This is a genomic window from Pseudomonas nitroreducens TX1, assembly GCF_000313755.1.
In the GTDB taxonomy this organism is placed as follows: Bacteria; Pseudomonadota; Gammaproteobacteria; order Pseudomonadales; family Pseudomonadaceae; genus Pseudomonas; species Pseudomonas nitroreducens_A.
This window is the reverse complement of the sequence record NZ_AMZB01000137.1, coordinates 55,745-106,270: the sequence shown is the minus strand read 5'-3', so window position 1 is coordinate 106,270 and position 50,526 is coordinate 55,745. Positions and strand designations below refer to the sequence as shown.

Below are 50,526 nucleotides of genomic sequence, written 5' to 3'. Positions count from 1 at the left end.
AGTGAGCCGAAGCACACCAGCAGTGACTGGCCGAAGGCAACGAGGAAGCGCGGGTCGCTCCACAGGGTCAGGAACCACCTCAGGGTCAGGCCGTCCGGCAGCACGCTGGCGCTCCACGAGGTGGCCAGCGAGTAGAGCAGGGTGGCGGCCAGCGGCACCAGCAGGATCAGGAACAGCGCGTACACCACCACGCGGTGGTAAATGTGGTTAGCGTTTCGCGACATGGTAGCTCCGGCGCAGCAGCCACTGGTGGGCCAGGGTAATGATGCTCATCAGGCCGACCAGCACCATCGCCAGCGCACTGGCCATGTTCGGGTCGAGGAACACGTCGCCCGAGACCAGCCCGGCGATGCGGATCGGCACCACGTTGAAGTTGCCGGTGGTCAGCGAGTACACCGTGGCGTAGGCGCCCAACGCGTTGGCCAGCAGGATGACGAAAGTGCCCAGCAGGGCCGGCGTCAGCACCGGGATGCCGATGTGCCGCCAGAACGCCCAGTGGCTGGCCCCCAGGAGAGCGGCGGATTCGCGCCAGTCCTCGCGCAGGGCGTCGAAGGCCGGGTAGAGCAGCATGACGCCGAGGGGAATCTGGAAGTAGGTGTAGAGGATGATCAGGCCAGTCTTCGAGTAGAGGTTGAAGTCCTCGATGATCCCCGCCTGCTTCAACAGCAGCGTGATCGCGCCGTTGAAGCCCAGGATGATGATGAAGGCGAAGGCCAGCGGCACCCCGGCGAAGTTGCTGGTCATATTGGCGAAGGCCATCACGAAGTCGCGCAGCTTGCTGTCCACCTGGCGCAACGAGTAGCTGCCGAGGATGGCGACGAACAGCCCGATCAGGCTCGACCATACGGAGATTTCCAGGCTGTAGCGGATCGCCTGCCGGTAGAACGGCGAGCCGAAGATCTCGCTGAAATTGGCCAGCCCCCAGCCATCGCCGGTGCGCACGCTGTTGATCATCACCCACAGCAGCGGGGCGAGCTGGAAGGCGAAGAAGAACAGCGCGAAGGGCAGCAGGCAGAGCAGGGCGAAGAGTTTTCCGGTATTCGATCTCATGCCTTGAGCAACTCCCGACAGACCGGTTTGTCGTGGGCGGCGCCGAGGATTTCGCACAGCGTCCCGCAGAGTTCGACCTGACGCGGGCGCGCCTGGTCATCGAGGCTGAACGCCTCGCCGAAGACGAACAGCGGTACCTCGCGCTCTTCGGGAAGGATGCCGCCGTGGGTGCGGTCATCGTTCATGCCGTGGTCGGCGGTGACCATCACCTGATAACCGGCGGCCAGCCACTGGTGCAGGTACTCGGAAAGAATGATGTCGACGTGGCGCGCGCTGTTGCGGTACTGAGGCGTGCCCAGGCCGTGCTTGTGGCCGGCGTCGTCGATGTTCATCGGGTGCACCAGCAGGCAGTTCGGCGCATGGCGGCGGCGCAGGGACTCGGCGTCGGTGAACAGGTGCGAGTCGGGGTAGTGGTCGGTCCAGTAGAAATGGCCGTGCTGGATCGGCAGGGTTTCATCATCGGTATGACGGTCACGCGCCGGGTCGAAGGGCGTGCGGTTGTAAAGCTCGCTGACCCAGTGATAGGCAGCGGCGGCGGTGCTCAGACCGGCATCGCGGGCGTAGTGGAACAGGCTGCGCTGGTTGGACAGGCGCGATACGTCGTTGTGCAGGATGCCGCTGTCGATGGGCGGCACTCCCGTGAGGATGCATTCGTAGAGCGGGCGGGACAGCGAGGGGAGCTCGCATTCCAGCCGGTAGAGCTGGCCGCGGCCGGCGTTGCACAGGGCCTGCAGGTGGCCCATGCAGTCGTGGGCGACGCTGTAGTTGAGGCCGTCGAGGACGACCAGGATGACGTCGTGGCGCATGGAGCGGGGCCTTCGTTGAAACGCGGCCGCCCCGGCGCGAGCCGGGGCGGCGGGCGTCATTGCATATTGATGATGACGTTTTCCTGCCACAGGCGCGGCAGACGCTTGGAGGTCTCCTCCCAGGCCTTGGGGTCCTTGATCGGCTGGGCCTTGGCGTACTGCTCGTTGGGTAGCAGCTTGGCCTTCACGTCGGCCGGCAGGGTCAGGTGCTCGGCGCGGATCGGACGGGCATTGCCCTTGGCCAGGTTGATCTGCCCGGCGTCGCTGAAGATGTACTCGCGGGCGAGCTTGGCGGCGTTCGGGTTCTTCGCGTACTTGTTGATGATGGTGGTGTAGCCGGAGATCACCGAGCCGTCGGAGGGGATCAGCACCTCGAAGCGCGACGGGTCGATCTGGTCGCGGTAGCTCAGGCCGTTGAAGTCCCAGACGATGCCGACCTCCACCTCACCCTTCTCCAGGGTGTTGATCACCGGGTTGGTCAGCGACAGGCGGCCCTGCTTGGCGAGCTGGGCGAAGAACTCCAGGCCCGGCTTGATGTTCTTCTCGTCGCCGCCGTTGGCGATGCTTGCCGCCAGCACGCCGTTGACAGCCTGGGCCGCGGCGCTGACGTCACCGATGGTGACCTTGTACTTGCCCTTGAGCAGGTCGGCCCAGCTGTGCGGTACATCCTTCACCAGTTGCTTGTTGACGATGAAGGCGATGGTGCCGGTGTAGGCCAACGCCCAATGGCCGTCCTTGTCCTTGGCCCATTCCGGGACTTGGTCCCAGGTACTGGGCTTGTAGGGCTGGCTGACGTCCATCTGCAGGGCGATGGGGCCGAAGGCGGCGCCGACGTCGCCGATGTCGGCGCTGGCGTTTTCCTTCTCGGCCTTGAACTTGGCCAGCTCCTGGGCCGAGCTCATGTCGGTGTCCATGTGCTTGAGGCCGTATTTGCTTTCCAGGTCCTTCCAGGTGTCCTTCCAGTTCGCCCAGCTGTCGGGCATGCCCACGCTGTTGACCTGGCCTTCCTTGCGGGCGGCGGCTTCCAGCGATTGCAGATCGGCGTTGGCCGCTATGGCGAGGCCGCTGCCCAAGGCAATGGCCGTTCCCAGCAGTGAAGCAAGCAAGCGTTTCATTCGGTGCTCCTTCGGGTGACGTTCAGTGTTTTCAATCGTGGTCTAGATCAGCAAGACGCAGGCCAATCTAAGCGGGGCGGATGACAGTTTGATGTAAACCCCAGGTGCGCCGGCCCGGCCCTGAGTGCCCAGCGGGGCGTCGGGGAAAAGCGTAGACCATGGCCAACGCCCTGATCCGCCTGGTCTACGCTGGTGTCGTTATCTGGCATGGGCGCTGCTTGCAAAAGCTTTGTCACGGGACGGTCATGGGGCTTTCCTAGGATGACCGCACCCGGTTGGGGGAACGAAATGCCCTGTTCTGGGGCTGGACTAGTCCAAAAGAGGGAATCGAATGCGCGATACGGCGCTACCCACGGTCACGGCGATCTGCCGCGCACTCATCGAACAGATCGACAGCGGCCTGCTCAGCGCCGGCGGCAAGCTGCCGGCCGAGCGCAAGCTGAGCGAGCTGTTCGACACCACCCGGATCACCCTGCGCGAGGCGCTGGGCCAGCTGGAGGCCCAGGGGCTGATCTATCGCGAGGAGCGCCGTGGCTGGTTCGTCTCGCCGCCGCGCCTGCTCTACAACCCGCTAGTGCGCAGCCACTATCACGCCATGGTGCAAGGGCAGGGGCGCGTGCCGGCGACCGAGGTGCTGTCGGCTCGGCAGATACCGGCCAGTGCGGCCATCTGCGAGCTGCTGGAGCTACCGGCGTTGTCGAGCGTCTACCAGATCCGCCGGGTTCGGCGCGTAGACGGCCGGCTGGTGCTCTATGTCGAGCACTACCTCAACCCGGCGTACTTCCCCGGCATTCTCGACAGCGACCTGACCTGCTCCCTGACCGAGCTGTACGCCAGTCGCTACGACATCCGCTACGGACGTGTGCGCTTCGACATGGTGCCCACAGCCCTGCACGGCGAGGCCGCCAGTGTGCTGCGCGTTGCCGAAGGCAGCCCGGCGCTGCGCATCACCCGCATCAACGGCGACCAGCACGGGCGCATCATCGACTGCGACCTGGAGTTCTGGCGGCACGATGCTATCCACGTGAGTGTGGAAGTGCCGGATTGATCCCAGGTCTGCGGCGAACCTGTAGGAGCGAGCTTGCTCGCGAACTGGCAGAACTCCCAGCGGGGCTTCCCTCTCCCTAACCCTCTCCCTGAAGAGGAGAGGGGACTGTTAGGTGCAGGATGAAACCTTGCCGTCAGTCGGTACGAACTGCTGCCTCTCTCTTCAGGGAGAGGCGGGGGAGAGGGGACTTCGGGGCTGAGCAGTTCGCGAGCAAGCTCGCTTCTACATAAACGCTGCCAGCGGCACCCATGAAAAAACGCCCGGCGGATGCCGGGCGTTGGGGTCAGGGCAGGTTGGTGCTGTCGTAGTAGGCGCTGAGTACCTTGGTCAGGTAGTGCAGGTCCTGGCTGCCGGCCAGCTCGCGGATGGAGTGCATGGCGAAGGTCGGCAGGCCGATGTCCACGGTGCGCACGCCGATCTGGCTGGCGGTGATCGGGCCGATGGTGGAGCCGCATCCCATGTCGCTGCGGGTCACGAAGCTCTGCACCGGCACTTCGTTTTCCAGGCACAGGTGGCGGAAGAAACCGGCGGTCTCGCTGTTGGTGGCGTAGCGCTGGTTGCTGTTGATCTTGATCACCGGGCCGCCGTTGAGCTTCGGGCCGTGGTTGCTGTCGTGCTTGTCGGCGTAGTTGGGGTGGACGCCGTGGGCGTTGTCGGCGGAGACCAGCAGCGAGCGCTGCACGGTACGGGTGAAGGCATCGCCCTCGGGCAACAGGCGGCGCAGCACCTGCTCGAGGAACGGGCCGTCGGCGCCGCAGGCGGAGCAGGAGCCGACTTCTTCGTGGTCGGTGCAGACCAGCACGCCGCTCTGCTCGTCGCTGCTGGCCAGCAAGGCCTGCAGGCCGGCATAGCAGGACAGCAGGTTGTCCAGGCGGGCGCCGGCGATGAAGGCCTGGTCGAGACCGATCACGGCGGCGCGCTGGGTGTCGTAGAAGCTCAGCTCGTAATCGAGGATGGCGTCGGCGGTGATGCCGTGCTCCAGCTGCAATTGTTCACCGAGCAGGTCGCGGAAGTCGCGCGTCTCGCCAGCGGCGACCTGGGCGAGGATCGGCGGCAGTTCGGTCTGGGCGTTGATCGACCAGCCCATGTTCGCTTCGCGGTTGAGGTGGATCGCCAGGTTGGGGATGACCGCAATGGGCGCCCTGAAGTCGATCAGCTTGCTCTCGACCTTGCCGGCCAGGCGGAAGGTGACACGGCCGGCCAGGGACAGGTCGCGGTCGAACCAGGGGGCGAACAGCGCGCCGCCATAGACTTCGACGCCGAGCTGCCAGTAGCCGTTGCGCACCAGCTCGGGGTTCGGCTTGACGCGCAGGCAGGGACTGTCGGTGTGCGCACCGACCAGGCGCAGGCCATTCTCCAGTAGCGGCGCGGTGCCGAGCTTGAAGGCGATCAGCGAGGAGTCGTTGCGGGTGACGTAATAGCGGCCACCGGCTTCGGTGCGCCAGGCGTCGCGCTCGTCCAGGCGCTGGTAGCCAGCCTCTTCGAGGCGAAGGGCGAGGGCCTGGGTAGCGTGGAAGGGGGTGGGGGAGGCCGCGAGGAAGTCGATCAGGCCTTGGTTGAGTTCTGCACGCATGGGTAACTCCGGACAGCGAATGGCCGGAAGTTTAACGTAAATGCGCGATTCTGCGGCCAAGGGGCGCGCCAACAGGTGGGGCGAGCGTAGGAGCGGACTTTGTCCGCGATCGTTTCCCGCCGGTTCCGGCCGGCCGGACATACATCGCGGACGGAGTCCGCTCCTACACAAAGTGAATCAGAACGGCGCAGGCGACTCGAAGCGAAGACGCTCGCCGGTCTGCGGGTGGGTCAGGGCCAGCATGCTGGCGTGCAGGCACAGGCGGTCGCGCAGTTCCAGGGCTTCGCCTTCGGCATACAGGCGATCACCCAGCAGCGGGTGGCCGATGCTGAGCATGTGCACGCGCAACTGGTGCGAGCGGCCGGTGATCGGTGTGAGTTCGACGCGGCTCCAGTTGCCGTGGCGCTCCATGACGCGCCAGAAGGTCAGCGCGTGTCGACCCTGCTCGAAATCCACCACATGGCGCGGCTTGGTCGGCGGGTCGTAGCGCAGCGGCGCCTCGATGCGGCCGCTGTCGAGCTCGGGCTCGCCCCAGCACAGTGCGGTGTACGCCTTCTCGGTCTCGCGGTCGTGGAACTGTCGGGACAGCTCGCGGTGGCTGTCGGCATCGCGGGCCAGCACGATCAGGCCGGAGGTCTCCCAGTCCAGGCGGTGGACGATGCGCGCTTCCGGGTAGCCGTTCTCCTGCAGGCGGGTGATCAGGCAGTCCTTGTTGTCGTCCGCGCGACCGGGCACGGAGAGCAGCAGGGTGGGCTTGTTCACCACCAGCAGGGCGGCGTCCTCATGGACGAATTCGATCTGGGAAAGCGGCATGGAGGCTCGTACGCGAAATAAGTGAGACAGAAACGACTGCGGCGGCCGAGGCCGCCGCAGGTTCACCCTGGCCGGATCAACGCTCCGGCAGGGTGATGTTGAGTTCCAGGATCGAACAACTGCCCTGGTTGGCCAGCTCGACCTGGACTTGTTCCTGGTCGATGGGCACGTATTTGCGGATCACTTCCAGCAGGTCTTTCTGCAGCTGCGGGAGGTAGTCCGGTTGCGAACGGTTGCCGCGCTCATGGGCGACGATGATCTGGAGTCTTTCTTTCGCGATGGATGCGCTGGATTGCGACTTCCGGCTGCGGAAGAAATCTAAAAGGCTCATTCACGTCCTCCGAACAGTCGTTGCAGGAATCCTTTCTTCTGCACGTCGAGGAAGCGGTGGGGCATTTCCTTGCCCAGCAGGCGCTCGACGGCGTCACTGTACGCCTGGCCGGCATCGCTCTCTTCGTCGAGGATGACCGGTACGCCCTGGTTGGATGCCTTGAGCACCGCCTGGGATTCCGGGATCACGCCGAGCAGGCGGATGGCCAGGATTTCCTCGACGTCCTCGACGCCGAGCATTTCGCCCTTGGTGACGCGCTCGGGGTTGTAGCGGGTCAGCAGCAGGTGTTCCTTGATCGCGTCCTCGCCTTTCTCGGCGCGGGCGGATTTGCTGGCCAGCAGGCCGAGCATGCGGTCGGAGTCGCGGACCGAGGAAACTTCCGGGTTGGTCACGACAATCGCCTCGTCGGCGTAGTACATGGCCAGGTGGGCACCTTTCTCGATGCCGGCCGGGGAGTCGCAGATCACGTAGTCGAAGGACTGCTTGAGCTCTTCGATGACCTTGCCGACGCCTTCCTGGGTGAGTGCGTCCTTGTCGCGGGTCTGGCTGGCGGCCAGCACGAACAGGTTCTCGAGGCGCTTGTCCTTGATCAGGGCCTGGGTCAGGGTCGCTTCGCCGTTGATGACGTTGACGAAGTCGTAAACCACGCGGCGTTCGCAGCCCATGATCAGGTCGAGGTTGCGCAGGCCTACGTCGAAGTCGACGATGACGGTCTTGTGGCCGCGTAGGGCCAGGCCGGTGCCGATGGCTGCGCTGGTGGTGGTTTTACCGACGCCACCCTTACCGGAAGTGACTACGAGGATCTTGGCCAAGGTGATTCACCCCAAAGAAAAAACGAAGAATTCTGGTCCCTGAAAGTCGCGGCAGTATCCGTTAAAGGCGGGTGATGTTCAACACGTCACCCGACAGGCTGACGTGCACTGCCTGCCCCCATTGCGGACTGCGTCGAAGGTCTTCGGCGACCTTGTAATTGCCGGCGATGGACACGAGTTCCGCGGCCAGCTGCTGGCAGAAAATACGTGCGCTGGTGTCGCCCTTGACTCCGGCCAGGGCGCGACCGCGCATCGGACCGTACACATGGATATTGCCGTCGGCGAGAAGTTCCGCGCCGGGGCTGACAGGCGCGAGCACGATCAGGTCGCCGCCGGCGGCGTAGATCTGCACGCCGCCGCGGACCGGGGTGGTGACCAGCTTGGTCGGACGGACGACCGGTGCCGGCGGCTCGGCAGGTTTTTCCGGAGCGGCTTCCTTCGCCGGCTGCTGGGCTGCGTCGGTTGGCTCGACGGCGATCTCTGTGGGTTTCTCCGGCTTGGCTTCGGCGGTCTGCGAGGAGGGTTTCTCGGCTTGCACACCCGCGCCAGCGGCCTGCTCGACCACCTTTTCGGAGAGCTTCTCGCCCCGCGGGCGACGTACCGGCGCGGCGCCAGTCACTTGCGGGACGGCATCCTTGGGCTCGACCGCGCGCTCGCGGGAGGAGCCCGAAGGCGGTAGCACGGGGATGTCGAACATGGTGGCCAGGCGAATGTCTTCCTCGCGGCTGGCGCGAATGGCCAGGGTGCGCAGGCCGTGGCGGCGGCAGATGTCCAGCACGCCCTGCAGGTCGAGTTGGCCTTCGCCGTCGGGCAGCTTGTCCAGCGCCAGCACCAGCGGGGTATCGCGGAAGAAGTTGGGCGCCTGGGCGACCTTGTCGGCGAGCTGGCGGTCCAGGCGCGGCAGGTCGTTATGGGCCAGTTCCAGAACGGTGACGGCCAGCATGCTGCCCTTGAGCTGGAATACGGGATCTTGGTCGAGAAGGTCAGCTTGGCTCATGGTCGGACTGCGTCATCAAAATGGGTGGACTTATAGCGGACCGCCCCAACAGCCGCAAGCGTGGCGCATAGCCAGGGCGCAAGGCAGGCACGGCGCGCCCGCGCAAGGTAGAATGTCGGGCTTTGATCGTGACCGGAAAGTTCCATGGACCGCCCCACCTTTCGCCGAGAGTTCCTCCATCCCCGTCACTGGCCGCTCTGGCTCGGCCTTGGCGCGCTCTGGCTGGTGGTGCAGTTGCCATATCCGGCGCTGCTGGGGCTGGGGCGCGCGCTGGGCGCGGTGATGTACCGCGTGGTCGGCAGCCGCCGGGCGATTGCCGCGCGCAACCTTGAACTGTGCTTCCCCGAACTCCCGGCCGCCGAGCGCGAGCGCCTGCTCAAGGAAAACTTCGCTTCCACCGGTATCGCCTTCTTCGAGATGGCCATGAGCTGGTGGTGGCCCAAGGCGCGCCTGGCCAGGCTCGCCCACATCGAGGGTATCGAGCACCTGAAGAAGGCCGAGGCCGAAGGCAAGGGCGTGATCCTCATGGCCATGCACTTCACAACCCTGGAGATCGGCGCCGCGTTGCTCGGCCAGGTGCAGACCATCGACGGCATGTACCGCGAGCACGACAACCCGGTGTTCGACTTCGTCCAGCGTACCGGCCGCGAGCGCCACAACGCCGACGCCACCGCCATCGAGCGCGAGGACGTGCGTGCGATGCTCAAGGTGCTGCGTGCCGGCCGTGCCATCTGGTACGCCCCGGACCAGGACTACGGCGCCAAGCAGAGCCTGTTCGTGCCGCTGTTCGGCATCCCGGCCGCCACTGTCACCGCCACCACCAAGTTCGCCCGCCTGGGCCGCGCGCTGGTGCTGCCGTTCACCCAGTCGCGCCTGGCCGATGGTTCCGGCTACCGCCTGACCATCCACCCGCCGCTGGAAGACTTCCCCGGCGAGAGCGAAGAGGCCGACTGCATCCGCATCAACCAGTGGGTGGAAAGCGAGATTCGCCGCCAGCCCGAGCAGTACCTCTGGGCGCACCGCCGCTTCAAGAGCCGCCCCGAGGGCGAACCGAAGCTCTACGACAAGAAGAAGTAGCGCTTCGGCGGACTACGCTGGTACGACGAGACAAGGACTTCTGCCGTGACCGACTCCGCCACTCCCCAGCAAACTCCGGCCGTCACCGGCCTGATCCTCTCCGGCGGCGGGGCGAGAGCGGCCTATCAGGTCGGCGTGCTGGCCGCCATCGCGGAGCTGCTGCCCGAGGGGGCCGAGAATCCTTTCCCGGTCATCGTCGGCACTTCCGCTGGAGCGATCAATGCGGTCGGGCTGGCGTGCGGTGCGTTGTCCTTCACCGGTGCGGTGGAGCGCCTGACCCAGGTCTGGAAGGGCTTTCGCACCGGACAGGTCTACCGTTCCGACTGGCCGGGTGTGTTCAGCCAGGCCTTCAAGTTCCTCGGTCACAGCCTGCTCGGGCTGGGCAAGCGCGAGCCGGTGGCGCTGCTGGACAGCACGCCGCTGCGCTATCTCCTGGAACGTGAACTGGACCTATCCGGCATCGCCGCTGCCGTGCGCCGCCGCAACCTGCGCGCGGTGGCGGTAACCGCCTTCGGTTACGAATCCGGGCAGGCGGTGACTTTCTACCAGGGCCGCGCCACCATCGATCCCTGGTTGCGCCACCGGCGCATTGGTGTGCCGACACGGCTGGAAATCGAGCATCTGTTGGCCAGCTCGGCGATTCCGTTGCTGTTCCGCCCGGTGAAGATACTTCGCGAGTTCTTCGGCGACGGTGCGGTTCGCCAGCAGGCGCCGATCAGCCCGGCGCTGCACCTGGGCGCCACTCGCGTGCTGGTGATTGGCGTCAGCGGTAACCCCACGGTCGGCAGCGCCAACGAGCAGGTGGCCAACTACCGTACGGGCCAACCGCCGAGCCTGGCGCAGGTGGGCATCCATCTGCTCAACAGCACCTTCATCGACAGCCTGGAAGGGGATATCGAGCTGCTGCACCGCATCAACTTCCTCAGCTCGCTGGTCCCGGAAGAGGCGCGCCGCAAAACGTTGGGCCTGGCGCCGGTGGATGTACTGCTGATTTCGCCGAGTCGACCGCTGGACGAGATCGCCGCGCAGTACCGCCACGAGCTGCCGCGCGCGCTGCGCCTGTTCCTGCGCGGGCCGGGTGCGACCAAGGCGAGTGGTGCGGGCGTGCTCAGTTACCTGCTGTTCGAGCCGGGTTACTGCAATGCGCTGATCGAATTGGGCTATCGCGATGCCATGGAAAAGCGCGCGGAGATCGCGCGCTTTCTGGGGATGGAAGATTGGTCGCTTTAATCTGCGCTGCTTTTCGTAGGAGCGAGCTTGCTCGCGAACCGCGTGGCACGGTGCCTGTTCGCGAGCGAGCTTGCTCCTTCATGAAAAGCAGGAGTCGGCGGGGGCGTCAGACGGCAAAGACCCCATCACGGTAATCGCGCAGGGCCTGCTCGATTTCCTCGCGGCTGTTCATCACGAACGGGCCGTACTGCACGATGGGCTCATTGAGCGGCTTGCCGGCCAGCAGCAGGGCGCGCGCGCCCTTGTCGCTGGAGAGCTGGATTTCGTCGCCCTGGCCCAGGCGCACCAGGCGGTTGGTGGCGACGGTCTCGTCACCGCGCTCGCCAGGCACCTGCAGAGACCCTTCGTACACATACAGCATTACCCGATGGCCCGCCGGAATCCGCGGTGCCACCCCCGTGCCCGCCGGCAGTACCAGGTCGAAGTAGTGCGGCTCGGTTCCGGGGCGCTGCACGGCGCCATCGATGGCGGTATGGCCGTCGTCGAAGCGCCCGGCGATCACGGTGACATCCACGCCTTGCGCAGTGGTCACGCGGGGCACGTCTTCGGGTTCGATGTCGCGGTAGCCGGCCGGGGACAGCTTGTCCTTGGCTGGCAGGTTCAACCACAGCTGGAAGCCGCGCATGGCGCCTTCCACCTGTTCGGGCATCTCGCTGTGGATGATGCCGTGGGCGGCTGTCATCCACTGCACGCCGCCGGGCTTGAGCAGGCCGGTATTACCCAGGTGGTCTTCGTGGCGCATGCGCCCTTCGAGCATGTAGGTGACGGTCTCGAAACCACGGTGCGGGTGCGCGGGGAAGCCGGCGATGTAGTCGTCGGGGTTCTGCGTGTCGAATTGGTCGAGCATCAGGAACGGATCGAAGCGTTCGATGCCTGGGCCGCCGATGACGCGGGTCAGGCGCACACCGGCGCCGTCGGAGGCCGGGTGGCCAATGTGCTGGTCGATCACGGTACGTAAACGGGTCATGGGGACCTCCTTGATCTGTGAATGGAGATCATCCTAGTCCCAATTGATGGATAAATGGTTGCGAGTTTTCTGGTCTAAATATCGATAAATTAGATTGTTTACGGAGAGGAAAACCGCCGCCCGAAGGCGGCGGATCGGATTCACTCCTGGATCTGCAGACGCCGGGCTTCGGTATAGAAGTAGCGCAGCTTCTCGTACTCGAAGGGCGAGTTCATCTGCCCGTAGCGGAAGCTGTTGCTGTAGCGTTTGTCGATGATCTCCAGCACCGGCAACTCCCAGTAGCGGCTGCTCAGGTCGGAATAATTCAGGTAGTTCACCTCGCGGGCGGCCACGAAGTCGGTGACCAGCCCGCCGGTGTCGCGCACGTTGGACGGGCCGAGGATTGGCAGCATCACGTATGGCCCGGCGGGCACGCCCCAATAGCCCAGGGTCTGGCCGAAGTCCTCACTGACCTTGGGCAGGCCCATGGCGGTAGCCGGGTCCCACAGGCCGGCGATGCCGAAGATGGTGTTGAACAGCAGCCGCGCGGTGCTGTTCGCCGCGCGTTCGGGCTTGAGCTGGGCGACGCTGTTGAGCAGGGTCGGCACCTCGCCCAGGTTGCTGAAGAAGTTGCTCACGCCGGTACGCACGAAGCTGGGAGTGACGTACTCATAGCCATGCACCACGGGCAGGAACACCCATTCGTCGAAGCGGTAGTTGAAGTGGTAGACCCGGCGGTTCCACGACTCCCAGGGATCGTAGACGTTGAGGGCGTCGAAGGTGGCGCGCTCGAATTCCCGCTGGTCCAGGCCGGGGTTGAACTTCAGCGCATCCAGCGGGTGCTTGAAGCCATCCTCGTCCGGGGCCATGTCGAATTTGGTGGTGGTCGGTGTCTGCACCGGTTGTGGCGTTTGGGCCTGGGCGAAGCCGCAGGCCAGCAGCAGGGCGAGAGTCCAGGAATGGCGGAATGGCATGGAGTCAGTTCCCTGTCTGCGCGGTGGCCAGGCCGTCGGCCGGGGCACCCTGTCCCTTGAAGAAGCCCAGCATGTCCTGGGCGTTCACGCGGTAGTTGAGGTTGCCGCAGTGGCCGCCACGCGGGTAGAGCGTCAGGCGGTCGCCGAAGGTGCGGCGCAGGAAGCCGATATCGCCGGGGCCGAGAATGACGTCGTCGGCGTTGTGCATGACGGCGATCTTCGGGCTGTCATGCAGGTAGTCCTTGAGCGCATAGAGGCTGACCTGCTCGATCAGCTGCGGCAGGCTGCCGCCATCGTACTTCGCGCGCCAGAGCGGCATCAGCTGGTCGGTCATGTAGCACTCGAAGTCGCACTGCATGGCGCGCTTGAAGAAGGGCGTCAGGCTGGTGCCTTCGGTGATCGGGTACTTGGGCGGGGTAATCAGGCCGCGGCGGTTGACCAGGTCGGAGGTGAAGGCGATGTCGGCGGAGGAGAAGCGGAACACCGCGCCGATCAGCATGGCCATCTCTTCGTTGGACAGGTGCTGCTTGGACTGCTGCAGATCGAAGAGGAAGGCGTCGTTGAGGTCGACATAGCCCTTCTGCTTGAAGTAGCGGGTCAGTTTCGACAGCACCACCTGGTAGAAGGTGTTGGTGTCATTGATGCCCTTGACCTGAGTCTGCACCAGTTTGTCGAGGTTGCTGACCGAGGTGTAGAGGTTGACCGGCGGGTTGAGCAGCAGCACGCGCTTGAAGTTGAAGCTGCGACGCGTCTCGTCGAGTTGGCTGACGAACGCTGCATGCAGCGCACCGAGGCTGTAACCGGTGAGGTAATAATCGGTGACGGGCAGGTCCGGGTGTTGCGCGCGCACAGCCTGCATCACCCGGTAGAGCTCGTCCGCATCGTCGGGGGTGTAGCCGGGGGTGGAGATACGCGAGGCGCCGATCATGAAGTCCCAGCTGGTCGGCGAGGAAATCTGCACCACGTGGTAGCCGGCGCTGTAGAACAGGCGCTTGAGGTATTCCGGGGTGCTGCTGGCGTAATGCGCGCCGGTGCCGGCGATGATGAACACCAGTGGCGCAGCATGATCCTGCCAGGCCAGGCGGTAGTGCAGCTTCTTCACTGGCCAGAAGTTGCTCGGCAGCTCGTACTCGCGTTCCGGGCGTAGTTTGAGCGCGTAGTCCGACTGGCGGATGTCATCGTCCGTCGGCAGTTGCGGGCGCAGCTCCGGCGGAGTGGTGGCAATGGTCGCCTCGAACGGGTTGACCAACGGATAGCCGTAGCTGGCCTGATCCACGTCGCGGGCCGATGCCGGCCCGGCGAGTGCCATTGCGAGGCAGCCGATCAGGGCGGCCACGCGGTAAAGAAGTGTCATGGTTCGGAGTCCTTTCAAGAGGAGGCCAACTCTAGGGTGACCGGGCATTAAGACCAGCACATTTCCTACAAGTGCAATGCGCGTCTCAGTCCTTGCGCGCGAGGTCACGCAAGGCATCGCCGGTTAGACGATAGACGGTCCATTCGTCCTGCGGGCGCGCGCCCAGGCTGCGGTAGAAGCCGATGGCGGGTTCGTTCCAGTCCAGTACCGACCATTCCAGGCGCCCGCAATCGCGCTCCACCGCCAGCCGCGCCAGCTCGGTGAGCAGCGCCTTGCCCAGGCCAGCGCCCCGGGCGGTGGGGCGTACGTAGAGGTCTTCGAGGTAGATGCCGGGCTGGCTCAGCCAAGTGGAGTAGTTGTGGAAGAACAGCGCGAAACCCTGAGGTTCGCCGTCCACTTCGCCGATCAGCACTTCGGCATAGGGGCGCGGACCGAACAGGTGCTCGTGCATGCGCTGGGCGTCGGCCTTCACCTCATGGACCAGCTTCTCGTAGTCGGCCAGTTCGCGGATGAGGTCGAGGATCAGCGGGATGTCGTCGGGTGTGGCGGGGCGCAGGGTGACACGGGGCATGGGGGAAGTTCCTCGTGGAGCGAATGGCGCCGAGCATGCCCAAAGCCCCACGCCGCTGGCAACCGGTTGCTTCAGTAGCGTTCCAGGCGCTCCAGCCAGACCAGTTCGCAGGCGCCGGCACCGGTGTCCTCGCGGGTCAGCGAGCTGACCCAGCGCCAGCCGTCATCGCCTTCCACGCGCACCAGCTTGCCGGAAAGACGCACGTGTTCCCCGGCGCTGACCTCGGCCAAAGCGCGCGCCACCTCATCGTTGGCCGGGATCATGTGCATGTTGGCGGCGTGGGTTTCCAGCTCGCGGCGGGGAATCGGCAGCTTGTCCGCGTGCCAGTAGAACCAGCGGTTGCCCTGGGTGATGCGGATATCGGCCAGCACCTCGGGATCGTCCATCGGGCCCCAGCCAAGGGCGAGATCGGTGGGCGACAGCTCGGCCTCGCGGCCCAGGCGGTAGTCCTCGCGGCCCAGCACGCGCGCTTCGATGCTGAATTCCTGCAAGGGATAGATGGAGTACCGCTCGACGCGCATGCCACCATCGGACAAGGACTGGCTGTGCTGCTGCGGGGCCTGGGGACGGTCGTTCGGCCACAGCCACCAGAAGCTGGTGGCCAGGCAGGCCAGCAGGAACAGGGACGATCGTTTCATCAAGGGCTCCGTTGATGGGCAAAGTCTAGGCTGCAAGCGGATCCCCTTGCATCGGCTCTTGCGCTGGTTATGCTGGGCGCCGGTTTTCCGCCTGCCCGGAGTAGTGGCGCCATGTCCCGTCGTTTTTTGCCCGTGATCCTTGTGCTGCTCGCCCTGGCGCTCTGGCTGGCCGCCAGCTATGGCGTGCGTTTTGGGTTGATGGAGGACGGCCGCTGGGTCGGAGTCTGCGCCGACGAGGCCGCGCGCTGGCAGTGCAGCGTGCGCTCGCAGCTCGGCTGGGCGATCCACTTCGGTGTGTTCGGCAAACTGGCGTTGGGGCTGTCGCTGCTGGCTTTCTTCGTGCCGCGTCAGGCGGGGTGGTGGCTGGCGATGCTGGCGCTGCTGGTCACGCTGCCGGCGCTGGTGCTGTACAACGCCGGGCTCGCGGTGTTCGCGGTGGTACTGGCCGGGCTGCGCCTGGTGCGCGCTCCATCGCGCTGAATCAGGCCTTTTGCTCTGACAGGCGCGATCCTCGCCACAGCGCACCCAGCAGCAGAAGACTCACCGTGGCCCATCCCAGCGCCTGAAGGTTGCTCAACCCTTCCTGCGCCAACTGCGCGGGAATCCCTCCGGCGATGATCAGCGCCAGCAGCAGCGCTTCGCGGCGCGGCGCATCAACCGGCCGGCACAGATAGACCAGCGCTGGGAACAGCAGGGCCGCGCTGGGGAAGCTGCGGTAGCGAGCGTCGAAGACCATCCCGAGCATCAGCACCGCGCCGGCGAAACCGGCGGTCGCCAGCCACAGCCCGGCGCGGCGTTGCAGGCAATCGAACGCCTTGCTCCGCCAACCCGTGCGGGCCGACAGCGCCAGGCTGATGTGCAGCAGCACCAGCAGGTTGAGCCCGGCCAGCGCTGCCGCCCAGAGCCATTCACCCCAGAACCGGCTGGTGATCACCGACAGTTCCAGCCACAGGCCGATGCAGCCGGCCCCCAGCGCGCCGGCCAGTGGCAGCAGGAATGCACTGCGAGCAGAGGCGGGGCGGCCACCCACCAGCAGGGCACCGAGCAGGATCACGCCGGAAAGCCCCAGCCATATCGGCCAGCCCGGCAGGTTGCTGACCGGCCCGGCGAGCACGCCTTTCTCCTCGCGGTCGGCACTGAACAGGCCCCAGTAGCCGCCCACCGCGCCTTCGCTCTGGCGCTTCCAGGGCTGGTCGAAGGCTTCGATCAGGTTGTAGTGCCAGCCTTTTTCCTCGGCCATGTGCACGAAGCCGCGGATGAAACGCGCTTCGTTGACCCGGCTGGGCAGGGCGGTCTCGCGCTGGCGGCCCTCGCTGGGCCAGCCGGTCTCGCCGATGAGGATGTCCTTGGGGGCGAACTCGCGGCCGAAGTCCTCGCGGATCTTCGCCACATGGGCGAGGGCGTCGTCGATGCCGCGTGGATTGTCTTCCCAGTAGGGCAGCAGGTGGATGGTGACGAAGTCCACCGCCGGGGCGATTTCCGGGTGTTGATGCCAGAACTCCCAGACGTCGGCGTAGGTCACCGGCTGGCGCACCTGGGTCTTCACCTTGTGGATAAGTCCGGCGAGGTAGCGCCCGGTGACTTCCTTGCGCAGCAGCGTCTCGTTGCCGACGATTACGGCCTGGACCACGTCCGGGTACTGGTTGGCGGCCTTGATCAACGCCTCGATCTCACGCTCGGTATCCACCGGATTGGCGTTGACCCAGGCGCCGAGCATCAGTTTCAGACCGTGCTTGCGGGCCAGCGCCGGGATGCCTTCCAGGCCGGTCATGGAATAGGTGCGCACGCAGTCGAAACGCGTCGCCAGCAGCGCCAGGTCGGCATCCATCTGCTCTGGGCGCAGGACGAAGGGCTGGTCGAACGGCGACTGGTCCTTGGCGAACGGACTGTAGGACGCGCACTGCAGCTTGTGCGTGGGCGTGGCTGCGTCAGGCAGGGTTACCGGTTTGCCCAGGCCGTACCAGAGCCCGGCAAGGGCGATGAAGGCGAGCAGCAGGGCGAGGCAGTAGGGGAGGAGCGGAAAGCGCGGTGACTGGGGCATGGGGGCACGCGAACCGGGGCGAGGCGCGCATCTTAGCAATGCTGCCAGCCGCCGTCAGTGCCCGCGCGGGCACTCACGCGTGGCGGTGAATCCAATTGTGCGTCGGCTGCGCCGTGTTGCCCTCGATGCGTTTCCAGAACTTCTCGTGGAAGTGGAAGCCCACCGCATTGCACAGCGGCTCGACCAACGCCACCAGGCCGCCCACGGTGATGCTGCCGGTCAGCGCGTAGGCGACGCTGAAGGCGATCATGAAGTGCATCAGGGTGAAGGTGACGGTCTTGAGCATGATGGCGTTCCTCCAGTCGAGAATGATTCTCCGTTGCTGAAAGACTACTGCGCCAGCGCCGTATCCGGTAATCGAGCCTGTGTATGGAGGCGATAGGCCGGCACCGTCGTCGCGGATGGAATCGCGTGGTCGTGGATGGACGGTTCGTGTCGTGGATCGGACCGTTTGGCGTCGCTCTCAGAGCAGTTCGCCAGCAGGGGGCGCCGATCATGAGGGGGCGGCCAAGACCGCGAAATGCGCCGGGCTCGCCCCGGCGCGCCGATAAAATCACGGGGAGAAAACCATGCGAATGATGCGACGCCTGTTGGGCCTGGGCGCAGGGCTGGTGCTGTCGGCGGCAGCCGGGCTGGCCGGTGCGGCGGCCAAGCCGGAAATCACCATCGGTTACGTGGACGGCTGGTCGGACAGCGTGGCGACCACGCACGTCGCCGCCGAGATCATGCGCGAGAAGCTCGGCTACCAGGTCAAGCTGATGCCGGTCGCCGCCGGGATCATGTGGCAGGGCGTGGCGCGCGGCAAGCTCGACGCCATGCTCTCGGCCTGGCTGCCGGTCACCCACGGCGCCTATTACGAGAAGATGAAGGACAAGGTGGTCAACCTGGGCGTGAACTACCCGGGCGCGAAGATCGGCCTGATCGTGCCCGAGTACGTGAAAGCCAACAGCATCGAGGACCTCAACGCGCAGAAGGATGACTTCGGCGGCCGCATCGTCGGCATCGACGCTGGCGCCGGGGTGATGCTCAAGACCGACCAGGCGATCAAGGACTACGGCCTGGATTACAAACTGGTGGCCAGCTCCGGCAGCGGCATGATCTCCGAGCTGACCCGTGCGGAGAACGACAAGAAGGCCGTAGCGGTGACCGGCTGGATTCCGCACTGGATGTTCGCCAAGTGGAAGCTGAAGTTCCTGGAAGACCCGAAAAAGGTCTATGGCGAAGAAGAGCACGTCGACAGCGTCGCCAACCCGGCGCTGGAGAAGAAGGCACCGGAAGTCTGGGCATTCCTGAAGAAATTCCAGTGGAAGGACGGCCAGGAAATTGGTGAGGTCATGCTCGCCGTACAGAACGGCGAGAAGCCGGAAGTGGCCGCCAAGAAGTGGGTCGAGGCGCACCCCGATCGCGTGAAGCAATGGCTGTAATCAGTTAGGGCCACTTCACCCGCGACACAGAAGAATCCCCCGCGAACCACTCAGTTCGCGGGGGATTTTTTTATGCCGAAGCGTCTATTCCGGGCTTGTTCGCAAGAGAGGGCAAATCGCTACGACTAAAGTCGTCTGGAGAGCTTGCAGCGCTCAAATAAATTAGGGATCGACGACATCCGCGTCATCCCCGCTGTGAGGACAAGAACAAAATGAACGACAGCATCTACCAGCGGATTGATACCAATCCGCGCTTCAAAGAGCTGGTGGCCAAGCGCGAACGCTTCGCCTGGCTGCTTTCCCTGATCATGTTGGGCCTGTACGTGGTCTTCATCCTGCTCATCGCCTTCCAGCCGCAGCTGCTCGGCGCGAAGATCAGTGCCGATTCGTCCGTCACCTGGGGCATCCCCATGGGCGTCGGGCTGATCGTCTCCGCCTTCGTGCTCACTGGCATCTACGTGCGCCGTGCCAACGGTGAGTTCGACCGTCTGAACCAGGAAATCCTCAAGGAGGCCCAGCAATGAAAGGCCGAATTTCTGCGGCCCTCGCTTTGGCCGCGTTCGCTCCTGCCATCTGGGCAGACGCCCTCACCGGCGAGGTACAGCGCCAGCCGCTGAACGTCTCCGCCATCGTCATGTTCGTCGCCTTCGTCGGCCTGACCCTGTGCATCACCTACTGGGCCTCCAAACGCAGCAAATCCGCCGCTGACTTCTACACCGCCGGCGGCAGCATCACCGGCTTCCAGAACGGCCTGGCGATTGCCGGCGACTACATGTCCGCCGCGTCCTTCCTCGGTATTTCCGCACTGGTGTTCACCTCCGGCTACGACGGCCTGATCTACTCCATCGGCTTCCTCGTCGGCTGGCCGATCATTCTCTTCCTGATCGCCGAACGCCTGCGCAACCTGGGCAAGTACACCTTCGCTGACGTGGCGTCCTACCGCCTGAAGCAGAAGGACATCCGTACCTTGTCCGCCTGCGGTTCGCTGGTGGTCGTGGCGTTCTACCTGATCGCGCAGATGGTCGGTGCCGGCAAGCTCATCGAGCTGCTGTTCGGCCTGAACTACCACGTCGCCGTGGTGCTGGTCGGGATCCTGATGGTCCTCTACGTGCTGTTCGGCGGCATGCTCGCCACCACCTGGGTGCAGATCATCAAGGCCGTACTGCTGCTCTCGGGCGCCACCTTCATGGCGATCATGGTGCTCAAGCACGTCAACTTCGACATCAGCACCCTGTTCTCCGAAGCCATCAAGGTTCACCCGAAGGGCGAGTCCATCATGAGCCCCGGCGGCCTGGTGAAGGACCCGATCTCCGCGTTCTCCCTGGGCTTTGCGCTGATGTTCGGCACTGCAGGCCTGCCGCATATCCTGATGCGCTTCTTCACCGTCAGTGACGCCAAGGAAGCCCGCAAGTCGGTGTTCTTCGCCACCGGTTTCATTGGCTACTTCTACATCCTGACCTTCATCATCGGCTTCGGCGCGATCCTGCTGGTCAGCACCAACCCGGACTTCAAGGACGCCACCGGCGCGCTGCTGGGCGGCAACAACATGGCGGCCGTGCATCTGGCCGACGCGGTGGGCGGCAGCCTGTTCCTGGGCTTCATCTCCGCGGTGGCCTTCGCCACCATCCTGGCGGTGGTTGCCGGCCTGACCCTGGCCGGCGCCTCGGCCGTGTCCCACGACCTGTACGCCAGCGTGCTCAAGGGTGGCAAGGCCAACGAGAAAGATGAACTGCGCGTATCGAAGATCACCACCGTCTGCCTGGGTGTGGTCGCGATCATCCTCGGCATCCTGTTCGAGAAGCAGAACATCGCCTTCATGGTCGGCCTGGCCTTCTCCATCGCCGCCAGCTGCAACTTCCCGGTGCTGCTGCTCTCCATGTACTGGAAGAAGCTGACCACCCGCGGTGCCAAGATCGGCGGCTGGATGGGCCTGATCACCGCGGTGGTGCTGATGATCCTTGGCCCGACCATCTGGGTTCAGATCCTCGGCCACGAGAAGCCCATCTACCCGTTCGAATACCCGGCGCTGTTCTCCATGGCCGTGGCCTTCATCGGTATCTGGTTCTTCTCCATCACCGACAAGTCCACTGCGGCCGACGAAGAGCGCGCGCGCTTCTTCCCGCAGTTCATCCGCTCGCAGACCGGCCTGGGGGCCAGTGGTGCAGTCGCCCACTGATCGCTTGAGCTAACCTGCCGGGGCCGGGGGTGGAAACACCCCCGGCCCCGCTTTTTTGCAAGGGATGGATAACGGATGTCCGATGATTTCAACTTCGCCTCGCCGCCCTTCGACCAGCTCCGCCCGCGGGAGCGGGAGCAACTGCGCGATGCGCTGAGCATGGGCTATTACACGGTCGACGAAGTGCTGCTCGAAGCCGGCGCGCCGGTGCCTTGCCTGTTCATTCTGATGAAGGGCGTGATCGAGGAGCGCGGCGAGGATGGCAAGCTGTTCGCCCAGTACGGCGACGAAGACCTGTTCGACGTGCGCGGGCTGTTCTCCGGCAGCAGCAAGCACCGCTACCAGGCGGTGGAGGAGAGCATCGTCTACGAATTGCCGGCGGCAGTGTTCCACCAGCTGTGCACGGACAACCCGCAGTTCGCCCGCTTCTTCCGTGCGGACCTGGCCAGCAAACGCCAGCTGGAACGTCGCGACGGGCAGAACCTTGCCGAATTCATCCTCACCCGCATTGCGCCCGAACACCTGTTGCCCGCCATCGAGGTGGAGCCGGCGCTGCCGTTGGGTGATGCGGCGCGCCTGCAGCTCAGCCGTGGTGCCGACGCACTGCTGGTGCGCGAGGAAGGTGCGCTGGGCATCGTCACCCGAACCGACCTGATGACCGCGCACTTCCGCGACGGCTTCAGCGAAGCGCAGCCCATCGGCCCGCTGGCGCATCGCCCGTTGAGCCATGTCGAACTGGGCGACTTCCTCTTCGACGCAATGATCCTCATGACTCGCCAGCGCATCGAACGCGTGGCCGTCTGCGAAGAAGGCAGGGTGGTCGGCCTGCTCCACCTGACCCAGGTGCTCAGCCTGTTTTCCACCCATTCCCATGTGCTGGCGCTGCGCATTGCCCGCGCCGAAAGCGAGGCCGAACTGCGCGCCGCCGCCGAGACCCTGCACACGCTCATCGCGACCTTGGCCGGCAATGGCATCCGCCTGCGTTTCATCATGCAACTGGTCAGCGCGCTCAACGAACAATTGCTCGAACGACTTTTCGAACTGCAGGTACCGCCGGTATTGCGTGGCCGATGCTGCCTGCTGGTGATGGGTAGCGAAGGCCGCGCGGAGCAACTATTGAAGACCGACCAGGACAACGCGCTGATCCTGGATGACGGCCTGCCAGTGGAGCAGGGCCTGTTGCTGATGCAGCGTTTCACCGCTGCGCTGCTGGAATTTGGATATCCGCCATGCCCTGGCGGCGTAATGGCCAGCCGGCCGGAATGGTGCAAACCCCTGTCGGAGTGGCAACGCGAGTTGCGCGAGCTGCCGTTGCAAGGGCGTCCCGAGCAGCTGATGCGCCTGTCGATCCTCGCCGATGCCTGGCCGGTGGCGGGTAACCGAAGACTGTTCGACAGCCTGCGCGAAGGCCTGAAGGCTCTGGCCGGCGACAGTAGCCGCTGGATGAGCGACCTGGCCCTGCCGGCCCTGCAGTTCGACACGCCGCTGACCTTCCTCGGCCAGCTCAAGACCCAGGATGCGCACCTGGACGCGAAGCGCGGCGGCATCTTTCCTATTGTCCACGGTGCCCGCGTGCTGGCCGTGCGCGAAGGGCTGGAGGAGCGAGGCACCCTCGGCCGCCTCACCGCCCTGAAGACACTCGGCGTGCTGGATGAGACGCTGGCGGACAACCTGGTCGAGGCATTCGAACTGTTCCTCCAGTTGCGCCTGCGCCAGCAACTGGACGGCCAGCGCGACGGCCGCGAGCAGGGCCTGGACGTTTCCCGCCTGAGCCGCCACGAGCGCGACCTGCTGCGCTTCGGGCTGCACACGGTGAAGAAGTTCAAGCAGAGCCTGAGCCGCCAATTCCACTTGGAGACCCGATGAACGCCTGTGTCGCTGCCCCCGATCCGCACTGGTCCGCCTGGCGCCGACGCCTGTACTGGTGGCGGTACGACCCGGCGCAGGCGGAGGAACTGGTGTCGCTGGACCTGGAGACCACCAGCCTCGACCCGCGCAAGGCCGACATCCTCAGCATCGGCGCGGTGGTCATCCGTCATGGCAAGCTGATTCTCGGTGAACGCCTGGAGCTTCTGGTGGAGCCGCCGCTGTCACTCGACGGCGAGTCGATCCGCATCCATAAATTGCGTCGCGCCGACCTCGAAGGCCAACTGCCGCTGGTGGAGGCGCTGCGTCGGGTGCAGGCCTTCGTCGGCGAGCGGCCGCTGCTGGGGTATTACCTGTCCTTCGACGTCGCCGTGCTGCGTCGCCACCTGCGCGAGCAGCTCGGCGCAAGGCTGGATAATCCGCGTGTAGAGGTCTCGGAGATCTATCACCGCAAGATGAGCCGGCGTTTCCCCGACCTGCACCTGGACCTGCGCTTCGACACCCTGGCGCGCAACCTCGAAATCCCTATCGAGGGCCGCCATACCGCCATCGGCGATGCGCGCACCGCCGCGCTGATGTTCCTGCGCCTGCGCAAGGGCTCGCTGCCCCGCGACCTGAGCTGATAGTCCCGCGCAGATTCTTTGAATCTTCCCCGCGCCGCCTCGGTCGGTATCTACAAGCGCTGGCCATTCGCACCCCGCGAGCCATCGCCCCTCGTCGACTGAAAGAGGAGAGACGATATGGGACTCGGGACTATCCTGTTGATCATCCTGATCTTGATGCTGATCGGCGGCCTGCCGGTCTTCCCCCACTCGCGCAACTGGGGTTACGGCCCCTCGGGCGTGATCGGCGTGGTGCTGGTCGTGCTGCTGGTGTTGCTGTTGCTCGGTCGGATTTGACCGGCCCTCGCCAAGAGCTTCGCGGATGAATCCGCTCCTACGAAAAGCACAGGGCTAACCGCCTGCGTAGGAGCGGACGCTGTCCGCGATCGCTCGAAGCTCGCTCCGGCGATAACCCGCTTTCGTCACAGCGCCGATACGCCACAGGGTGATTCGTCGCACAGCCATCCCGGAGTGCCTGTACTAACATACTGGGCCTTTGCTATCAGGGAGTCTTGGGGATGCTGGGCGTTGTACTGGTTGTGCTGGGCGTGGTGTGGTTGCTCGTCCAGTGCGGGCTGGGCCTGCCGCCGCTGGCCGAGGCCATGACCCTGGACCCGGTGGCCAATCCGGACCGCTATTGGCAGTTTGCCTTCCTCGGCCCGGCCCTTCCCCTGGCGCTGGGCATCTTCATACTGCGCTATCGCATCCGTGGCTTCGCCCAGTTCAAGCGCGAGCGCGTCAACTGCGCGGCCCACCTGCTCGTCTCCGCCGGCATTGCCCTGGTGCTGGGCAAGCTCTGCGTGCTCCTCCAGGTCTGACCGGCATCCCTCCAAGCGCTAGTGCGCCGGCGGTTTGCCAGGGGCATTCAGCGCCCTGATTTCGCCGCTGATAGCCGAAAGCCTTGGTTACACTTCGGGCCACAGTCGTCGACAAACCCTGTCGATCACCCGTCCCGGACAAGACAAGAAAAGGCAGACCTCCCCTATGCAAAATCGCATCATGATCACCGGCGCCGGTTCCGGCCTCGGACGCGAAATCGCCCTGCGCTGGGCCCGCGAGGGCTGGAAGCTGGCGCTGGCCGACGTCAACGAAGCAGGCCTGCAGGAAACCCTCAAGCTGGTGCGCGAGGCCGGCGGTGACGGCTTCACCCAGCGCTGCGACGTGCGCGACTACAGCCAACTGACGCAGCTGGCGCAGTCCTGCGAAGAGAAATTCGGCGGCATCGACATCATCGTCAACAATGCCGGCGTCGCCTCCGGCGGCTTCTTCAGCGAACTGTCGCTGGAGGACTGGGACTGGCAGATCTCGATCAACCTGATGGGTGTGGTCAAGGGTTGCAAGGCCTTCCTGCCGCTGCTGGAGAAGAGCAAGGGCCGCATCATCAACATCGCTTCCATGGCCGCCCTGATGCAGGGCCCGGCGATGAGCAACTACAACGTGGCCAAGGCCGGCGTGGTGGCCCTGTCGGAAAGCCTGCTGGCCGATCTCAGCCTGGTGGACGTGAAGGTTCACGTGGTCTGCCCGTCGTTCTTCCAGACCAACCTGCTGGACTCCTTCCGCGGCCCGAGTCCGGAGATGAAGACCCAGGTCGGCAAGCTGCTGGAAAGCTCGCCCATCAGCGCCGCGGACATTGCCGACTACATCCACCAGGAAGTGGCCCGCGACGTCTTCATGATCCTGCCCCACGAACAGGGCCGCATGGCCTGGCAGATCAAGCAGCAGAATCCCCAGGCGATCTACGACGAGATGGCGAAAATGGCGGAGAAGATGCAAGCCAAGCGCCGCAGCCTGGCCTGAGAACCTGATTAGGATCTGCTGCGCGTTGGCATGACTGCGTGAATGCAGCTCCAGCTCGGACGATCGTAAAGCCGGTTCTGAGCAAGGAATTCGCCCCCTTTCGGTGCAGTGAAAGAGAGGGCTTGCCCAGGTCGGTGCAAAGGGTTAGTTTTAGTCACCGGCCTGCCTGGCTGATGTACGTTGGACCCCGGTGAAAGCCCCGCGAATGTCGCGGGGCTTTTGCTTTTTCGGGCTACCGCCCAGCGCTTGGGATTCGTGCTTTGCGCATCGCCATGCCTGTGTTAGAAGGCTCCGGTGTCATTGAAGGAAGAACCCGCTTGCACTCTGAATCCATCGTCTATGGCTGCATTCGCGACTGGCCCGGCGACTCGATGGAGCGCCGCCTGCGCCGCGCCGCCAACCGCAAGGTGCTCGACAGCCTGCCCATGGGGGAGGCCTGGCCTTTCCTCGGCCGCGAGATGTTCAGCCGCTGCGAGACCGAAGGCGCGGGCCTGTACCAGTCCCAGGTGATCCATTTCGGCGCCAGCTACCAGACCATCGAGTACGAGTGGAAACTCTGGGTCGAACAGTTCGAAGCCCTGCTGCGCCGCCTCTACTGGGCCAGCGCGGTGGTGCACCTGGAAACCGAAGTCAACGGCAGCCACACCTTCCGCTGGGAATCCGAGAACGGCTTCCATAGCCCACGCGAAGGCGAGCTGAAAGTGCGCTGCGCCTGGGAGCGCGAGGGCGGCCTGCGCGGCTGAGTGCTCGCGACTGCCCCTCAAGAGAAGACCGCTGTGATCAATTACCTCTGGTTCGTCCTCGCCGCGTTCTGCGAGATCGCCGGCTGCTACGCCTTCTACCTCTGGCTGCGGCTGGACAAGAGCGCTCTGTGGGGCATTCCCGGCCTGCTCAGCCTGACGGTCTTCGCTCTGCTGCTCACTCGCGTCGAGGCCAACTATGCCGGGCGCGCCTATGCCGCGTACGGCGGCATCTACGTCGCTGCATCGCTGTTCTGGCTGGCCTTCGTCGAGAAGAGTCGCCCGCTGTGGAGCGACTGGGTGGGCGTGGCGCTCTGTGTGATTGGCGCCAGCGTGGTGCTGCTGGGGCCCAAACTCGCGCCCTGAACTGGTAATACCCTCTCCCCAGCCCTCTCCCTGAAGGGAGAGGGAGCGGTCCTCTGCCAGAAGGGCGCTACGGAGACATCCGGCAAACTCCGTTGCATCAGCACATTCCTTACTGCTCCCTCTCCCTGAAGGGAGAGGGAGCGTTCCTCTGCCAGAAGTGCGCTATGGAGACATCCGGCAAACTCCGTTGCATCAGCACATTCCTTACTGCTCCCTCTCCCTGAAGGGAGAGGGAGCGGTCCTCTGCCAGAAGGGCGCTACGGAGACATCCGGCAAACTCCGTTGCATCAGCACATTCCTTACTACTCCCTCTCCCTGAAGGGAGAGGGAGCGGTCCTCTGCCAGAAGGGCGCTACGGAGACATCCGGCAAACTCCGTTGCATCAGCACATTCCTTACTACTCCCTCTCCCTGAAGGGAGAGGGAGCGGTCCTCTGCCAGAAGGGCGCTACGGAGACATCCGGCAAACTCCGTTGCATCAGCACATTCCTTACTACTCCCTCTCCCTGAAGGGAGAGGGAGCAGTCCTCTGCCAGAAGGGCGCTACGGAGACATCCGGCAAACTCCGTTGCATCAGCACTTTCCTTACTGTCCCCTCTCCCTTCAGGGAGAGGGTTAGGGAGAGGGGCGAGTACATCTGACGCGCCGAGGTCGGCCATGAAACCCATTGCGCCAGCTCGCTCCTACAAAGAGCTCAATCCTCCAGCCACTCCCTCGGCACTTCGCTTTTCAGCATCAGTTGGCACTGCTGGCTTTCCGGATCGAAGACGATCACCGCCTCGCCGCGCTTGAGTGCATGGCGCGCGCGTTCGACGCGCACGTCCAGCGGTGTGTCGTCGCCGTTGTCGGTGCCTTCCCGGGTGACGAAATCTTCCAGCAGGTTGTCGAGGGTGTCGGCTTCGATGAGCTCGAAGGGAATCAGCATGGCGGGCTACTCGTGAATCGTACTCGAAATCGCAGCGCGGGATTGTAGTCCCGCGCTGCGCCGAGTGCAGCTTCAGTCGTTGTTCCCCTCCGGTGTCTTGCCTTTGTCAGTCGATCCATCGCCGCTGTCGATCAGCTCGTCCACCGGCGGCACATGGGTGGTGCTTTCCATGTGCACCGGGTGCTCCAGCTGCTTGCTGAAGCGCTCCAGTGCGCCCTCGCTGGGTTCTGCGTCGCTGTCGAACACCGGCGGGCTGAGCATGTAGGCCGTGAGCAACTTCGACAGTGCGGCAAGGCTGTCGATATGGGTGCGCTCGTAGCCGTGCGTGGCGTCGCAACCGAAGGCCAGCAGGGCGGTGCGGATGTCGTGGCCGGCAGTGATCGCCGACTGGGCATCGCTGTGGTAGTAGCGGAACAGGTCGCGCCGCACCGGGACTTCGTGACGTTCGCCCAGCCGCAGCAGATGGCGTGAAAGATGGAAGTCATACGGACCGCCGGAATCCTGCAGCGCGACGCTCACCGCGTGCTCGCTGGAGTTCTGTCCCTCGGCCACCGGCGCGATGTCGATGCCGACGAATTCGCTCACGTCCCAGGGCAACGCGCCGGCCGCGCCGGAGCCGATTTCCTCGGTGATGGTGAACAGCGGGTGGCAATCGATCGGCGGCACCAGGCCGCTTTCCACGATGCCCTTGAGCGAGGTGAGCAACGCCGCGACGCCGGCCTTGTCATCGAGGTGGCGAGCGCTGATGTGGCCGCTCTCGGTGAACTCCGGCAGGGGGTCGAAGGCGACGAAATCGCCAATGGCCACGCCCAGGGATTCGCTGTCGGCGCGGCTGGCGGTGTAGGTATCCAGGCGCAGTTCGACGTGGTCCCAACTGATCGGCAGGGTGTCCACCGCGGTATTGAAGGCGTGCCCCGAGGCCATCAACGGCAAAACGCTGCCGCGGAACACGCCGTTTTCGCAGAATACGGTGACCCGGCTGCCTTCGGCGAAGCGGCTCGACCAGCAGCCCACCGGCGCCAGTGCCAGGCGGCCGTTGGGCTTGATCTCGCGAACGATGGCGCCGATGGTGTCCAGGTGCGCCGAGACCGCGCGGTCCGGGCTTTTGCGCCGGCCCAGCAGGGTCGCGCGGATGGTTCCGCGGCGGGTCATTTCGAAGGGGACGCCGATCTCCTCCAGCCGTTCGGCGACATAACGCACGATGGTATCGGTGAAGCCAGTGGGACTGGGGATGGCGAGCATTTCCAGCAGCACGCGCTGCAGGTAGTTCAGGTCCGGTTGTGGCAGTTGACTCATGCCGGGGCCTCCTCGTTGGGGTGAGGCTGGTCACGGTTGTCTCGGTGCAGCAGTTCGCGGCTGAGCGGGAAAAGCAGGTCGACGAAGCGCTCGGCGGTGGGCTGCGGCTCATGGTTGGCCAGGCCGGGCCGTTCGTTGGCTTCGATGATCACGTAGTCCGGCTGGTCGGCCTCGGTGACCAGCAGATCGAGGCCGGTGACCGGAATCTCCAGGGCCCGTGCCGCGCGGATGGCGGCGTCGGCGAGCGTCGGGTGCAGGCGCTCGGTGACGTCTTCGAGGATGCCGCCGGTATGCAGGTTGGCGGTGCGCCGCACGGCCAGGCGTTGACCGCTGGGCAGCACGTCGTCGTAGCCGAAGCCTGCGGCGGCGAGAGTGCGCTCGGTTTCGCCGTCAAGCGGAATGCGACTTTCGCCCCCGGTGGCGGCCTGGCGACGGCGACTCTGCGCTTCGATCAGCTCGCGGATGCTGTGCCGGCCATCGCCTATCACCTCGGCCGGGCGGCGGATGGCGGCAGCCACCACTTCATAGCCGATTACCACGATGCGCAGGTCCTGGCCGGCGTGGTAGCTCTCGAGGATCACCCGGGTGTCGAACTGCTTCGCTTGGGCGATGGCGTTCTCGACTTCTTCCGGCGTACCCAGGTCCACGGCGACACCCTGGCCCTGTTCACCGTCCACTGGCTTGACCACCAGCGCGCCGTGCTCTTCGAGGAACGCGGCGTTTTCTTCCGCGCTGCCGGCCAGGCGCTGCTGCGGTTGGCGCAGGCCGGCGCGGTCGAGGGCGCGGTGGGTGAGGGTCTTGTCCTGGCACAGGCTCATGCTCACGGCGCTGGTGAGGTCGCACAGCGACTCGCGGCAGCGGATGCGCCGGCCGCCCTGGGTGAGGGTGAAGAGACCGGCGTCGGCGTCCTGCACCTGCACTTCGATGCCGCGCCGATGGGCTTCGTCGACGATGATCCGGGCGTAAGGATTCAGACCCTGTTCCGGGCCGGGGCCGAGGAACAGCGACTGGTTGATGCCGTTCTTGCACTTCACCGCGAAGGTCGGCAGCTCGCGGAAGCGCAGCTTGCGGTACAGCGACTTGGCCTGCTGGTTGCCGTGCAGTACCGACAGGTCGAGGTATGCCAGGCCGCGGCTCATGAAGTGTTCGATGAGGTGGCGCACCAGCGCTTCGCCGACCCCTGGCCGGCTGGACTGCGGATCCACCGCCAGGCACCAGAGGCTGGAGCCGCCTTCAGGGTCGCGGAAGGCCTTGGCGTGGTTGATGCCCATGACGGTGCCGATCACCGTGCCGGTCTCGGCGTCTTCGGCCAGCCAGTAGGCCGGGCCGCCCTGATGGCGCGGCGTGACCTTGGACGGGTCGACCGGCAGCATGCCGCGCGACAGGTACAGGCGATTGATCGCCGCCCAGTCGTCGTCGCTGTGCACGCGGCGGATACGAAAGCCGCGGAAGGGCCGGCGCGCCGGGCGATAGTCGGTAAACCACAGGCGCAGCGCGTCGGAAGGGTCAAGGAAGAGCTGCTGCGGGGCGTGGGCCAGCACCTGCTGCGGCGCGGCGACGTAGAGGGCGATGTCGCGTTCGCCGGGCTGTTCGTTGAGCAGTTCGGCGGCAAGCTTGTCGGGGCTGGAGAAGGTGTGGCCGATCAGCAAGCGACCCCAGCCGCACTGCAATATCAGCGGGCCGAGGCTTTCGGTGTGGTCACCGGCGAGCCGCGCCTGCAAGCGCTCGTAGGTCGGCGTCTGGCCGCGCAGCAGGCGCTGGTTGTGCGGGTGGGGCAGGTTGGAATGGGGTTTCATCTTGCGCTCCCTGATAAGGCATCTGTCCTGGGCTGAAGGAATGGCGGCGTCGTACCCGACGCCGCCGGGCTCTAGAGGCCTTGTTCCGTCAGCCAGAGGTTGAGGGCGGCCAGCTGCCACAACTTGGAGCCGCGCAGTGGGGTGAGGTCGGTGGCGGGGTCGCTGAGCAGGCGGTCGAACATTGCCGGCTCGAACAGCCCGCGGTCCTGGCTCGGGTCCATCAGCAGTTCGCTGACCCAGGCGCGGGTATTGCCTTGCAGGTGTTTGAGGCCCGGTACCGGGAAATAGCCCTTGGGCCGATCGATGACCTCGCTGGGGATCACCTTGCGCGCCGCGGCCTTGAGTACCTGCTTGCCGCCATCGCCGAGCTTGAAGCGCGCCGGAATGCGCGCCGACAGCTCTGCCACGCGGTAGTCGAGGAACGGCACGCGAGCCTCCAGGCCCCAGGCCATGGTCATGTTGTCCACGCGCTTGACCGGGTCATCCACCAGCATGATGGTGCTGTCCAGGCGCAGCGCCTTGTCTACCGGGTCTTCCGCGCCGGATTGGGCAAAGTGCTCGCGAACGAATTCGCTGGCCACGTCCTCCACCCGCATCGCTTCGCGGACGGTGTCCAGGTACTCGCCGTGGCTGCGGTCGAAGAAGGCCGCGCGGTAGGCCAGCAGCGGGTCCTTCGCACCGGCTACTTTCGGGTACCAGTGATAGCCGGCGAACAGCTCGTCGGCGCCCTGGCCGCTCTGCACCACCTTGCAGTGCTTCGAGACTTCCCGCGAGAGCAGGTAAAAGGCGATGCAGTCGTGGCTGACCATGGGTTCGCTCATGGCGCGGAAGGCCGCCGGCAACTGCGAAATGACTTCGTTTTCGTCGATGCGCAACTGGTGGTGGCGGGTACCGTAGCGCCTGGCGATCAGGTCTGAGTATTGGAACTCGTCGCCGCGCTCGCCGCCCGCATCCTCGAAGCCGATGGAGAAGGTCAGCAGGTCCTCGACCCCGGCTTCGTGCAGCAGGCCGACCAGCAGGCTCGAATCGACGCCGCCGGAGAGCAGCACGCCGACCTCGCGCGCGGCGCGCTGGCGGACGCTCACGGCGTCGCGCAGGCTGCTCAGCAGGCGGTCTTCCCAGTCATCCAGGGTCAGTTCGCGTTCGTCCGGCAGCGGTCCGTATTCCAGGTTCCACCAGCGCTGGCGCTCGACGTGGCCTTGGGCATCGATGGCCATCCAGGTCGCCGGCGGCAGCTTTTGCACCTTCGCCAGGAGGGTACGCGGCGCGGGCACCACGGCATGGAAGTTCAGGTAGTGGTTGAGCGCCACCGGGTCCAGCGCCGGGTCGATGTCACCGCCCTTGAGCAGGGCCGGCAGGCTGGAGGCGAAGCGCAGGCGCTGGCCGGTCTGCGACAGGTACAGCGGCTTGATGCCGAGGCGGTCGCGGGCGATGAACAGGCGCCGTTTGTCGCGCTCCCAGATGGCAAACGCGAACATGCCATTGAGGCGTGGCAATAGTTGTTCACCCCAGGCGTGGTATCCCTTCAGGAGTACTTCGGTGTCGCCACCGGAAAAGAAGCGGTATCCCAGCGCTTCCAGCTCGCTGCGCAGTTCGGGGTAGTTGTAGATTGCCCCGTTGAACACCAGCGACAGGCCCAGCGAGGTGTCGATCATCGGCTGACCGGAAGCTTCGGCCAGGTCCATGATCTTCAGGCGCCGGTGCCCCAGGGCGACGGGCCCTTCGCTGTGAAAGCCCCAGGCATCGGGGCCTCGTGGGGCGAGGTGATGAGTGATGCGTTCGACTGCGGCAAGGTCCGCAGCCTGGTTATCGAAACGTAGTTCTCCTGCTATTCCGCACATAGCGCTGTGGGCCCAGTAAAATCAGGGCCTCAGTCCTCCTTAGATTTCCTCCGTACCAAATTCGTACCAGTTTTCAGCTTTTCCATCTCGCTCCAGTCGGATGTCGAGTTGAGCCATTTGGCGTAGGTCGAAAGCAGAACCGGCACGCTGTGGCCGAGCTGCGAGGCGATGAAGGCGGGGTTCATTCCAGCCATCAAACACATCGTCGCGTACGTGTGGCGAGTGTCGTACGTTCTGCGCTGACGCATGCCGAGCTTCCGCAGGGCGGTGCGCCAATAGCGCTTCGGGCCAGTCTCCGACTTGATGTAAAGGTCGGATCGATCCGCCGTCAGGCTTGTAGCAAACACGTAATCCGATCTCGCCGCAGTCAACGGCCTAGCTTGTTCGATGGCATGCAGAGCGCGTTCGTTCAATAGAACTTCACGAACGGTCTTCGTTTTGGTGCGCTCGATGATCTTGCCGCGGAGCTGGATCCGGCAGACCTTTGCCTTCCTGGCGCGTGTGTCCACCTCGTCCCAGCGCAGCGCCATTGCCTCGCCCGGGCGCATCCCTGTGTAGAACAGGAACTCGAACAGGCAGGCGTAGATTTGCTGCATACCTGTCGCCACCTCATAGAGCTTGGCGATGATCAGGTCTGCTTCTTCCTGCGTGAATGGATCCAGTTCCCGCTTTGGAACCTTTGCCACTGGGACGGATATCGTTGGGTCACGTTGAACGACCTCTTCCTTCATGGCCTGCTTGAACAGGCAGGTCACTACGCGGACGACATTCTTTCTGCGGCTTGGTGATGGCCATTTCGTCGTTGCGACGATCCGGCGAATCATGGTCGCTGGGATCTGGTCCATTGGCAGTTGTGCCAGGTGGGGGATCCAGTAGCGCTGAAGGGAGATTCGATAGCCTTTGCGAGTGGCGTCGACAACTTCTAACGAGTCGAGCCATTCCTGGGCGTATTCAAAGAAGGTGGGGCAGGCAGTGGAAGGAAGGTGCGCGCGGGATGAAGGGAAGAACTCAAGATACTTCTCATGGGTCAACACGCCCATCTTGGCGTACTGAACTACCTGAGTACGTAGAGCTGCTGCCGCTGCGATTCCTTTCTGGGTCGGTGGGTAGGCAAGCGTTTCGCAACGCCTGCGCTTTCCCCACTGGAAGCGAATTCGGACTGATTGGCCGATGACTTCGACGCCGGTCGGCAGGTCCAGAGGCTTTCTAGCCACTCGTCATACCTCCTTTTACTGTAGATGATTCGGCCGTCTATCTTCGCCCAAACCCATGTGGGGATGATCTTGCGGTCGCGCTTTCTCTGCAGGGCTCGAGCAGTCGTTCCGAGCAGCTCGGCCATCCTCTTTTCTGTCACCTTGTCGAACTCGTCGAGCAGTTGTTCTGCTGCGCTCATAGCAATACCTCATCTATCCGCAGTGCGGAGGTGTGAGTGGGGTTATTTGACTGGTTCTTGATGAACCAGCGCTAACGCAGGCGTGGCGCTGGCCGCGTATTTGACGGGCATTTGATTACTTGGGCGGTGCGGGAATGGGCATCCAGTGGGTTGGATGGAAGCCTATGGTGTCAATGGACACCATTTCCCCGCAGCGGAAGTAGTGCCATACACCATCAATGAACTCGCAATCAGTCAGTCGCATTTCCAGAAGGTCATAATCGATCCATCCAAACAGATCTATGCCGTCGGAGTCTGTTGGCGCACTGTCTATCGGAAGCCACTCGCTCATCTCCCGCCTCCTTCCAATTGCTCGTTCACGTACTCCAGTGCGCCGACCTTGAACTCAGAAATCGGCATCGCGCGGAATCCGGTGTAGAGGAGCGCAATCGGCATTCCTGCTTCATGCTGCCGCTTAGCCTGGGCATAGCCCTTAGCGCGCTGCTTGGTCATTCCCGCCTCCTTCCAGGGCTGCGTCTGCCATTCCTCTATCAATCTCTTCATCCCAGAAGCAGCCGGGGTAGTTCCCGATCTCTTCGTATGGAGAGCCGTCAGGAAGATCACGCAGCCACCGATACCGCTCGGCGTCCTTGCGCAGCGCCGCGTTCTCCGCCTTGAGCCGGTCCGCGTCGATCACTCGGGTCCAGCCTGGCATGTCAGGGATAGGCTCACGCGGCATATGCTGGTTGATCAGGTGATCTACCTGTCCGCGCAGCCGCTCCACCTCTGCCTTGAGCCGGTCACACTTCTCGTCCAGTCCTTTGATCGTCTCGTCACGACAGGCAATGCCGTCATAAGGCGTTCTTTCGTCGATCTCCAGCCGGTTGCGCAGCCGCTCCACCTCGGAAATCAGCTCAAGAACTGCTTGCGGCGTGCAGGCCAAGAAGAACGCTTCGTCCTCTTCGCCCTTTGGACCGATGAATCCAAACAGGTCGTTCTTGTGGTCAACCCGCAGTACTAGCGATCCATCATCGCCCGTGCAGGTGTACTTGAGGCCGCCACCAGCAGACGGCAGCCTGTCGAAGTTACGACCCGGCGTAGCCCGCTCCGCCAGCTCCTTCAGCTTGGTGAGGTCCATTAGGCAGCCTCCTTCTTGAGCAGACGCCGACGAAGCCGGCCAGACTTGGTTCGCTGGAAGTCGAGGCAGTCCTTGGAGCAGAAGACGAGGCCGCGGCCGTTATCCGGATCAAGGAATCCGATCATCCCGACCTGATTCGCCATCATGCAGACCTCAAAGGCGAACGATGGATGCCCGTCAGCTTCGCAGGCTGTGGATTTCCCGCAGGTACAGCAGACAAGCTTGAAGTGTACAGTCATGGTGAAACCTCTATTCCGGCTTGCTGGAGGGCTCTCTTGCAGCGGTGCAGCATTGCAACCTCTGCGCAGTGGATGGATTCAAGCGACTCGTAGACTTCAGGCTCCATATCCAGTGACTCTTCTGCGCTGATGACGAAGTCTGGAACATCCGGCAGCTCCACCTTCAGAGCCGCGCGGCAGGCTTGCCAGATGTATCTGCCCCAGCCCATAGCGCAGGACTTGCGGAGTTCTTCTTGCTCGGGTGCGCGCCACCAGTTTGCGAACTCGTCGTTATCGTCATTCACGGTCAGTCCCTCACTTCAATGCCGGCTTCGCGCAGCAACTTCACCATCTCTGCGCGCTCCTTCTGTTGAGCCTCGACGTCAACAACGCCTCGGCCATCGCAAACGTGGCACCAGCGCCGCTCAAGGTCATAGCCTCGACATGCTGGGCATGGACGAAATTTGGACATGCGAATGCCTCCCATACGGGTGTGCGGTTAAGGGGAAGGGTTAGGGGTAGAGGAGGGTGCGAATCTGCTCGGCGATTTCGCTCTCTTCGAACGACTCACCCCAGCCGTGCGAAATCTCACCGATTAGCGCAGACAGCCACTCCCTCGGCACCAGCACCTGGTCGTCGGGGATGGCCACTTCAGTCCGGCATCCGCCATACGGAGCGCACATTCCGGGAGTCTGACAGCGCATCATGGTCTTTCTGCAGATCAGATCACTCATGCTCATTCACCTCGCCGAGCAGGGCGCGCAGTTCTGCCATTGCCTGATCGCGCGCGTACTGCCAATTGAACATCTCGCCGATGTCCTGCATTGCGGGCTGCTCTTCCACGATCCGCCGCAACAGCCCCTCGCTCACCGCCTTGCCGTTGAGGCGCGCCAGTTCGCCAAGCGCATTCAACAACTGAGCGATCTGGCCTTTAACGGAATAGGTCTCGCCCAACTCAATCCTGAATCCATTCCGCCTGAAGGTATCGATGATCACGTCGTTGTCGAAATCGGGGAACACCACCACCATTGCGCGCAGGGCTTCCAGTTGCTCCCTGAGCGCCTGGGCCTCAGCCTTCGCGAGGGTCAGGTTGGTGATCGCCCGAAGCATCGGGTCTATCCCCGGATAGCTGACGAAGCCGAGCGCGGACATGATCGTGCTTAGGTCGAGCGATGCAGCCTCGAATGCGGCTTTGTAGTCGGGCATCACTCACCTCCCTGCGCCGGCGGCGCTTCGCACAGCAGGATTTCTCGCTGATTGTTGGAGCAGAGGTCCGGCCTACCTTTCACCTCGCCGAACCAGCGGAGCACCCACTCGCCGCCGCGGCACTGGCACTTCCACATCTTTCCTGGATAAACGCCGGACGGTGTGCTGGTTGAGTACTCGGCCAACTGCCCGAACGCCCGCTGATCCATCACTGCGTGCGTGTCGTCCAGAAGGATTTGGGAGCGGTCGGGCTGGCGCCAGTGCCGCCCCATCGGATCAGTCATTGCTGGAATCATCGGCAGACCCTCCCTGCGCCGGCGCGGCGGCGAGCCAATCTCGAAGCGTGGCAGAACATCTGACGATCTGATGCGAGCGAGAGCCCTCGCTGTACGCCACCAGTTCCATAGCCGCGCGGCGCACTTCCTCCGGCACCTGCCCAGCCTGGGCGACCGTTGCCGCATCGCAGTTTTGGCAGACGCCGTTGTTCGCATCCATGAAGCCAGCGCCATAGCTGTTAACCGGGAATGCATCTCCACACGCGCAGTGGACCAGCTCCGGCGCCGGGGAGGGTTGCGCGCAATCAGGACAATCGACCTCAATGTGATTACCGTTATGGTCGAGTTTGTCGGTGAAGACCATCTCCGAGCCGTGACAGGCCGAGCAGGTCGGGGATGGTTGCGCCAGGGCGGCGCGGTGACTCCATCCCTGCCAGAGCGCTTCAACATGCGAATGCAGGAACTGAGTACGGCCCCAGGCATCAGGCTTCTCGCTCAGGTCCAGGTGCTTGTAGTTGGCGCGGAAGCGCTCCCGCTCCCCATGCGCGCCCTCTGCCTGCTCGGGGTGAACTTGGGCACTTTCTGCCGCAGTTGCCTCCCCCTGCTGCGAGGCGAGGAAGTCCCGAGTAACCTGGCCGAGATTCCCGCTTTTCGCAGGCTCGCCGAAAGTCGCTTCCCACTCGGCAAGCAGAGCTTCGGCTGCGAAGACTCTCTTTCGCAGCACCTCGTTGTTCTCCACGGCAAGATCCTTGGCTACGTCTTCGCGGTTCATGCTGCCTCCCTTTGCGCGCCGTACTTCCTGAAGTACTCGCAGATGTCTTCGCTGAGTTGCTGGCCGCCGATGGTGCTGAGCTGGCCGGTCATGTGTTTGCAGCGGCGGAGCAGGGCGTCTGCCTCGGCTTGCCGGCGAGCGGATTCGAAAATGTCGTCGAACGACTGGCTGGTGATCGACTCGATCTGGCGTTGTGCTTTGGACTTGTCGAGGCCTTTCATGCTGCTGCCCTCTCGTGTTGGTCGATGCGAGTTCGAATGCCATCGTGCATCCCATAGATCGCCTTCTCGCAAGCAGTGCAGCGGCTCGCGAAACCAGATGCCTTGCTGCCGTCCATGAAGAACTCCGTAACGGGCTTTGCCTGTTTGCAGAGCGAGCAGCGCTTCATGCTCACGCCGTCCACGATGGCTATGCGGCCCTTGGCGAGAATCCAGAAGGCTTCTTCCAGCGTCTTCATCGGGCCGATCTTCCGTTGCACTGGGCGCAGGTAGTCGAAGCGGGAGTCTTTGGGGAAGTAAGTGCGCAGGATTCTCTGAAGCACTGAATCCTTGATTCCAAGGCGTTTTGCGAACGCTGCGCGCCCCAGCTTCTCGGGGAGAAGCTCAACCAGAGCCTCGCAGACCTGCATATCCTTCTTGCTGCGTTTCGACTGCTTGTCCCGGGCGGCTTCGTTCTGGTTCTCAGCTGCTTTCTGTGCAGCATCAGAGCCTCCTACGATGCGTCCGTTGAACTCAGATTTGGTCGCCGTTTGAAGACCAGATTCGACTGTGGTTATCTCGTTGCCTTCCTTCAGCCAAGCCTCAGTCGCCGCCTGCAAATCCTCATGCGTAATCCGGTGCTCTACGTAAACCGGCTCGCGCCACGCATCAGCCGCGAACCGTTCTTCAATCTCGGGGAAGTCTGTTTCCATGGCACACCTCAAAAAGAAAGGGAGCCATGGAGGCTCCCTCTAATCACGCCAGATTGATGTCATGCGCCCGCCAGGGGATGCAGGCGGATGAACGGGATGTCATCGTCGAAGCTGTCAGGCGGCGCGGATTGCTGGGACTGTGGCGCCTGTTGCGGGCGCTGTTGCCGCGGCTGCTGTTGGCTGTCACCAGAAGGCTTGCCGCCCAGCAGCTGCATATTGCCGTTCACGTCAACCACGATTTCGGTGGTGTAGCGTTTCACGCCGTCTTTCTCCCACTCTCGGGTGCGTAGGCTGCCTTCGACATAGATTTGCGAGCCCTTGCGAACGTACTCGGCGACGATTTCCGCCAGGCGACCGAAGAACACCACGCGGTGCCACTCGGTACGCTCCTGCTGCTGGCCGGTCTGCTTGTCCTTCCAGCTTTCGCTGGTGGCCAGGGTAACGTTGGTCACCGCGTTGCCGTTGGGCATGTAACGAACGGACGGGTCATCTCCGCAGTTGCCTACGAGAATGACTTTGTTAACTCCTCTGGCCATGAAGTTCTCCTGCAGATTTTGGTCCTGCGCCACGGCGACCGGAGACGCCAGGCCTTAGATTCAATAGAGAAATTGGGTTGAGACGGCCTCTTGCGACCATGTCGGCTGAATTGTCCTTTTGGGTTCCCACCTCCAGATGGTTCGGGTTTACACAACCTGGGTTGTCGCACTTGTGCCTAACAACTAGGCCGGCAGGTATTGGGCCGTGCGCCATTTCAAATGCGATTCGGTGAGCCTTTTGTGGCGGCCTTCCTCCTCCTGCGCTCAGGGTCCCGTACCCATGCCCATCCTTTGAACCTGTCCATTCCCAGCAATCGTCGTCGGCCTTTCTATCGACGTGCGCCCAGAACCTTAGGTGGATTGGGGTCGACTCATGCGATCTGTTTTTGCAGGAAATTGAGCAATAAGAGCGAGAGGCCCATTGGGACTCTGAGTCCTTCGGGTGTCGATAGAAGTCTGACCCGCATGCAGTACAGACCTTGGTTGGTCGGGATGTTATTGCTTTCACGCCGCCATCCTCCCGCGCATGTCAGCCTCAAGCGCTGCCAGCTCATCCAGGAACGCCTTCACCTCGGCCTCCATCTCGCGGATGCGCGCCTCGTCCCTGTGGTAGCGGAAGCAGACGTACTGCAGTTCCTCTGGAAGGCGGTCGTCGAAGGACACGAAGTCGACCCACTCTCGGCCACTGCAGGCCATCTGTGCGAGCATTTGCCATTCGTAGGTGGAGTCGTGCTTGCCTGACTGCATCGTGTAGATGTGGGTTGCGGTGTTGGGGACCTTTATCTCGAGGAGGCCATTCGCACCTACCAAGCTATCCGGCGATGCACCGAAGCCATCGATCTCTGGATGAAGGATCAGGCCAGTCTCAACCGTCATGACGCCGGCATAAAACTCGTAGGCAGAGCGTGCAATGGGCTCCAAGTCGGAGCCGCGCTGCATGGCGGCACTGGTGAAGCTCTCTTCGCGCTTGCCGGTCAGGCGTTCGCACAAGAGCTGCATCATGTAGTTCTGCCGGGTAGCAGAATGGGCGCCGCTGCGCCCCTTTGCCATCACATCCTTGACCTTGCTAGCCGTCACGCGCCCAAGGCGCTGTGCGAACCATTCATCACTACGCTGCTCGATCATCGCCGGCCTCCACAATCTCGCCTTCAATCGGTGCATCCAGAAGCTCTTTCTTCCGCTGGTCTTTGGCGACAGTAAGTTGGTCGCGGGCGCCCTTGGTCTTGTATGCCTTCCAGGCGTCGCTGAACGCAGTCTGCAGGTCCTCCATCGTTGGTGATGCCTTGATCAGGCATATTGCCTCGCTGATGTCCTCGTACTGCTCAGACGGCGTGACGTCGCGCTCAACAATCCGCTCTGCCTCGTCCTGGTCGTAGATTCCTGCGAAGCCGAACGCCAAGCGGGCGCACTGGATCATCGATTTGTGCCGCAGCATGCGGCGCGGGTGCGACTGCCAAGGCTGAGTGTTGCGCTTGCACTCGGCCATGTATTCGGTTGCGCTGATGGCGTGGCTGCGGTCCTTCCGGTAAATCTTGCAGGTGCATTCGGTGCCCTGCGGGTCCATCGCGAACTCCATGCCGTCGAACTGCGGGTTCTCGTTGATGATCCTGGCCCAGCCGTCCACCCCAACAACCGGCACGATGCCGTTGTTCTTGTCGGGGAAGGCGTAGAGCTCCTTGGTGAAGGGGTTCAGCTTGTACTGGTCTGCCACGATCAGCAGCGCGACCATCTGAGCGTCATTGACCTGACCTTTGAAACAGGTCTGCTTGAGAGTGCTAGCCACCTCTTCGGGCGTTGTGCCCATCTCGTAGCGGGTGGCGAACTTGTTCAGAAGAGGGGCTAGTGCCGTGGACATGGTAATACCTCGCCGCGCATGCGCAGCCAGTGAAGGAATGGGTTAGGCGTCGATTGGCGCGAATTCGCGATATGCGGCCGGAGTGGCGAAGGTCTGTCCCGCCTTCTCAAGGCAGGCGTAGTCCCAAAGCTCAGGTGCTGTCGCCAGTCGATAGCCTTGCAGTCCAGCTAGTTCTTCCCTCTCGAATCGCTGGATTCGCTCCTGAACCTCCTTTTCGGTAGGGAATCCCCCGTACCCAAGTCCGATGGTGGCGACGCCGAAGCTCTCGCCGTTGGTGATCACGACCTTCATCTCGGCCTCAATCGGGAACTTCACTACGTCGCTCATATCGTTCTCCAGGTAGAAGGGAAAGGCGCTTAACGCGCGCCAGTCGATGGCGTCACCCAGGCCGGATGCCGCTGTACGAGCCGGTTTGTAGCTCCAGGCCGCCATTGCGTGTGTTAGCTCTATGCAACGCACCGCACGCTGGCGTTGGCTCGGATATCCGGATTACCGGCCCACCGAGCTTGGGTGCGTGATGGGGTAGGCTGGCTGTTCCGCAGACCATCCGGCTTGCAGGTCCATGACCTTCGCCGCGCGGATCATCAGGATCAGGATGGTGAGCCAGCCGGGGATGATGATTTGGTTCATGCCTCACCTCGCTCGATGGACTCCGTGTCCTCGCCGCGGTTGTCCAGCCAAGCGCGCATGTTGTCAGCGGCTGTCATCTCGTCGCACCAGCCTGCGCCAGTGATTACAGCGCCGCTCAGGTCGGATTGTTCAGCCATGCTCGTGGTGATCTGCTTTGCCAGCTCCATGAACTTGGCCTGATCGGTGATCTTGAATACGGCGGTGAAGTACTCGCGGTTCATTTCGGCACCTCCACACAGCAGACCCACCACCCATTGCACTTAAACGGCGATCTCCTGAACTCCAGATACGAAAAGCCCTGATTTCTCAGGGCTTGGATTAGGGCGGGGAAGGTCGGGGCGATGTATACCATCACGACTCCTCCGTGGGCAGCTCAGGGGAAGGCATCCAGTGCGTTGGAACATCGTCCAGAACAACCCTTCCGATTCCGTCATAGGTTGAATGCACATTGGCTGGAGCCCAATCAGCATTCCCGTTGGAATGAAGCCACGACACATATGCTGCTGCGATGTAGCCTCCAGGCATTAGGACGATTACGTCTTCTTGGTACTCCGGCAGTCTGTCGCTGCACTTGATCCACTCGCTCATGCCGCCTCCTGCACCTGGCGCGCTGTGACTTTCTTCGGCGATCCACGCCAGCCTTCGCGCGCTGCTTGAACAGTTGCCTCGTTGATAGCTATGGACTTGCTCGCGGCCTCAAGAGTCAGACCGTAGACCGGAAGCCTGGATGCCTTCGGGTAGGTCAGTTCGACGTAGTACTTCATGCTGCGCTCTCCTGGATGCATTGCTTGGCGAGCTGAACAACGTGCTCGCGGATGCGGCTGTGGTAGATGGCAGATGCCAGTTCGGAGTTGTTCTGCTCCAAGGCGATGAGGATCTGCACGACTGGGCACTCACGGCCGCCGATCTCGCCGAGCAGTTCCATTACCGAGTCGGCGAAGCCTTGCTTCCAGTTCGGCATGGTCTTGGTGAAGAACAGGACGTTGTCTGCGTCGTTGCCCTTGAGGAGCTCGCCTACCTGCTCGGTGAGCCATTCGCTCTGAGCGAGGCAGCTCTCCTCTAGCCGGTGATGCTGGATTGCGTTCATGTCTATGACCTCGTGGTCGCGTGCATGCGGCAGCGTCCTGTCTCGCTGTCGTCATACAGGCGAAAAAATGCCCGGACTTGCCGGGCTAATGAGGGGTAGGGTGGGGATGGCCGGCTCGCTAGACCGGCGCGCAGTAGGAGACCACAAGAGCTGGTTACGCAGCGCTTGCAGCTGCCTTGGCAGGCCTGCGCATCATCCCCATTGAAGGGTGGCGTCCTTGCCGGGGAGTCAGTCTGGAATCGGCATCCAGAACTCTGGAAGTTCATCGAACGACTCGCCGTCATACAGCGAGTGATAGGTGAAGTCTTCGCCATCATCGTGGAAGCGAACATCTTCTATGTGGCCGTTCTTCCACTTTCCGAGCAGGTCGGTATCAATCGGAAGATTGCCGTCTGCGGTCTTTCTCCAATTGCTCATCTCGCCTCCAGTGTGTGTATGCGCAAGGGCGCGTTAGGCGTCGCGGGCTGCGAGCATGGCGTCGGCTACTTCGTAAGCAGCTTTCGACGCACAAACATCAGCTTCCAAACCTGACCGGGTTGCCATCCGATCTACCCAGTCGCCATTTGCCAACATTCCTTGCAAGGCCTTCGCCGCGAAGTAGTCGCGCAGGGTCATGCCGTAGTTCGTATTTTCAGTGAATGAACCCTCGGGGAAGGCGTACGTTTGCCCTGGAATCGGAAACGCCGGAATGTTCTTTTCCATTTCTTTCTCCTGCTTGCGGAGCCATGGGGGAGCGGCCGCTAGGCCCAAGTCGTGACAATGGGCGCCTATGGGTTTACCGCTGGGGTTTCCACCTGCCGTCGCACGTCAGCCGGACGCTCCCCTCATGACTCCAAGGTTCGACTTCCTCGATGCCCCTCTTGCGAAGGGCATCTGAGAAATAATCATTTATTCACCCATAGCGTGGATCGCGTTTGCTCGGTGCATGCACGCCTCATGAACTGCGCGTTCGAAGAAGCTTCTACATCCTGAAAGCTTGAATTGGCGTGCCCTGCGAATGGCTGCATGGGCTTCGCGGAAATGGAACTTGCTGCGGTTGTTCATGGTATTTCTCCTAGTTGACTTCCCGTCTGGCCCTCGGTGAAGGGCCAGCCAGTGAAATCGGGTGCCGGTCTATTCCCGGCTGTCATCCAGGACTCATCCCTGGCGATGCCCGCTCCCGCTGCTGATTGCAGGTTATGGGTTCTCGGTGGTTGGGCTCGCTCTTCCTCCCCGCAGCGTCAATCAGCTCTCTCCGCTGCGGATCAAAGGTCCATACAACATGCACGCTACAGAGCAGGCGCCCGAGTGATGGGGCAGGGTGCATGAGGTCCGGCGCGCCTTCAGCCGAAGCTCGGCGCGCTAATTCGATTCGGTGTTTCCCGCCGCGCTCAGCAATCTGGCGTCTCGCGCGGCGTCTTTCGTGTCTGTTAAAGAGCGGTTCTCTGTCTTCCAGAGCCGGTCGATCCCTCGTCGGGGCCGGGGAGTCATTTTGCTGACTCCGTGCTAGCTGGTGGCTTTACCAGCCGTGTGTGCCTTTTCAGGGCCTCAACCGTTTCCGGTTGCGTTGGGGTAAATCTACAACCCAAAGTTACAGTGCGCAAGGGTTTTGGTTGTAAAAATTCCGCATAAAGGTTGTTGTTCATAGAAATCAGTAACTTAAAGTTGGATTTTTGGGCGTAAAAAACCCGCCATGTGGCGGGTTTCGGTCTTACAGAGGTCATTCCCTGCGCAGGCTTCTTGCAATTTCATCGGCCAGTACAGCGACATCGGCGATGGAGTCTTCATTCGTCTTGATCGCCGCGTAAAGAGTATCGAGCTTGCCGTGAGCGGAGCGAAGTTGCTTCTGAAGCTCCTGGACCTGGTACAGGGCGTAAACGATAAGGGCTGCGAGAATGCCAATAGTGAAGCTCATAGAACCTCCTTGTCAGTGAAAGCCGCCTGACCAGAACACCCGGCCAAGGATCTCGATTTCCTGATCCCGAATTTGGGCGTTGCTGTATTCCTCGTCGGGATGCTCATCTCTGTTGAAACTGCGTACGCGGAGTCCGCCACCTGGCAGCCTGTAGAGTTGCTTCACGCGAAGCTGCCCGCCATGGCTGATGGCGTACATGTCACCGTCCACAACCCGTGTGTTTGACGTATCGATGGCCACGGTAGAGCCGTTCCGTAGTACAGGCTCCATGCTGTTCCCGCTGACGCAAACACAACGCGCCGCCTCGGGATCTACGCCCTGGTTCTTCAGGGTGTACTTGCCGAACCTAAGTCGCTTCGTAGATGACTGCTGTACAGCTGTTCTCCCGCTTCCTGCAGATAGCTCAACTTCCTTGAGGAACGGCACGGATACCTCATCGTCATCTAGTGGTGTGCTGTCGTCCCAGACCGATACCGGCTCCAGGTCCTGCGCATTTGGCTCCGGTGCGTGCACCACGCCTTCTATGCCAGCAACTAGATATGCCGTGGTCGTGGAAAGGGCGGCGGCGATCTCTTCCAGGCGGCGTCCGCGCGGAATGGATTCCTCAGCCTCCCATTTCTGGACGGATTGAGGGGTCAGCTTAAGGCGGCGTGCCAGCTCTGACTGGTTCAAGCCGGCCTGCTCTCGTTTCAGCGCTATGCGCTTTCCAATCGTGTTCATACCCAAATCATGCAGCTGCAAGTTGTAGCTTGCACTGTGAATATGGGTTGTAGAGGTCGCATCCATGAGATAACCTATAGTTGTAACTGTAACTTTGAGGTGAACATGGAAGAGCTAGCAATCCGCAGAGCTGTGCAGGCCGCAGGCGGTCAGTCCGCTCTGGCTCGCATCCTCCAGGTCACTCCGCAGGCAGTGCAGAAGATGTGTGCCTCTGGTCGTGTGCCTGCCGAGCGAGTCCTCGAAATCGAAAAGGCTACTGGCGTCTCCCGCCATGAGCTTCGCCCTGACATCTACCCCCTGGCCGCATAGGAGAAATCCCGCATGTACGCAGACCCCAAACACAAGAACCGCAACGAGACAAAGGTGCGGCTCGACGATGAGTACGAACTGTTTCTGGAGAACCTCGCGATCATCCATCGCACCCAGAAAGCTGTCCTTGCACGCGAAATCCTGAAGTCCTGGATCGACGAAAAGCGAGAAGAGCTTACCCGGAATATCGCCGCGGCCTGAAGGCCGTAACGAGGGCCTATGACTGCCAAACAAGAATTGGCATTGCCGGACCTTCTCGACGATCAGGATCAAGAGTTTTTGCGGGAACTTGCTGAACGGCTAGGGCTAACGCCAGCGCAGGCAGCCAAGCAGGGGATTCAGGAAACGATCGTTAAGAGAACACGTCCGCGAACAATGCCAGGAACGGTTCAGCCGTTTCGACGGAAGACTGAATAGGGCGGGGAGAGGGACTCAAAAGTCCGGATTCCAGACGTAAAAAAGCCGGGATTGCGGCCCGGCTTCTTCAACAACGATATCGAGAGGAATCATATCAGATGGGTATTCAGACAATCTACCCCTGCGGATGGAGGAAGTAATGAGCACAGTCCTCATGTCCCAGTGCTGGCCTATTCAGGGCCTCAGTTGTGCTCAGAAAGCAGTGCTTATCTCGCTTGCTGACAACGCCAACGATCAGGGTGTTTGCTGGCCAGCAGTCGCGACTATCGCCGAGCGTACCTGCCTTTCCGAGCGTGCTGTTCGTAATGCCATCCGCACGCTGGAAGATTCCCGCATCGTCGAGTGTCATCAGCGCACCGGACGCTCCACTTACTACGTCCTGACCCCGGCAGCATATGCCCCCGGCAGCTCATGCACCCCTGCACCAGATGCCGACCACCCCGGCATTTCCTGCACCCCACCCCGGCACGACGTGCAGGGGACCCCGGCACCAGGTGCCCCCATAACCGTAAGAGAACCATCAGAGAACCAAAAGGGAACCAAGAGCGATGCTCGCGGTGCTCGCCTTCCTGCTGATTGGTCGCTGCCGCAGGAGTGGATTGATTGGGCGTTGGCTGATCGCCCTGAGTTCACTGAGCAGAGTGTTCGCCGAATCGCTGAAAGCTTTGCTGATTACTGGCATGCGGCGACCGGGCAGAACAGCCGTAAGGCGGACTGGTTTGCCACGTGGCGCAACTGGTTCCGCAAGGAGCGCGCTCCGGCTGGCAACGTCCACCACCTGCCCAGCCGTCACCACGGCTTCGACAAGCGCGACTACACCGCTGGCCTGATCGAGCGGGAGGATGGCACCTATGGCTTCTAACGCCCTGAACCTTGAGGTCTGTGACCTTGAGCGCCGCTTCGGCATCGTGTCGAAGTCTCCGGCGAAGTGTGACAAGCACGGTGAGTACGCTGCGATCTTCCGCAAGGGTTCTGATGTCCCTGGTGGCTGCCCTGACTGCTCGGCTGAGGCTCGTGCCGAGAAGGACCGCGAAGAGCAGGCCGAGATGTGGCGTAAGCAGGAACGCGCCATGATGGAGAAGCGTCTGGCGGGTGTGCTGATCCCCGCACGATTCCAGGGCCGCAGCTTCGACACCTACGTTGCCTCCAACGCTGGCCAGAAGAAGGCCCTGAAGGTCTGCCGCGAGTACGCTGAGAACTTCGAAGCGAATGCCCAGGAAGGCCGCTGCCTGCTCCTGCTGGGCAAGCCGGGGACTGGTAAGACCCATCTGGCCAACGCCATTGCCGGCCACGTTGTCTGCAACAGCCGTAGCGTCACTGCAGCCTATCGCACCGTCAGCACCATCCTGCAGTTGATCAAGAGCAGCTTCGACAAGAACTCTGAGTACAACGAGATGGACGCCTTGGAGGCGCTGTGCTCGCCGTCGCTGCTGATCATCGACGAGGTGGGTGCTACCAAGCCGACTGAGTTTGAGTTGGCCACCCTGTTCAACGTCATCGACGGGCGCTACCAGGAGCTGCTGCCGACCATCATCGTTTCCAACCTGATGCCGAATGAGCTTGGCACTGCGCTGGGTGAGCGCTGCGTGGACCGCCTGCGCGAGAACGGCGGCATCGCTCTGGTGTTCGACTGGGATAGCGCGAGGGTATCGAAATGACTCGCCGAGAATTCCTCGACAGCCTGACCGTTGGCGACCGCGTGAACATCGACATGGGAGCGCGCGGACTGGTGCCGGCCAAGATCGTCAAATCATCTCCCGGCCTGCTGCACGCGAAGTTCGGCAGCGAGGTTCGCCGCTTCGTTCGCAAGGATGGCGGAACCCTGTACTCGCCATCCAGCAGCAAGTCTTGGCTCGTCCCGATGGAGGTGGGCAATGCCTGACCTCACCATCATCGCCATCACAGCCTTCTTCGGATGGCTGTCCCTGAACCGCGGAAACCTCATCGGCGCATGCATCTGCATCGCTCTGGCTGCAGTCATAGGAGTTGCCTGAATGGACATCGTAGATCTTGCAAACGACTACGCCGAGCAGGAGCTAGCAGACCGTCTCTTTGGTCGCGTGCAGTACGTAGGGCAGAGCGCTACTCACTGCGAGGACTGCGGTGAGGAGATTCACCTGCTGCGGCGTGAGGCCGTGCCGGGTGTGCGCCGCTGTGTTGACTGCCAAGAGATCAGTGAGGTGCGGAAATGAACTTCTGGATCTGGTTCCTGGCTGTCTACTTCTGGTTCATGGAGAACCGCTACTTCGGCTGGAATGCCCACCCTCAATCGGAGGCTGAGCTGATCTGCGATGGGATCGTGATCTTGCTGGTAGCGCTTTCCTTCTTGAAGAGGGGTAAGTGCCGTGGCTGACCGCACCTTTCGCATCCAAGGCGCAGTTGGCCTGAAGCTGGCATTCCGCAACGCCTTCGAACTCTGCAAGCAGCTCATGCAGAAGGACGGAACCGGCTACGAGCTGGTGATCCGTCCGCTCAAGTCGAAGCGCTCCATCGAGCAGAACAAGCGGTACTGGTCACTCCTGCGCGAGCTGGCCGCCGTCGCTTGGGTCGACAACCGCCAGTTTGACGATCAGGTGTGGCACGAGCAGTTCAAGCGCTGGTTCATCGGCTGCGAGGACGTGAAATTGCCAGACGGCTCGACCGAACTGCGCGGAATCAGCACCACGAAGCTGAGCGTCGACGAGTTCGCCACCTACATGACCCGTATCGAAGCCTGGGCCGCCGAGCAGGGTTGGCCGCTGATGATGCAGGAGGCCGCATGAAAGGCCGCACTCCCATTCGCTACGAGAAGCACATCCACGACCGCATGGCATCCGAGGTCGGCTGCATCGCCTGCCGCAAGGATGGCATCCGCAACATGCACGTCAGCATCCACCACATCGACGGGCGCACGAAGCCAGACGCGCACATGAATGTGCTTCCGCTCTGCGCCGGCCACCATCAGGACGGCACCGGAGCGCCCGGACTCATCGCAGTACACCCATGGAAAAGACGATTCGAAGAGAAGTACGGCACCCAGCTCGAGCTGCTGGAAGAGTGCATGGAAATCCTGGCCGAGAGGGACTGCGCATGATCCTCGAACAGTACGTGAAGCAGCAGACCGCAGAGTACGCCCGCATGGGCCTGATCGATGCGAAGGAGGGGGTATGACTCCACGCGAACGGCTTTCAATGCGGAGAAGCATGAGCATGCGCCAGAAGGCTGGCTACACGCTCTTTTCCCGTCGCGGCCATTTCAACTACTTCTGGCGCTGCTTTCTGAGCAGATTGGGAGATGACGAATGAGCAACATCCGCCAAGTCCAGTGGAACGAAGGGGCGCCGGAGAAGCTTCAGGCCGGGATGCTGATCCTTTGGAAGAACGGGAAGGTACTTATTCACGGCGGCTACAGGGACTCACCCAAGGGAGCCAGCCTTTCTAAAAGCAAAGGCGTGAAAGCCTGGGCCTGGCTCATCCAGCCCCACGAACTCAACTGGCTCGAAGACATGGCATCTCGGAAAACGAGGACGCAGGAATGAGCGCACCTATACGCGTAACACCCATAGATTTCCGCGGCTGGAACATGAGCATCGCCCAGATGTTCGGCAGCGGCCCTAAGTTCACGGTTACCTGTGGACAGTGCAGCGGCACGTTTACGAAGCGTATCCCCATGATGAACAACCCGGGGCTGGCTTGCCCCTACTGCAACGCCATCAATGTGCTTCCGTTGGAAGTTAAGCGAGGTTGAGCATGAGCGACGACAACGTAGTCCCCATGAAGAAGCGCGGCGACCGGTATGAGGCCCTTATTGGGGCTCGTGCAGAGTTCCAGGAGAACGTCTATGGCGCCATCCATGCGGCATGGAACTCCGGTGTTGATCGTGAGCTGATGCGCGACCAGATGCTCTGCATCCTCCACCGGATCATGGCTGATCTCGATTTCGATCAGGTGAAGTTCGAACCGGAGGAGCCGGCATGAGAGATGGCAGTGACTTCTTTTGCCTTATGGCGCTTGTCGGGATGATGGCAGGCCTTGTTTGGTACAACGCTGAGCCACGTATCTACCCGCAGTCGGTTGCATTCGCTCAATCATCCTGCGCTTCGAATGGTGGATGGGAATATATCGAAGAGGGTCGTAATGAAGACTCTTCGGTGAAGTGCAAGAACGGCGCTGAGTTCTCCTACAAATGGGAAGAATTGAGGAAGGTAAAGTGACCAACTCCCGCGCCAAGGGCGCCAGGGTGGAACGGGAGTTCGCCGGCCTGTGCTTCGACAACCTGGGCATCAAGGTCGAGCGCAACCTTGAGCAGAGCAGGGCAGGTGGGCATGACCTTGACGGGCTTCCGGGGTGGGCGCCGGAGATCAAGGCTCGCGTCTGTGTCCCATGCCGCGCCGAACTGCTCGCCATGTGGGCTCAGACCCTAGACCAAGCCACTCGCGCAAGTGCCAAGCCAGTCTTAGCAGTCAAGGTCAACCGCCGCGGCTGGACAATCTACGTCGATCTGGCCGACCTCAACGATTCCTGGCAGCGCTGCAAATCATGGGCAGCCATAGAGCCGGAAGACTTCTTTCAGCTGGTTAGGGAGGGAATGTGATGCTGGCAGCCGACTACTTGGGGCGCGCTCAGGCGCTCATGCTCGAGCGGGGCAAAGAGTACGATAAGCCGGAAGGTGAGCGCTCCATGGGCCGCGCCGTGAAGGCCTTCAATGCGATAACCGGGCACCACCTGAGCGAGGCCGAGGGCTGGCTGCTGATGCAGGTGCTCAAGGACGTACGCCAGTGGCAGAACCCTGGCCGATTCCACCAGGACAGCGCAGAGGACGGCATAGCCTACTCGGCCCTCAAGGCTGAGGCCCTCGACTCCATGCAGACCTTCCCGCACGACTCCCTCCAAGACCGTATCCAGCGACAGGAGCAAGCCTAATGGTTGCCAAGTTCACTGATGAGCAGTTGATCAAGGCGCTCGGAACCATGAGCAACCGCCAGGCTGCCAAGCACCTAGGAGT

General features: G+C 62.8%; 77 protein-coding genes (2 of these 77 only partly in view). 30 read left to right on the top strand and 47 right to left on the bottom strand.

The genetic code is table 11. From position 1 onward, the window contains the following. The 4 genes in view from C167_RS0130160 to C167_RS0130145 are tightly spaced (at most 56 nt apart) and all read right to left on the bottom strand, a layout consistent with a single transcriptional unit that may run on beyond the window. On the bottom strand, positions 1-224 hold the start of the coding sequence (locus C167_RS0130160) for an ABC transporter permease (RefSeq protein ID WP_017522042.1). It extends 565 nt beyond the left edge of the window; 224 of the gene's 789 nt are visible here — the first part of the coding sequence; the start codon lies at positions 222-224; its stop codon lies beyond the left edge, outside the window. Next, positions 208-1,050 carry an ABC transporter permease gene (locus C167_RS0130155; RefSeq protein WP_017522041.1) on the bottom strand — a complete coding sequence of 281 codons (843 nt, stop codon included), beginning with the start codon at positions 1,048-1,050 and terminating at the stop codon, positions 208-210. The genes C167_RS0130160 and C167_RS0130155 overlap by 17 nt, the downstream gene beginning before the upstream one ends. Continuing rightward, positions 1,047-1,856: an alkaline phosphatase family protein gene (locus C167_RS0130150; protein WP_017522040.1), complete on the bottom strand. Its 810-nt coding sequence runs from the start codon at positions 1,854-1,856 to the stop codon at positions 1,047-1,049. Before C167_RS0130150 ends, C167_RS0130155 begins: the two co-directional genes overlap by 4 nt. A 56-nt stretch (positions 1,857-1,912) precedes the next feature. Next, the gene (locus C167_RS0130145) at positions 1,913-2,971 is read right to left on the bottom strand and encodes an ABC transporter substrate-binding protein (protein ID WP_017522039.1); all 1,059 of its coding nucleotides are present in this window, start codon (positions 2,969-2,971) and stop codon (positions 1,913-1,915) included. Positions 2,972-3,302: 331 nt separating this feature from the next. On the opposite strand from C167_RS0130145, the gene C167_RS0130140 reads away from it, so the two are divergent. Further along, entirely contained in the window at positions 3,303-4,019 is a 717-nt protein-coding gene (locus C167_RS0130140; protein WP_017522038.1) for a UTRA domain-containing protein, read from the top strand. Between the two features lie 283 nt (positions 4,020-4,302). Here C167_RS0130140 and C167_RS0130135 read toward each other — a convergent pair whose 3' ends face one another. From C167_RS0130135 to minC, 5 genes are all read right to left on the bottom strand, one after another. Continuing rightward, positions 4,303-5,592 (bottom strand): M18 family aminopeptidase, encoded by a 1,290-nt coding sequence (locus C167_RS0130135; protein WP_017522037.1) that lies wholly within the window; start codon positions 5,590-5,592, stop codon positions 4,303-4,305. Positions 5,593-5,769: 177 nt separating this feature from the next. Next, positions 5,770-6,405: an RluA family pseudouridine synthase gene (locus C167_RS0130130; RefSeq protein WP_017522036.1), complete on the bottom strand. Its 636-nt coding sequence runs from the start codon at positions 6,403-6,405 to the stop codon at positions 5,770-5,772. A gap of 76 nt (positions 6,406-6,481) precedes the next feature. Beyond that, on the bottom strand, positions 6,482-6,736 hold the full coding sequence (gene minE / locus C167_RS0130125) for a cell division topological specificity factor MinE (RefSeq protein WP_017522035.1): 255 nt from the start codon (positions 6,734-6,736) through the stop codon (positions 6,482-6,484). After that, entirely contained in the window at positions 6,733-7,548 is an 816-nt protein-coding gene (gene minD, locus C167_RS0130120) for a septum site-determining protein MinD (protein WP_017522034.1), read from the bottom strand. Before minD ends, minE begins: the two co-directional genes overlap by 4 nt. Before the next feature lie 61 nt (positions 7,549-7,609). Continuing rightward, positions 7,610-8,545 (bottom strand): septum site-determining protein MinC, encoded by a 936-nt coding sequence (gene minC / locus C167_RS0130115; RefSeq protein ID WP_017522033.1) that lies wholly within the window; start codon positions 8,543-8,545, stop codon positions 7,610-7,612. Positions 8,546-8,689: 144 nt separating this feature from the next. On the opposite strand from minC, the gene C167_RS0130110 reads away from it, so the two are divergent. Both C167_RS0130110 and C167_RS0130105 read left to right on the top strand, forming a co-directional pair. Beyond that, entirely contained in the window at positions 8,690-9,622 is a 933-nt protein-coding gene (locus C167_RS0130110) for a lipid A biosynthesis lauroyl acyltransferase (protein ID WP_017522032.1), read from the top strand. Between the two features lie 45 nt (positions 9,623-9,667). Next, positions 9,668-10,852, top strand: a complete 1,185-nt coding sequence (locus C167_RS0130105) for a patatin-like phospholipase family protein (protein ID WP_017522031.1) — start codon at positions 9,668-9,670, stop codon at positions 10,850-10,852. A 106-nt stretch (positions 10,853-10,958) separates the two neighbouring features. Here C167_RS0130105 and C167_RS0130100 read toward each other — a convergent pair whose 3' ends face one another. The 5 genes from C167_RS0130100 to C167_RS0130080 all read right to left on the bottom strand — a co-directional run bounded on the left by C167_RS0130100 (position 10,959) and on the right by C167_RS0130080 (position 15,335). Then, positions 10,959-11,819, bottom strand: a complete 861-nt coding sequence (locus C167_RS0130100) for a pirin family protein (RefSeq protein ID WP_017522030.1) — start codon at positions 11,817-11,819, stop codon at positions 10,959-10,961. A gap of 140 nt (positions 11,820-11,959) precedes the next feature. Then, positions 11,960-12,772: an MlaA family lipoprotein gene (locus tag C167_RS0130095; RefSeq protein WP_017522029.1), complete on the bottom strand. Its 813-nt coding sequence runs from the start codon at positions 12,770-12,772 to the stop codon at positions 11,960-11,962. A 4-nt stretch (positions 12,773-12,776) separates the two neighbouring features. Beyond that, the gene (locus C167_RS0130090; RefSeq protein WP_017522028.1) at positions 12,777-14,126 is read right to left on the bottom strand and encodes a serine protein kinase PrkA; all 1,350 of its coding nucleotides are present in this window, start codon (positions 14,124-14,126) and stop codon (positions 12,777-12,779) included. Between the two features lie 85 nt (positions 14,127-14,211). Beyond that, entirely contained in the window at positions 14,212-14,697 is a 486-nt protein-coding gene (locus C167_RS0130085) for a GNAT family N-acetyltransferase (protein WP_017522027.1), read from the bottom strand. 71 nt (positions 14,698-14,768) lie between these two features. Next, entirely contained in the window at positions 14,769-15,335 is a 567-nt protein-coding gene (locus C167_RS0130080) for a hypothetical protein (protein ID WP_017522026.1), read from the bottom strand. 111 nt (positions 15,336-15,446) lie between these two features. Between C167_RS0130080 and C167_RS0130075 the strand changes: the two genes are divergently transcribed. Continuing rightward, positions 15,447-15,815, top strand: coding sequence for a hypothetical protein (locus C167_RS0130075; protein WP_017522025.1), 369 nt, complete (start codon positions 15,447-15,449; stop codon positions 15,813-15,815). A 1-nt stretch (position 15,816) separates the two neighbouring features. On the opposite strand, the gene C167_RS0130070 is transcribed toward C167_RS0130075, so the two are convergent. Next, a complete protein-coding gene (locus tag C167_RS0130070) occupies positions 15,817-17,376 on the bottom strand; it encodes a hypothetical protein (RefSeq protein WP_017522024.1) in 1,560 nt (519 codons plus the stop codon). Between the two features lie 73 nt (positions 17,377-17,449). Next, entirely contained in the window at positions 17,450-17,662 is a 213-nt protein-coding gene (locus tag C167_RS0130065; protein ID WP_017522023.1) for a DUF2061 domain-containing protein, read from the bottom strand. Positions 17,663-17,945: 283 nt separating this feature from the next. On the opposite strand from C167_RS0130065, the gene C167_RS0130060 reads away from it, so the two are divergent. The 10 genes from C167_RS0130060 (at position 17,946) to C167_RS0130015 (ending at position 26,347) form a co-directional block, all read left to right on the top strand. Continuing rightward, positions 17,946-18,800, top strand: a complete 855-nt coding sequence (locus C167_RS0130060) for a glycine betaine ABC transporter substrate-binding protein (protein ID WP_026079367.1) — start codon at positions 17,946-17,948, stop codon at positions 18,798-18,800. A gap of 212 nt (positions 18,801-19,012) precedes the next feature. Next, positions 19,013-19,324 (top strand): DUF485 domain-containing protein, encoded by a 312-nt coding sequence (locus tag C167_RS0130055; RefSeq protein WP_017522021.1) that lies wholly within the window; start codon positions 19,013-19,015, stop codon positions 19,322-19,324. Continuing rightward, entirely contained in the window at positions 19,321-20,976 is a 1,656-nt protein-coding gene (locus C167_RS0130050) for a cation acetate symporter (RefSeq protein WP_017522020.1), read from the top strand. The genes C167_RS0130055 and C167_RS0130050 overlap by 4 nt, the downstream gene beginning before the upstream one ends. Positions 20,977-21,051: 75 nt before the next feature. Next, entirely contained in the window at positions 21,052-22,842 is a 1,791-nt protein-coding gene (locus tag C167_RS0130045; protein ID WP_017522019.1) for a DUF294 nucleotidyltransferase-like domain-containing protein, read from the top strand. After that, positions 22,839-23,465, top strand: coding sequence for a 3'-5' exonuclease (locus C167_RS0130040; RefSeq protein ID WP_017522018.1), 627 nt, complete (start codon positions 22,839-22,841; stop codon positions 23,463-23,465). Before C167_RS0130045 ends, C167_RS0130040 begins: the two co-directional genes overlap by 4 nt. A 117-nt stretch (positions 23,466-23,582) precedes the next feature. Then, the gene (locus tag C167_RS34015) at positions 23,583-23,741 is read left to right on the top strand and encodes a DUF3309 family protein (protein ID WP_017522017.1); all 159 of its coding nucleotides are present in this window, start codon (positions 23,583-23,585) and stop codon (positions 23,739-23,741) included. 221 nt (positions 23,742-23,962) lie between these two features. Continuing rightward, a complete protein-coding gene (locus tag C167_RS0130030) occupies positions 23,963-24,262 on the top strand; it encodes a hypothetical protein (protein ID WP_017522016.1) in 300 nt (99 codons plus the stop codon). A 166-nt stretch (positions 24,263-24,428) separates the two neighbouring features. After that, the gene (locus C167_RS0130025; protein ID WP_017522015.1) at positions 24,429-25,241 is read left to right on the top strand and encodes an SDR family oxidoreductase; all 813 of its coding nucleotides are present in this window, start codon (positions 24,429-24,431) and stop codon (positions 25,239-25,241) included. Positions 25,242-25,558: 317 nt separating this feature from the next. Next, positions 25,559-25,984, top strand: a complete 426-nt coding sequence (locus C167_RS0130020) for a hypothetical protein (protein WP_017522014.1) — start codon at positions 25,559-25,561, stop codon at positions 25,982-25,984. A 33-nt stretch (positions 25,985-26,017) separates the two neighbouring features. Beyond that, on the top strand, positions 26,018-26,347 hold the full coding sequence (locus C167_RS0130015; protein WP_017522013.1) for a YnfA family protein: 330 nt from the start codon (positions 26,018-26,020) through the stop codon (positions 26,345-26,347). Between the two features lie 693 nt (positions 26,348-27,040). Here C167_RS0130015 and C167_RS0129995 read toward each other — a convergent pair. The 31 genes from C167_RS0129995 to C167_RS0129820 form a co-directional block, all read right to left on the bottom strand. Beyond that, positions 27,041-27,271 (bottom strand): YheU family protein, encoded by a 231-nt coding sequence (locus C167_RS0129995; protein WP_017522012.1) that lies wholly within the window; start codon positions 27,269-27,271, stop codon positions 27,041-27,043. A gap of 72 nt (positions 27,272-27,343) precedes the next feature. Continuing rightward, on the bottom strand, positions 27,344-28,567 hold the full coding sequence (locus C167_RS0129990; protein WP_017522011.1) for an osmoprotectant NAGGN system M42 family peptidase: 1,224 nt from the start codon (positions 28,565-28,567) through the stop codon (positions 27,344-27,346). After that, positions 28,564-30,363, bottom strand: a complete 1,800-nt coding sequence (ngg, locus tag C167_RS0129985; protein WP_017522010.1) for an N-acetylglutaminylglutamine synthetase — start codon at positions 30,361-30,363, stop codon at positions 28,564-28,566. Before ngg ends, C167_RS0129990 begins: the two co-directional genes overlap by 4 nt. A 71-nt stretch (positions 30,364-30,434) precedes the next feature. Beyond that, positions 30,435-32,204, bottom strand: a complete 1,770-nt coding sequence (locus tag C167_RS0129980) for an N-acetylglutaminylglutamine amidotransferase (protein ID WP_026079365.1) — start codon at positions 32,202-32,204, stop codon at positions 30,435-30,437. A gap of 29 nt (positions 32,205-32,233) precedes the next feature. Continuing rightward, positions 32,234-33,418, bottom strand: a complete 1,185-nt coding sequence (locus tag C167_RS0129975) for a site-specific integrase (protein WP_026079364.1) — start codon at positions 33,416-33,418, stop codon at positions 32,234-32,236. Positions 33,419-33,712: 294 nt separating this feature from the next. Continuing rightward, positions 33,713-33,928: a DUF551 domain-containing protein gene (locus C167_RS0129965; protein ID WP_017522006.1), complete on the bottom strand. Its 216-nt coding sequence runs from the start codon at positions 33,926-33,928 to the stop codon at positions 33,713-33,715. Then, positions 33,925-34,089: a hypothetical protein gene (locus C167_RS34720; RefSeq protein ID WP_017522005.1), complete on the bottom strand. Its 165-nt coding sequence runs from the start codon at positions 34,087-34,089 to the stop codon at positions 33,925-33,927. The genes C167_RS0129965 and C167_RS34720 overlap by 4 nt, the downstream gene beginning before the upstream one ends. Continuing rightward, positions 34,070-34,714 (bottom strand): hypothetical protein, encoded by a 645-nt coding sequence (locus tag C167_RS33100; protein WP_017522004.1) that lies wholly within the window; start codon positions 34,712-34,714, stop codon positions 34,070-34,072. The genes C167_RS34720 and C167_RS33100 overlap by 20 nt, the downstream gene beginning before the upstream one ends. Beyond that, the gene (locus C167_RS0129950; RefSeq protein WP_017522003.1) at positions 34,714-34,953 is read right to left on the bottom strand and encodes a hypothetical protein; all 240 of its coding nucleotides are present in this window, start codon (positions 34,951-34,953) and stop codon (positions 34,714-34,716) included. The genes C167_RS33100 and C167_RS0129950 overlap by 1 nt, the downstream gene beginning before the upstream one ends. Then, entirely contained in the window at positions 34,950-35,237 is a 288-nt protein-coding gene (locus tag C167_RS33095; RefSeq protein WP_081596740.1) for a hypothetical protein, read from the bottom strand. The genes C167_RS0129950 and C167_RS33095 overlap by 4 nt, the downstream gene beginning before the upstream one ends. A gap of 207 nt (positions 35,238-35,444) precedes the next feature. Then, positions 35,445-35,666 carry a hypothetical protein gene (locus C167_RS0129930; protein ID WP_017522000.1) on the bottom strand — a complete coding sequence of 74 codons (222 nt, stop codon included), beginning with the start codon at positions 35,664-35,666 and terminating at the stop codon, positions 35,445-35,447. Continuing rightward, entirely contained in the window at positions 35,659-36,138 is a 480-nt protein-coding gene (locus C167_RS33090; RefSeq protein WP_017521999.1) for a hypothetical protein, read from the bottom strand. Before C167_RS33090 ends, C167_RS0129930 begins: the two co-directional genes overlap by 8 nt. Further along, positions 36,138-36,422 (bottom strand): hypothetical protein, encoded by a 285-nt coding sequence (locus C167_RS0129915; RefSeq protein ID WP_157791885.1) that lies wholly within the window; start codon positions 36,420-36,422, stop codon positions 36,138-36,140. The genes C167_RS33090 and C167_RS0129915 overlap by 1 nt, the downstream gene beginning before the upstream one ends. Next, positions 36,415-37,185 carry a hypothetical protein gene (locus tag C167_RS0129910; protein ID WP_017521997.1) on the bottom strand — a complete coding sequence of 257 codons (771 nt, stop codon included), beginning with the start codon at positions 37,183-37,185 and terminating at the stop codon, positions 36,415-36,417. The genes C167_RS0129915 and C167_RS0129910 overlap by 8 nt, the downstream gene beginning before the upstream one ends. Beyond that, positions 37,182-37,406: a hypothetical protein gene (locus C167_RS0129905; protein WP_017521996.1), complete on the bottom strand. Its 225-nt coding sequence runs from the start codon at positions 37,404-37,406 to the stop codon at positions 37,182-37,184. The genes C167_RS0129910 and C167_RS0129905 overlap by 4 nt, the downstream gene beginning before the upstream one ends. Next, a complete protein-coding gene (locus tag C167_RS0129900) occupies positions 37,403-38,095 on the bottom strand; it encodes a hypothetical protein (RefSeq protein ID WP_017521995.1) in 693 nt (230 codons plus the stop codon). The genes C167_RS0129905 and C167_RS0129900 overlap by 4 nt, the downstream gene beginning before the upstream one ends. Before the next feature lie 59 nt (positions 38,096-38,154). Further along, complete coding sequence (ssb, locus tag C167_RS0129895; RefSeq protein WP_017521994.1) at positions 38,155-38,631, bottom strand: single-stranded DNA-binding protein; 477 nt, start codon at positions 38,629-38,631, stop codon at positions 38,155-38,157. Further along, on the bottom strand, positions 38,615-39,139 hold the full coding sequence (locus C167_RS35530) for an HNH endonuclease signature motif containing protein (RefSeq protein ID WP_419146536.1): 525 nt from the start codon (positions 39,137-39,139) through the stop codon (positions 38,615-38,617). Before C167_RS35530 ends, ssb begins: the two co-directional genes overlap by 17 nt. Continuing rightward, positions 39,136-39,756 carry a lambda exonuclease family protein gene (locus C167_RS0129885; RefSeq protein WP_017521993.1) on the bottom strand — a complete coding sequence of 207 codons (621 nt, stop codon included), beginning with the start codon at positions 39,754-39,756 and terminating at the stop codon, positions 39,136-39,138. Before C167_RS0129885 ends, C167_RS35530 begins: the two co-directional genes overlap by 4 nt. Continuing rightward, on the bottom strand, positions 39,740-40,486 hold the full coding sequence (bet, locus tag C167_RS0129880) for a phage recombination protein Bet (protein ID WP_017521992.1): 747 nt from the start codon (positions 40,484-40,486) through the stop codon (positions 39,740-39,742). Before bet ends, C167_RS0129885 begins: the two co-directional genes overlap by 17 nt. Positions 40,487-40,528: 42 nt before the next feature. Next, positions 40,529-40,918: a hypothetical protein gene (locus C167_RS35240; RefSeq protein WP_017521991.1), complete on the bottom strand. Its 390-nt coding sequence runs from the start codon at positions 40,916-40,918 to the stop codon at positions 40,529-40,531. 57 nt (positions 40,919-40,975) lie between these two features. Next, positions 40,976-41,116 (bottom strand): hypothetical protein, encoded by a 141-nt coding sequence (locus C167_RS34715; protein ID WP_017521990.1) that lies wholly within the window; start codon positions 41,114-41,116, stop codon positions 40,976-40,978. Next, entirely contained in the window at positions 41,113-41,337 is a 225-nt protein-coding gene (locus C167_RS0129865; protein ID WP_017521989.1) for a hypothetical protein, read from the bottom strand. Before C167_RS0129865 ends, C167_RS34715 begins: the two co-directional genes overlap by 4 nt. Before the next feature lie 130 nt (positions 41,338-41,467). Then, positions 41,468-41,704: a DUF551 domain-containing protein gene (locus C167_RS0129855; protein ID WP_017521987.1), complete on the bottom strand. Its 237-nt coding sequence runs from the start codon at positions 41,702-41,704 to the stop codon at positions 41,468-41,470. Further along, complete coding sequence (locus tag C167_RS0129850; RefSeq protein ID WP_017521986.1) at positions 41,701-41,880, bottom strand: hypothetical protein; 180 nt, start codon at positions 41,878-41,880, stop codon at positions 41,701-41,703. The genes C167_RS0129855 and C167_RS0129850 overlap by 4 nt, the downstream gene beginning before the upstream one ends. Further along, a complete protein-coding gene (locus tag C167_RS0129845; RefSeq protein ID WP_017521985.1) occupies positions 41,877-42,203 on the bottom strand; it encodes a hypothetical protein in 327 nt (108 codons plus the stop codon). Before C167_RS0129845 ends, C167_RS0129850 begins: the two co-directional genes overlap by 4 nt. Before the next feature lie 228 nt (positions 42,204-42,431). Then, positions 42,432-42,620, bottom strand: coding sequence for a hypothetical protein (locus C167_RS0129840; protein ID WP_017521984.1), 189 nt, complete (start codon positions 42,618-42,620; stop codon positions 42,432-42,434). Between the two features lie 33 nt (positions 42,621-42,653). Further along, positions 42,654-42,905, bottom strand: a complete 252-nt coding sequence (locus tag C167_RS33080) for a hypothetical protein (RefSeq protein ID WP_017521983.1) — start codon at positions 42,903-42,905, stop codon at positions 42,654-42,656. Between the two features lie 186 nt (positions 42,906-43,091). Beyond that, positions 43,092-43,247: a hypothetical protein gene (locus C167_RS34710; protein ID WP_157791884.1), complete on the bottom strand. Its 156-nt coding sequence runs from the start codon at positions 43,245-43,247 to the stop codon at positions 43,092-43,094. Positions 43,248-43,902: 655 nt separating this feature from the next. Next, entirely contained in the window at positions 43,903-44,097 is a 195-nt protein-coding gene (locus tag C167_RS0129825; RefSeq protein ID WP_017521982.1) for a hypothetical protein, read from the bottom strand. Positions 44,098-44,109: 12 nt separating this feature from the next. Further along, positions 44,110-44,817, bottom strand: a complete 708-nt coding sequence (locus C167_RS0129820; RefSeq protein ID WP_017521981.1) for an XRE family transcriptional regulator — start codon at positions 44,815-44,817, stop codon at positions 44,110-44,112. 9 nt (positions 44,818-44,826) lie between these two features. On the opposite strand from C167_RS0129820, the gene C167_RS0129815 reads away from it, so the two are divergent. The 16 genes from C167_RS0129815 to C167_RS0129720 form a co-directional block, all read left to right on the top strand. Next, entirely contained in the window at positions 44,827-45,126 is a 300-nt protein-coding gene (locus C167_RS0129815; RefSeq protein ID WP_419146535.1) for a transcriptional regulator, read from the top strand. 12 nt (positions 45,127-45,138) lie between these two features. Next, positions 45,139-45,327, top strand: coding sequence for a hypothetical protein (locus C167_RS0129810; protein WP_017521979.1), 189 nt, complete (start codon positions 45,139-45,141; stop codon positions 45,325-45,327). Between the two features lie 18 nt (positions 45,328-45,345). Then, on the top strand, positions 45,346-45,543 hold the full coding sequence (locus C167_RS34705) for a hypothetical protein (protein ID WP_026079362.1): 198 nt from the start codon (positions 45,346-45,348) through the stop codon (positions 45,541-45,543). A gap of 139 nt (positions 45,544-45,682) precedes the next feature. Beyond that, entirely contained in the window at positions 45,683-46,405 is a 723-nt protein-coding gene (locus tag C167_RS34005) for a helix-turn-helix domain-containing protein (RefSeq protein ID WP_085988883.1), read from the top strand. Beyond that, positions 46,395-47,201, top strand: coding sequence for an ATP-binding protein (locus tag C167_RS0129795; RefSeq protein ID WP_017521977.1), 807 nt, complete (start codon positions 46,395-46,397; stop codon positions 47,199-47,201). The genes C167_RS34005 and C167_RS0129795 overlap by 11 nt, the downstream gene beginning before the upstream one ends. Continuing rightward, the gene (locus C167_RS0129790; RefSeq protein WP_017521976.1) at positions 47,198-47,425 is read left to right on the top strand and encodes a hypothetical protein; all 228 of its coding nucleotides are present in this window, start codon (positions 47,198-47,200) and stop codon (positions 47,423-47,425) included. The genes C167_RS0129795 and C167_RS0129790 overlap by 4 nt, the downstream gene beginning before the upstream one ends. A 112-nt stretch (positions 47,426-47,537) precedes the next feature. Next, entirely contained in the window at positions 47,538-47,735 is a 198-nt protein-coding gene (locus C167_RS0129780) for a TraR/DksA family transcriptional regulator (RefSeq protein WP_017521974.1), read from the top strand. After that, on the top strand, positions 47,732-47,896 hold the full coding sequence (locus tag C167_RS34700; RefSeq protein WP_017521973.1) for a hypothetical protein: 165 nt from the start codon (positions 47,732-47,734) through the stop codon (positions 47,894-47,896). Before C167_RS0129780 ends, C167_RS34700 begins: the two co-directional genes overlap by 4 nt. After that, positions 47,889-48,305 (top strand): recombination protein NinB, encoded by a 417-nt coding sequence (locus C167_RS0129770; RefSeq protein WP_017521972.1) that lies wholly within the window; start codon positions 47,889-47,891, stop codon positions 48,303-48,305. The genes C167_RS34700 and C167_RS0129770 overlap by 8 nt, the downstream gene beginning before the upstream one ends. Next, positions 48,302-48,616: a Ref family recombination enhancement nuclease gene (locus tag C167_RS0129765; protein WP_017521971.1), complete on the top strand. Its 315-nt coding sequence runs from the start codon at positions 48,302-48,304 to the stop codon at positions 48,614-48,616. Before C167_RS0129770 ends, C167_RS0129765 begins: the two co-directional genes overlap by 4 nt. A gap of 207 nt (positions 48,617-48,823) precedes the next feature. Continuing rightward, the gene (locus C167_RS0129750; RefSeq protein WP_017521969.1) at positions 48,824-49,060 is read left to right on the top strand and encodes a hypothetical protein; all 237 of its coding nucleotides are present in this window, start codon (positions 48,824-48,826) and stop codon (positions 49,058-49,060) included. A 211-nt stretch (positions 49,061-49,271) separates the two neighbouring features. Further along, entirely contained in the window at positions 49,272-49,499 is a 228-nt protein-coding gene (locus C167_RS0129740) for a hypothetical protein (protein ID WP_017521967.1), read from the top strand. Then, positions 49,496-49,735: a hypothetical protein gene (locus C167_RS0129735; protein WP_017521966.1), complete on the top strand. Its 240-nt coding sequence runs from the start codon at positions 49,496-49,498 to the stop codon at positions 49,733-49,735. The genes C167_RS0129740 and C167_RS0129735 overlap by 4 nt, the downstream gene beginning before the upstream one ends. Beyond that, entirely contained in the window at positions 49,732-50,115 is a 384-nt protein-coding gene (locus C167_RS0129730) for a hypothetical protein (protein ID WP_017521965.1), read from the top strand. Before C167_RS0129735 ends, C167_RS0129730 begins: the two co-directional genes overlap by 4 nt. Beyond that, positions 50,115-50,444 (top strand): hypothetical protein, encoded by a 330-nt coding sequence (locus C167_RS0129725; protein ID WP_017521964.1) that lies wholly within the window; start codon positions 50,115-50,117, stop codon positions 50,442-50,444. Before C167_RS0129730 ends, C167_RS0129725 begins: the two co-directional genes overlap by 1 nt. Then, positions 50,444-50,526, top strand: the beginning of a protein-coding gene (locus C167_RS0129720; protein WP_017521963.1) for a hypothetical protein. 1,051 nt of this gene lie beyond the right edge of the window; 83 of the gene's 1,134 nt are visible here — the first part of the coding sequence; it begins with the start codon at positions 50,444-50,446; the stop codon falls past the right edge of the window. The genes C167_RS0129725 and C167_RS0129720 overlap by 1 nt, the downstream gene beginning before the upstream one ends.

Coding starts and splice junctions, on each gene's coding strand:
- C167_RS0129725 (WP_017521964.1), top strand. CDS start 50,115: ATGCTGGCAGCCGACTACTTGGGGCGCGCTCAGGCGCTCATGCTCGAG.
- C167_RS0129840 (WP_017521984.1), bottom strand. CDS start 42,620: ATGAGCAATTGGAGAAAGACCGCAGACGGCAATCTTCCGATTGATACC.
- C167_RS0129980 (WP_026079365.1), bottom strand. CDS start 32,204: ATGTGCGGAATAGCAGGAGAACTACGTTTCGATAACCAGGCTGCGGAC.
- C167_RS34715 (WP_017521990.1), bottom strand. CDS start 41,116: ATGAACCAAATCATCATCCCCGGCTGGCTCACCATCCTGATCCTGATG.
- C167_RS0129855 (WP_017521987.1), bottom strand. CDS start 41,704: ATGAGCGAGTGGATCAAGTGCAGCGACAGACTGCCGGAGTACCAAGAA.
- C167_RS33090 (WP_017521999.1), bottom strand. CDS start 36,138: ATGCCCGACTACAAAGCCGCATTCGAGGCTGCATCGCTCGACCTAAGC.
- C167_RS0129900 (WP_017521995.1), bottom strand. CDS start 38,095: ATGGAAACAGACTTCCCCGAGATTGAAGAACGGTTCGCGGCTGATGCG.
- bet (WP_017521992.1), bottom strand. CDS start 40,486: ATGTCCACGGCACTAGCCCCTCTTCTGAACAAGTTCGCCACCCGCTAC.
- C167_RS0130075 (WP_017522025.1), top strand. CDS start 15,447: ATGTCCCGTCGTTTTTTGCCCGTGATCCTTGTGCTGCTCGCCCTGGCG.
- C167_RS34005 (WP_085988883.1), top strand. CDS start 45,683: ATGAGCACAGTCCTCATGTCCCAGTGCTGGCCTATTCAGGGCCTCAGT.
- C167_RS0130070 (WP_017522024.1), bottom strand. CDS start 17,376: ATGCCCCAGTCACCGCGCTTTCCGCTCCTCCCCTACTGCCTCGCCCTG.
- C167_RS0130040 (WP_017522018.1), top strand. CDS start 22,839: ATGAACGCCTGTGTCGCTGCCCCCGATCCGCACTGGTCCGCCTGGCGC.
- C167_RS0130100 (WP_017522030.1), bottom strand. CDS start 11,819: ATGACCCGTTTACGTACCGTGATCGACCAGCACATTGGCCACCCGGCC.
- C167_RS0129750 (WP_017521969.1), top strand. CDS start 48,824: ATGAGCAACATCCGCCAAGTCCAGTGGAACGAAGGGGCGCCGGAGAAG.
- C167_RS0129820 (WP_017521981.1), bottom strand. CDS start 44,817: ATGAACACGATTGGAAAGCGCATAGCGCTGAAACGAGAGCAGGCCGGC.
- ngg (WP_017522010.1), bottom strand. CDS start 30,363: ATGAAACCCCATTCCAACCTGCCCCACCCGCACAACCAGCGCCTGCTG.
- C167_RS0129965 (WP_017522006.1), bottom strand. CDS start 33,928: ATGAGCGAGTGGCTTCCGATAGACAGTGCGCCAACAGACTCCGACGGC.
- C167_RS0130030 (WP_017522016.1), top strand. CDS start 23,963: ATGCTGGGCGTTGTACTGGTTGTGCTGGGCGTGGTGTGGTTGCTCGTC.
- C167_RS0130110 (WP_017522032.1), top strand. CDS start 8,690: ATGGACCGCCCCACCTTTCGCCGAGAGTTCCTCCATCCCCGTCACTGG.
- C167_RS0129930 (WP_017522000.1), bottom strand. CDS start 35,666: ATGAGTGATCTGATCTGCAGAAAGACCATGATGCGCTGTCAGACTCCC.
- C167_RS0130050 (WP_017522020.1), top strand. CDS start 19,321: ATGAAAGGCCGAATTTCTGCGGCCCTCGCTTTGGCCGCGTTCGCTCCT.
- C167_RS0130140 (WP_017522038.1), top strand. CDS start 3,303: ATGCGCGATACGGCGCTACCCACGGTCACGGCGATCTGCCGCGCACTC.
- C167_RS0129865 (WP_017521989.1), bottom strand. CDS start 41,337: ATGAACCGCGAGTACTTCACCGCCGTATTCAAGATCACCGATCAGGCC.
- C167_RS0130085 (WP_017522027.1), bottom strand. CDS start 14,697: ATGCCCCGTGTCACCCTGCGCCCCGCCACACCCGACGACATCCCGCTG.
- minC (WP_017522033.1), bottom strand. CDS start 8,545: ATGAGCCAAGCTGACCTTCTCGACCAAGATCCCGTATTCCAGCTCAAG.
- C167_RS0129905 (WP_017521996.1), bottom strand. CDS start 37,406: ATGAAAGGCCTCGACAAGTCCAAAGCACAACGCCAGATCGAGTCGATC.
- C167_RS0129810 (WP_017521979.1), top strand. CDS start 45,139: ATGTACGCAGACCCCAAACACAAGAACCGCAACGAGACAAAGGTGCGG.
- C167_RS0129740 (WP_017521967.1), top strand. CDS start 49,272: ATGAGCGACGACAACGTAGTCCCCATGAAGAAGCGCGGCGACCGGTAT.
- C167_RS33100 (WP_017522004.1), bottom strand. CDS start 34,714: ATGGACCTCACCAAGCTGAAGGAGCTGGCGGAGCGGGCTACGCCGGGT.
- C167_RS0129765 (WP_017521971.1), top strand. CDS start 48,302: ATGAAAGGCCGCACTCCCATTCGCTACGAGAAGCACATCCACGACCGC.
- C167_RS34710 (WP_157791884.1), bottom strand. CDS start 43,247: ATGAACAACCGCAGCAAGTTCCATTTCCGCGAAGCCCATGCAGCCATT.
- C167_RS0130130 (WP_017522036.1), bottom strand. CDS start 6,405: ATGCCGCTTTCCCAGATCGAATTCGTCCATGAGGACGCCGCCCTGCTG.
- C167_RS0129795 (WP_017521977.1), top strand. CDS start 46,395: ATGGCTTCTAACGCCCTGAACCTTGAGGTCTGTGACCTTGAGCGCCGC.
- C167_RS0129825 (WP_017521982.1), bottom strand. CDS start 44,097: ATGAGCTTCACTATTGGCATTCTCGCAGCCCTTATCGTTTACGCCCTG.
- C167_RS0130145 (WP_017522039.1), bottom strand. CDS start 2,971: ATGAAACGCTTGCTTGCTTCACTGCTGGGAACGGCCATTGCCTTGGGC.
- C167_RS0129845 (WP_017521985.1), bottom strand. CDS start 42,203: ATGAACGCAATCCAGCATCACCGGCTAGAGGAGAGCTGCCTCGCTCAG.
- C167_RS0129790 (WP_017521976.1), top strand. CDS start 47,198: ATGACTCGCCGAGAATTCCTCGACAGCCTGACCGTTGGCGACCGCGTG.
- C167_RS0129950 (WP_017522003.1), bottom strand. CDS start 34,953: ATGACTGTACACTTCAAGCTTGTCTGCTGTACCTGCGGGAAATCCACA.
- C167_RS34720 (WP_017522005.1), bottom strand. CDS start 34,089: ATGACCAAGCAGCGCGCTAAGGGCTATGCCCAGGCTAAGCGGCAGCAT.
- C167_RS0130095 (WP_017522029.1), bottom strand. CDS start 12,772: ATGCCATTCCGCCATTCCTGGACTCTCGCCCTGCTGCTGGCCTGCGGC.
- C167_RS0129910 (WP_017521997.1), bottom strand. CDS start 37,185: ATGAACCGCGAAGACGTAGCCAAGGATCTTGCCGTGGAGAACAACGAG.
- C167_RS0130080 (WP_017522026.1), bottom strand. CDS start 15,335: ATGAAACGATCGTCCCTGTTCCTGCTGGCCTGCCTGGCCACCAGCTTC.
- C167_RS34705 (WP_026079362.1), top strand. CDS start 45,346: ATGACTGCCAAACAAGAATTGGCATTGCCGGACCTTCTCGACGATCAG.
- C167_RS0129815 (WP_419146535.1), top strand. CDS start 44,827: ATGCAGCTGCAAGTTGTAGCTTGCACTGTGAATATGGGTTGTAGAGGT.
- minE (WP_017522035.1), bottom strand. CDS start 6,736: ATGAGCCTTTTAGATTTCTTCCGCAGCCGGAAGTCGCAATCCAGCGCA.
- C167_RS0130055 (WP_017522021.1), top strand. CDS start 19,013: ATGAACGACAGCATCTACCAGCGGATTGATACCAATCCGCGCTTCAAA.
- C167_RS0129995 (WP_017522012.1), bottom strand. CDS start 27,271: ATGCTGATTCCCTTCGAGCTCATCGAAGCCGACACCCTCGACAACCTG.
- C167_RS0130090 (WP_017522028.1), bottom strand. CDS start 14,126: ATGACACTTCTTTACCGCGTGGCCGCCCTGATCGGCTGCCTCGCAATG.
- C167_RS0130065 (WP_017522023.1), bottom strand. CDS start 17,662: ATGCTCAAGACCGTCACCTTCACCCTGATGCACTTCATGATCGCCTTC.
- C167_RS0130150 (WP_017522040.1), bottom strand. CDS start 1,856: ATGCGCCACGACGTCATCCTGGTCGTCCTCGACGGCCTCAACTACAGC.
- C167_RS0129990 (WP_017522011.1), bottom strand. CDS start 28,567: ATGAGTCAACTGCCACAACCGGACCTGAACTACCTGCAGCGCGTGCTG.
- C167_RS0129850 (WP_017521986.1), bottom strand. CDS start 41,880: ATGAAGTACTACGTCGAACTGACCTACCCGAAGGCATCCAGGCTTCCG.
- C167_RS0129780 (WP_017521974.1), top strand. CDS start 47,538: ATGGACATCGTAGATCTTGCAAACGACTACGCCGAGCAGGAGCTAGCA.
- ssb (WP_017521994.1), bottom strand. CDS start 38,631: ATGGCCAGAGGAGTTAACAAAGTCATTCTCGTAGGCAACTGCGGAGAT.
- C167_RS0130045 (WP_017522019.1), top strand. CDS start 21,052: ATGTCCGATGATTTCAACTTCGCCTCGCCGCCCTTCGACCAGCTCCGC.
- C167_RS0130155 (WP_017522041.1), bottom strand. CDS start 1,050: ATGAGATCGAATACCGGAAAACTCTTCGCCCTGCTCTGCCTGCTGCCC.
- C167_RS0130025 (WP_017522015.1), top strand. CDS start 24,429: ATGCAAAATCGCATCATGATCACCGGCGCCGGTTCCGGCCTCGGACGC.
- C167_RS33080 (WP_017521983.1), bottom strand. CDS start 42,905: ATGGAAAAGAACATTCCGGCGTTTCCGATTCCAGGGCAAACGTACGCC.
- C167_RS0129885 (WP_017521993.1), bottom strand. CDS start 39,756: ATGATCGAGCAGCGTAGTGATGAATGGTTCGCACAGCGCCTTGGGCGC.
- C167_RS34700 (WP_017521973.1), top strand. CDS start 47,732: ATGAACTTCTGGATCTGGTTCCTGGCTGTCTACTTCTGGTTCATGGAG.
- C167_RS0129915 (WP_157791885.1), bottom strand. CDS start 36,422: ATGACTGATCCGATGGGGCGGCACTGGCGCCAGCCCGACCGCTCCCAA.
- C167_RS0129735 (WP_017521966.1), top strand. CDS start 49,496: ATGAGAGATGGCAGTGACTTCTTTTGCCTTATGGCGCTTGTCGGGATG.
- C167_RS0130135 (WP_017522037.1), bottom strand. CDS start 5,592: ATGCGTGCAGAACTCAACCAAGGCCTGATCGACTTCCTCGCGGCCTCC.
- C167_RS0130060 (WP_026079367.1), top strand. CDS start 17,946: ATGCGAATGATGCGACGCCTGTTGGGCCTGGGCGCAGGGCTGGTGCTG.
- C167_RS35240 (WP_017521991.1), bottom strand. CDS start 40,918: ATGGCGGCCTGGAGCTACAAACCGGCTCGTACAGCGGCATCCGGCCTG.
- C167_RS34015 (WP_017522017.1), top strand. CDS start 23,583: ATGGGACTCGGGACTATCCTGTTGATCATCCTGATCTTGATGCTGATC.